The sequence below is a fragment of the Microcoleus sp. PH2017_05_CCC_O_A genome (assembly GCF_020738785.1).
GTDB lineage: Bacteria > Cyanobacteriota > Cyanobacteriia > Cyanobacteriales > Microcoleaceae > Microcoleus.
On the sequence record NZ_JAEQCB010000025.1, the window covers coordinates 19,569 to 71,252 of the forward strand.

At 46.9% G+C, this 51,684-nt stretch carries 40 protein-coding genes and 1 other RNA gene; 16 read left to right on the top strand and 25 right to left on the bottom strand.

Translation table 11 applies throughout. The features are described from left to right. Positions 1-92: 92 nt before the first annotated feature. Entirely contained in the window at positions 93-1,010 is a 918-nt protein-coding gene (locus tag JGK20_RS07965) for an SH3 domain-containing protein (RefSeq protein ID WP_293177852.1), read from the top strand. A 532-nt stretch (positions 1,011-1,542) separates the two neighbouring features. On the opposite strand, the gene JGK20_RS07970 is transcribed toward JGK20_RS07965, so the two are convergent. The 9 genes from JGK20_RS07970 to JGK20_RS08010 all read right to left on the bottom strand — a co-directional run bounded on the left by JGK20_RS07970 (position 1,543) and on the right by JGK20_RS08010 (position 17,421). Continuing rightward, positions 1,543-8,919, bottom strand: coding sequence for a DUF4347 domain-containing protein (locus JGK20_RS07970; protein ID WP_293230002.1), 7,377 nt, complete (start codon positions 8,917-8,919; stop codon positions 1,543-1,545). Positions 8,920-9,706: 787 nt separating this feature from the next. Further along, complete coding sequence (locus tag JGK20_RS07975; protein WP_293230017.1) at positions 9,707-11,824, bottom strand: prolyl oligopeptidase family serine peptidase; 2,118 nt, start codon at positions 11,822-11,824, stop codon at positions 9,707-9,709. Positions 11,825-11,998: 174 nt separating this feature from the next. After that, positions 11,999-12,592 carry a recombination mediator RecR gene (gene recR, locus JGK20_RS07980; RefSeq protein ID WP_293177858.1) on the bottom strand — a complete coding sequence of 198 codons (594 nt, stop codon included), beginning with the start codon at positions 12,590-12,592 and terminating at the stop codon, positions 11,999-12,001. Between the two features lie 212 nt (positions 12,593-12,804). Further along, the gene (locus JGK20_RS07985; protein ID WP_293177861.1) at positions 12,805-13,173 is read right to left on the bottom strand and encodes a translation initiation factor; all 369 of its coding nucleotides are present in this window, start codon (positions 13,171-13,173) and stop codon (positions 12,805-12,807) included. A gap of 282 nt (positions 13,174-13,455) precedes the next feature. Beyond that, positions 13,456-14,256: a M48 family metallopeptidase gene (locus tag JGK20_RS07990; protein WP_293230005.1), complete on the bottom strand. Its 801-nt coding sequence runs from the start codon at positions 14,254-14,256 to the stop codon at positions 13,456-13,458. Positions 14,257-14,432: 176 nt separating this feature from the next. Further along, positions 14,433-15,128: a TIGR00266 family protein gene (locus tag JGK20_RS07995; protein WP_293177961.1), complete on the bottom strand. Its 696-nt coding sequence runs from the start codon at positions 15,126-15,128 to the stop codon at positions 14,433-14,435. A gap of 320 nt (positions 15,129-15,448) precedes the next feature. Next, positions 15,449-16,129, bottom strand: coding sequence for a TIGR00266 family protein (locus JGK20_RS08000; RefSeq protein WP_293177867.1), 681 nt, complete (start codon positions 16,127-16,129; stop codon positions 15,449-15,451). 37 nt (positions 16,130-16,166) lie between these two features. Next, entirely contained in the window at positions 16,167-16,826 is a 660-nt protein-coding gene (locus JGK20_RS08005) for a TIGR00266 family protein (protein ID WP_293177870.1), read from the bottom strand. A gap of 202 nt (positions 16,827-17,028) precedes the next feature. Further along, positions 17,029-17,421 (bottom strand): nuclear transport factor 2 family protein, encoded by a 393-nt coding sequence (locus tag JGK20_RS08010; protein WP_293177873.1) that lies wholly within the window; start codon positions 17,419-17,421, stop codon positions 17,029-17,031. 383 nt (positions 17,422-17,804) lie between these two features. On the opposite strand from JGK20_RS08010, the gene trpB reads away from it, so the two are divergent. The 4 genes from trpB (at position 17,805) to JGK20_RS08030 (ending at position 20,549) form a co-directional block, all read left to right on the top strand. Beyond that, positions 17,805-19,052, top strand: coding sequence for a tryptophan synthase subunit beta (gene trpB, locus JGK20_RS08015; protein ID WP_293177876.1), 1,248 nt, complete (start codon positions 17,805-17,807; stop codon positions 19,050-19,052). Between the two features lie 292 nt (positions 19,053-19,344). Continuing rightward, positions 19,345-19,758 carry a CAP domain-containing protein gene (locus tag JGK20_RS08020; protein ID WP_293191212.1) on the top strand — a complete coding sequence of 138 codons (414 nt, stop codon included), beginning with the start codon at positions 19,345-19,347 and terminating at the stop codon, positions 19,756-19,758. Beyond that, positions 19,742-19,957 carry a hypothetical protein gene (locus JGK20_RS08025; RefSeq protein ID WP_293177883.1) on the top strand — a complete coding sequence of 72 codons (216 nt, stop codon included), beginning with the start codon at positions 19,742-19,744 and terminating at the stop codon, positions 19,955-19,957. The genes JGK20_RS08020 and JGK20_RS08025 overlap by 17 nt, the downstream gene beginning before the upstream one ends. Further along, a complete protein-coding gene (locus tag JGK20_RS08030) occupies positions 19,911-20,549 on the top strand; it encodes a ribonuclease D (RefSeq protein ID WP_293177886.1) in 639 nt (212 codons plus the stop codon). Before JGK20_RS08025 ends, JGK20_RS08030 begins: the two co-directional genes overlap by 47 nt. Positions 20,550-20,720: 171 nt before the next feature. Here the strand turns inward: JGK20_RS08030 and JGK20_RS08035 are convergent, their stop codons facing one another. The 3 genes from JGK20_RS08035 to JGK20_RS08045 all read right to left on the bottom strand — a co-directional run bounded on the left by JGK20_RS08035 (position 20,721) and on the right by JGK20_RS08045 (position 23,738). After that, positions 20,721-21,806 carry a hypothetical protein gene (locus tag JGK20_RS08035; RefSeq protein WP_293177889.1) on the bottom strand — a complete coding sequence of 362 codons (1,086 nt, stop codon included), beginning with the start codon at positions 21,804-21,806 and terminating at the stop codon, positions 20,721-20,723. A 527-nt stretch (positions 21,807-22,333) separates the two neighbouring features. Further along, positions 22,334-22,507: a hypothetical protein gene (locus tag JGK20_RS08040; RefSeq protein WP_293191214.1), complete on the bottom strand. Its 174-nt coding sequence runs from the start codon at positions 22,505-22,507 to the stop codon at positions 22,334-22,336. A 52-nt stretch (positions 22,508-22,559) separates the two neighbouring features. After that, positions 22,560-23,738 carry a HetZ-related protein 2 gene (locus JGK20_RS08045; RefSeq protein WP_293191216.1) on the bottom strand — a complete coding sequence of 393 codons (1,179 nt, stop codon included), beginning with the start codon at positions 23,736-23,738 and terminating at the stop codon, positions 22,560-22,562. A gap of 282 nt (positions 23,739-24,020) precedes the next feature. On the opposite strand from JGK20_RS08045, the gene glyS reads away from it, so the two are divergent. Further along, positions 24,021-26,171: a glycine--tRNA ligase subunit beta gene (gene glyS, locus JGK20_RS08050; RefSeq protein ID WP_293230008.1), complete on the top strand. Its 2,151-nt coding sequence runs from the start codon at positions 24,021-24,023 to the stop codon at positions 26,169-26,171. A gap of 268 nt (positions 26,172-26,439) precedes the next feature. Continuing rightward, the gene (gene murD / locus JGK20_RS08055; RefSeq protein WP_293196545.1) at positions 26,440-27,792 is read left to right on the top strand and encodes a UDP-N-acetylmuramoyl-L-alanine--D-glutamate ligase; all 1,353 of its coding nucleotides are present in this window, start codon (positions 26,440-26,442) and stop codon (positions 27,790-27,792) included. Between the two features lie 82 nt (positions 27,793-27,874). On the opposite strand, the gene JGK20_RS08060 is transcribed toward murD, so the two are convergent. From JGK20_RS08060 to JGK20_RS08085, 6 genes are all read right to left on the bottom strand, one after another. Then, positions 27,875-28,030, bottom strand: coding sequence for a hypothetical protein (locus JGK20_RS08060; protein ID WP_293177903.1), 156 nt, complete (start codon positions 28,028-28,030; stop codon positions 27,875-27,877). A 51-nt stretch (positions 28,031-28,081) separates the two neighbouring features. After that, a complete protein-coding gene (locus JGK20_RS08065) occupies positions 28,082-28,447 on the bottom strand; it encodes a hypothetical protein (protein WP_293204828.1) in 366 nt (121 codons plus the stop codon). After that, positions 28,416-28,598: a hypothetical protein gene (locus JGK20_RS08070; protein ID WP_293204826.1), complete on the bottom strand. Its 183-nt coding sequence runs from the start codon at positions 28,596-28,598 to the stop codon at positions 28,416-28,418. The genes JGK20_RS08065 and JGK20_RS08070 overlap by 32 nt, the downstream gene beginning before the upstream one ends. Before the next feature lie 74 nt (positions 28,599-28,672). Then, positions 28,673-29,092, bottom strand: a complete 420-nt coding sequence (locus JGK20_RS08075) for an MAPEG family protein (RefSeq protein ID WP_293177912.1) — start codon at positions 29,090-29,092, stop codon at positions 28,673-28,675. Between the two features lie 94 nt (positions 29,093-29,186). Continuing rightward, positions 29,187-29,846: an SGNH/GDSL hydrolase family protein gene (locus JGK20_RS08080; protein WP_293196543.1), complete on the bottom strand. Its 660-nt coding sequence runs from the start codon at positions 29,844-29,846 to the stop codon at positions 29,187-29,189. Between the two features lie 177 nt (positions 29,847-30,023). Next, positions 30,024-31,772 (bottom strand): ABC transporter ATP-binding protein, encoded by a 1,749-nt coding sequence (locus JGK20_RS08085; protein ID WP_293177918.1) that lies wholly within the window; start codon positions 31,770-31,772, stop codon positions 30,024-30,026. Between the two features lie 358 nt (positions 31,773-32,130). Between JGK20_RS08085 and groL the strand changes: the two genes are divergently transcribed. Both groL and JGK20_RS08095 read left to right on the top strand, forming a co-directional pair. Beyond that, entirely contained in the window at positions 32,131-33,831 is a 1,701-nt protein-coding gene (gene groL, locus JGK20_RS08090) for a chaperonin GroEL (RefSeq protein WP_293152181.1), read from the top strand. 616 nt (positions 33,832-34,447) lie between these two features. Beyond that, positions 34,448-38,683 (top strand): PAS domain-containing protein, encoded by a 4,236-nt coding sequence (locus JGK20_RS08095; RefSeq protein ID WP_293177921.1) that lies wholly within the window; start codon positions 34,448-34,450, stop codon positions 38,681-38,683. On the opposite strand, the gene JGK20_RS34460 is transcribed toward JGK20_RS08095, so the two are convergent. Next, complete coding sequence (locus JGK20_RS34460) at positions 38,670-38,822, bottom strand: hypothetical protein (RefSeq protein WP_366038658.1); 153 nt, start codon at positions 38,820-38,822, stop codon at positions 38,670-38,672. The genes JGK20_RS08095 and JGK20_RS34460 overlap by 14 nt on opposite strands. 303 nt (positions 38,823-39,125) lie before the next feature. Between JGK20_RS34460 and corA the strand changes: the two genes are divergently transcribed. The 3 genes from corA to rnc all read left to right on the top strand — a co-directional run bounded on the left by corA (position 39,126) and on the right by rnc (position 42,008). Beyond that, the gene (gene corA, locus JGK20_RS08100) at positions 39,126-40,289 is read left to right on the top strand and encodes a magnesium/cobalt transporter CorA (protein ID WP_293177927.1); all 1,164 of its coding nucleotides are present in this window, start codon (positions 39,126-39,128) and stop codon (positions 40,287-40,289) included. A 126-nt stretch (positions 40,290-40,415) separates the two neighbouring features. Next, an RNA gene (rnpB, locus tag JGK20_RS08105) (RNase P RNA component class A) lies at positions 40,416-40,850 on the top strand. Positions 40,851-41,285: 435 nt separating this feature from the next. Further along, on the top strand, positions 41,286-42,008 hold the full coding sequence (gene rnc / locus JGK20_RS08110; RefSeq protein ID WP_293177931.1) for a ribonuclease III: 723 nt from the start codon (positions 41,286-41,288) through the stop codon (positions 42,006-42,008). Here rnc and JGK20_RS08115 read toward each other — a convergent pair. Beyond that, complete coding sequence (locus JGK20_RS08115) at positions 41,957-42,172, bottom strand: hypothetical protein (RefSeq protein ID WP_293191225.1); 216 nt, start codon at positions 42,170-42,172, stop codon at positions 41,957-41,959. The two genes, rnc and JGK20_RS08115, sit on opposite strands and share 52 nt — an antisense overlap. A gap of 179 nt (positions 42,173-42,351) precedes the next feature. Here JGK20_RS08115 and JGK20_RS08120 point away from each other — a divergent pair, with 179 nt between their 5' ends. Further along, positions 42,352-43,470 carry a Gfo/Idh/MocA family oxidoreductase gene (locus JGK20_RS08120; protein WP_293191227.1) on the top strand — a complete coding sequence of 373 codons (1,119 nt, stop codon included), beginning with the start codon at positions 42,352-42,354 and terminating at the stop codon, positions 43,468-43,470. A gap of 114 nt (positions 43,471-43,584) precedes the next feature. Here JGK20_RS08120 and JGK20_RS08125 read toward each other — a convergent pair whose 3' ends face one another. The 4 genes from JGK20_RS08125 to JGK20_RS08140 form a co-directional block, all read right to left on the bottom strand. After that, positions 43,585-43,740: a hypothetical protein gene (locus JGK20_RS08125; protein ID WP_293191230.1), complete on the bottom strand. Its 156-nt coding sequence runs from the start codon at positions 43,738-43,740 to the stop codon at positions 43,585-43,587. Then, a complete protein-coding gene (locus JGK20_RS08130) occupies positions 43,733-45,811 on the bottom strand; it encodes an ATP-binding protein (protein WP_293177940.1) in 2,079 nt (692 codons plus the stop codon). The genes JGK20_RS08125 and JGK20_RS08130 overlap by 8 nt, the downstream gene beginning before the upstream one ends. A gap of 187 nt (positions 45,812-45,998) precedes the next feature. Further along, on the bottom strand, positions 45,999-47,270 hold the full coding sequence (locus JGK20_RS08135; protein ID WP_293230011.1) for a transposase: 1,272 nt from the start codon (positions 47,268-47,270) through the stop codon (positions 45,999-46,001). Between the two features lie 491 nt (positions 47,271-47,761). Further along, positions 47,762-48,001, bottom strand: a complete 240-nt coding sequence (locus JGK20_RS08140) for a hypothetical protein (protein WP_293177946.1) — start codon at positions 47,999-48,001, stop codon at positions 47,762-47,764. 31 nt (positions 48,002-48,032) lie between these two features. Here JGK20_RS08140 and JGK20_RS08145 point away from each other — a divergent pair, with 31 nt between their 5' ends. After that, positions 48,033-48,692 (top strand): class I SAM-dependent methyltransferase, encoded by a 660-nt coding sequence (locus JGK20_RS08145; protein ID WP_293177949.1) that lies wholly within the window; start codon positions 48,033-48,035, stop codon positions 48,690-48,692. Between the two features lie 737 nt (positions 48,693-49,429). Then, positions 49,430-49,684: a DUF2811 domain-containing protein gene (locus JGK20_RS08150; RefSeq protein ID WP_293152247.1), complete on the top strand. Its 255-nt coding sequence runs from the start codon at positions 49,430-49,432 to the stop codon at positions 49,682-49,684. 39 nt (positions 49,685-49,723) lie between these two features. Here the strand turns inward: JGK20_RS08150 and JGK20_RS08155 are convergent, their stop codons facing one another. Then, on the bottom strand, positions 49,724-49,909 hold the full coding sequence (locus JGK20_RS08155) for a hypothetical protein (protein ID WP_293230014.1): 186 nt from the start codon (positions 49,907-49,909) through the stop codon (positions 49,724-49,726). Between the two features lie 106 nt (positions 49,910-50,015). Here JGK20_RS08155 and hemG point away from each other — a divergent pair, with 106 nt between their 5' ends. Next, positions 50,016-51,479: a protoporphyrinogen oxidase gene (gene hemG, locus JGK20_RS08160; RefSeq protein ID WP_293191236.1), complete on the top strand. Its 1,464-nt coding sequence runs from the start codon at positions 50,016-50,018 to the stop codon at positions 51,477-51,479. Positions 51,480-51,684: the final 205 nt, after the last annotated feature.

Sequence of the window (51,684 nt, forward strand, 5' to 3'; positions counted from 1 at the left end):
AGACAGCATTTTTCTGGAAGACAAATCGCTTTTTTTGCTATATTGACCAGCAATAAAGATAATGGTTTTGATTAGATTGAGGAGTTGAACGGATGAAAAACTTGAATTGTTGGAACAAACCCGCTGCATTGCTGGGCGCGATCGCCATTGTAGCCGGAAGTGTGCAGGCGACTGCGATCGGTGTTGCCACCTCACCAGCATCCACTACCAGTCAGGATGCTGAAAAAATTTCCTTTGAAGATAGCGCCACCTTTCAAATCGCCCAAGCTGACACGCTTTGCCGCAAAGTAACTCCCAAAGAAGGTTTGACAGTTCGCCAGAGCCCAGACCCCAAATCCGTGAGAGTTGGCGGTGTAGCCATGAATACTCAGGTAACGCTGTTCCAAGGCGCTACTTCTGTTAAAGCCTCCGACGGCCGCCTCTGGATTCAAATTACCGCTCCCGTAAAAGGGTATATAGCTACCGGATACCCGAACAACGAGGCTAATTTAGCTTCGTGCACAATTAGTCAAGCTCCTTCCCCAAGTCCAGCACCAGCACCAGCACCAGCACCTGCGCCTGCACCTGCACCTGCACCTGCGCCAGCGCCAGCACCAGCGCCAGCGCCAGCGCCAGCACCTGCACCAGCACCTGCACCAGCACCTTCCCCAAGTCCAGCACCAGCACCAGCACCTGCACCAGCACCAGCACCTGCACCTGCGCCAACACCAGCACCAGCACCTGCGCCAGCACCTGCGCCAACACCAGCACCAACACCAGCACCAACAACGGGCCCCGTCAGCCTGTGCCGCCAAGTAGAACCTCGCGTAGCACCGAAAGGTTTAGCTATTCGTGCGGAGCCTTCAAAGACTGCGACAGTTAAAGGCGGCGTACCCGCTAACGGTCAAGTAACGCTTGTGCCGAATTTCCAGTTAGTCAAAGATAAGAATGGAGAAGACCGCAATTGGGTTGAGATTTCAGCCCCTGTTCCGGGATTCATCTCGGCTGGAAACTTGATCATGTGCAAGTAAACTTCTGAGTTCTATCAGATCGAATTTGGTTTGTAGTGAGGACTTTAGCCCACATTCAAGAAGGACTAAAGTCCTTACTACAAACCTTGCTACAGTCGAGTTTTAGATTATTGAAAATTATCGAAACGCCACAGAAATTGTAAGTTGCTGTGGCGTTTTCTTATGAGAAGAGGGTAATTTCGCGACCAATTATAACCCAATACGGTTTACTTAACGCTTTTGATGAATTTTATCTGACGATTTTTGGATTATAAAGAGGTGAAGTAGATATTAAGAAGATTTTACCGCAGAGAACACAGAGAACACAGAGAGGGGAGGGATAAAAGGTTTTTTTCCAAAACTTTCGCAATACTCTTGCCTCTGCGCCAAAAGCGCCCCAATACGGTTCAAAACTCTTCTCTTGATGGAGTGGATTGTATTTCAATACGGTTTACTTAATGCTTTTGATGAATTTTATCTGACGATTTTCTGGCAATATAGCCATTTTGGGCAAGTCAGATTTTTCTTAAGTAAACCGTATTGAATTATAACCCTAAGAAGGCAAGATAATTGATGACAGGAAATCCGAGGATCCGATCGCCCCATTAATCCCCACCAGATTCGCTAAAACCCGATCGGTTCCTGCGACTCGCAGCAACGTACCGTCAGGAGTGGTGCTCAATTGCAACTCCTGAAAACTCAGGCCAATCAAAATAAACTTATCGACACCGGCCTCAAAACCGATCGCAGTATCAGTGCCACCGTCAGCACCCAAGACAAATCGATCGCTCCCAATACCTCCGATTAAAGTATCGTCGCCCAAGCCACCAAACAGCCAGTCATCACCATCACCCCCATTGAGCAAGTCGTTATCCTTACCGCCAATTAGGGTATCGGTGCCAGCATCTCCATTCAGGGTATCTTCCCCTTCATTGCCGTAGAGCAAATCATCGCCAGCATCGCCATTGATGCAGTCTTGCTGGTCGTTTGCGCCCACCGAGACAGCCCGGTTATCGGAGCGATCGCCATAAATGGTATCGTTGCCCTCGCCACCGCAGAGCTCATCGCTGCCGTCACCGCCGTAAATCTTGTCGTTGCCAAGATCTCCGTGAATGAGGTCGTTATTTTTACCGCCGTAAATGCTGTCATCGCCTTCACCGCCACTGATGGTATCGTCAGCTTCGTCGCCGAAGAGTACGTCAGCACCAATGTTGCCAAAGATCAAGTCCTGGCCGTTGATATCTTGAGCTCGACTGCGAGCGCCACCGTATATCGTGTCATCGCCACTGTCGCCGACAAGGGTATCGGAGCCTAATTCGCCCCAAATCAAGTCATTCTCTTTGCCGCCCCAAACGCAATCATTGCCTTTGCCTGCTTGCACGGTGTCATTGCCGTTGCCACCGGCGATGATGTCGTTGCCGGTGTCGCCAAAGATTAAATCTCCTTCGCTAGCACCGTTAACTGAGTTGGAACCGCCTTTGTCGCCTAGCAGAGTATCGTTGCCTGCGCCGCCGTAGAGGGTATCAGAGCCTAATTGACCGTAGATCAGGTCATTGCCTTTACCTCCGTAAGCGCGATCGTTACCTTTGCCTGCAACCAGGGTATCGTTGGCTTCTTGGCCGCTGAGGAAGTCGTTGCCGTCGCCTCCATAGAGCAAGTCGCGTCCCTGGGAATCGAAGTCTGTGTTGCCGTTGAAACCGCCAAACAAGGTGTCATTGCCGGTGCCCCCAATCAACGTATCGGAGCCGATTTGGCCCGAAATGATGTCATTTTCTTTGCCTCCAAGGGCAAGATCGTTACCTTTGCCGGCATGGATGGTATCGTCGCCTTCGTTGCCGTTAATGATGTCTGCGCCGTTACCTCCGAAGATCAAATCGCGATCGTCCGCAGCGCTGCTAGAGTTATCGCGGCCATTATCTCCCAAAATCGTATCGGCACCTTCGTCTCCAAACAGGGTGTCAGAGCCTAAGTCGCCTGCAATCCAGTCGTTCTGCTTGCCCGCACGGATGATATCGTTGCCCTCGCCACCGTAAGCAATATCAGTGTCAGTGTCCGCAAAAATCCTGTCATTGCCTTCATTGCCGTAAATTTCGTCGGCGCCGTCTTTGCCTAAAATCAGGTCGTTCCCTTTTAAACCGATGATTTTTTGGTTGCCTTTGTTGTCTGCGATCGAGTCATTGCCGTCTGTACCTTTGGTGGTTTGTCCCTCTCCCAGTTGCGAAATTGGCCGGACAAATCGAACTCCGGGCGCTGGTGGCGGCGGTGCAAAGTTAATTCCCGGTTTTTCTACGATGGGTTCGCACAGACAGTCGGTATCTGGTTCGGCGATCGGATTTGATATTGGGGTTGGTGTTGGCGCCACCTGCCCCAAGATTGCAGCGACAGTAGCGGTAGCGGGACTAATGCCGCCGCGATCGTCTGTAGCGCTGTAGCTGAAAGTGGCTCCGGTAAAACTTCCTGTGGCTTGGAAAAATAATTGCTCAATTTGTGCCGGAGTCAGGACTTGACCTGGTGTGACGCGAACGCCACCGTTGGCTGGATCTCCTAAAAATAGAACTCCTTGGTTGGCTGGGGGCAGGGTGTCGATCGTGTAAGAGGCGATCGACCCGTCGGGATCGCTGCCTCCCAATCCCGGAACCTGGGCGCTGCCACTGGGAGCAATACTGAAGTTAGCATTGTTCACCAATGGCGGTAAGTTGGTCGTCGGGCGAATAGCAGCAACATTAGCGGTGCCGGGACTAATCAGGCCGCCGTTGTCGGTGGCGCTGTAGGTGAAATTGGCTCCCGTAAATTCGCCCGTCGTTTGGAAAAATAGTTGCTGAATCTGTCCGGGAGTGAGAATTTCACCGGGTGCGATCGCTATCCCACCGTTAGCAGGATCTCCTAAAAACAGTGTTCCTTGGTTCGCCGGTGGCAAAGTGTTGATTGTGAAAGAGGCGATCGTCCCGTCGGGGTCAATTCCTCCCAATCCTGGAACCCGCACGCTGTTGTTGGGCGGAATGTTGAAGTTGACATTTATGCCAACTGGAGGTTGGTTGAGAACAATTGGCGCCGGAGTCGGAGTCGGAGTTGGAGTCGGTGCCGGAGCTGGAGCTATGGCAGCAACTGTAGCATTAGCGGGACTGGTAGCACCGCGATCGTCCGTAGCGCTGTAGTTAAAATTCGCTCCTGTAAAGTTGGCCGTCGTTTGCAAAAATATTTGCTGAAGCTGTGCGGGAGTCAGAACTTGGCCGGCTGTGACGCGAACGCCTCCGCCCAAAGCCGGATCTCCTAAAAATAGGACTCCTTGGTCTGCCGGTGGCAAAGTATTGATGGTGTAAGAGGCGATCGATCCGTCGGGGTCGGTTCCGCCCAATCCCGTGACTAACCTGCTACTGTTGGGCGGAGTGCTGAAGTTGACATTTGTGGCAACTGGCGGTTGGTTCGGCACCGGAACCAAAGCGGTAACTGTAGCATTGGCGGGACTGGTGGCGCCTTGATTGTCGGTGGCGCTGTAGGTAAAATTGGCTCCCGTAAAGCTGCCCGTCGTTTGGAAATATATTTGCTGAATCTGTGCCGGAGTCAGAACTTGACCGGGTGTGAGTCGAACGCCTCCGTTGGCCGGATCTCCTAAAAATACCTGTCCTTGGTCTGCTGGGGGCAGGCTGTTGATGGTGAAAGAGACGATCGTCCCGTCGGGGTCAGTTCCTCCCAATCCCGGAACTCGCGGGCTGGTGTTGGGGGGAACAGTGAAGTTGACATTTGTGGCAACTGGCGGCTGGTTGGGAGGCGGCACTGGTGCAGGAGTTGGTGTCGGCACCGGTGCAGGAGTCGGTGTCGGCACTGGCGCAGGAGTCGGTGTTGGCACTGGCGCAGGAGTTGGTGTCGGCACCGGTGCAGGAGTTGGTGTCGGCACTGGCAGAGGGATTGCCGCTACAGTTGCGGTAGCAGCATTGGTGGCACCGCCGTTGTCGGTGGCGGTATAGCTGAAGTTGGTTCCCGTAAAGTTGCCTGTGGCTTGCAAAAATAGTTGCTGAATCTGTGCCGGAGTCAGAACTTGGCCGGGTGTCACCGCTACGCCTCCGCTGGCGGGATTGCCTAAAAATAGCTGCCCTTGAGAGACAGGTGGCACGGTGTTAATCGTAAAAGAGGCGATCGTCCCGTCGGAGTCCGTGCCTCCCAATCCGGTCAATAAAGCGGTGCTGCTGGGCTGCTGGCTGCTGTTGACAGGATTGGCAACCGGAGGTTTGTTGACCGGTGCGGGTGTTGGCGATGGTACTGGAATGGCGGCGGCAACGCTAGCGCTGGCGGGGGTGGTAGCGCCTTGATTGTCGGTGGCGCTGTAGCTGAAGTTGGCTGCGGTAAAAGTGCCTGTAGATTGGAAAAATAATTGATTGATTTGAGCGGGCGTGAGAATTTGACCTGCGGTGACGGCAATTCCCCCAGAGGCGGGATTGCCTAAAAATAGCACCCCTTGAGCGACTGTCGGCAGGGTGTTGATTGTGTAGGAGGCGATCGTTCCGTCGGGGTCGGTTGCTCCGAGTCCGACAATGTTGGCTGTGCTGTTCGGAGGTAGGCTGATGTTGGCGTTGTTGGCTACAGGAGGTTTGTTGGGTGTCGGCAGTACCGCAGAGACGGTAGCGGTGCCGGGACTGGTGAGGCCTTGATTGTCGGTAGCGCTGTAGGTGAAGTTCGCTCCGGCAAAGGAGTTGGTCGCTTGGAAAAATAATTGATTGATTTGAGCGGGTGTGAGAGTTTGACCCGCTGTGACGGCAATTCCCCCAGACGCGGGATTGCCCAGAAACAGGGTTCCTTGGGCTGCTGGCGGTAGGGTGTTGATGGTGAAGGAGGCGATCGTCCCGTCGGGATCTGTGCCTCCCAATCCGGTCAGTAAAACGGTGCTGCTGGGTGCGATCGCGCTGTTGGCGTTATTGGCTACCGGAGGTTGGTTCGCGGCAACGATCGCAGTTGTCACTTGAGCGTTCGCAGCCGTACCGTTGTTGTTGTCACTGTTAGGATCGGCGGTGGCGGCAGTGCTTCTGGCAGTGTTGACAACGCTGCCAGTGGCAGGAGCAACAACGCTGACAGTGCGGGTGATGGCGTTGGCTGCCCCGCTTGCCAAACTTGCGATCGCCGTCCAAGTGACAACACCTGTGGCAGGGTTGTAACTGCCACCGTTGGAAGCTGTCACTCCCGTTAACCCCAGAGGCAGAGTATCGGTGATGACGACGTTGGTGGCGCTGGAAGGGCCGGCGTTTTGGGCGGTGATGGTATAAGTGGCAGTGGCTCCCGGCGCGATCGATGCCGGGCCTGCTTTGGTGGTAACTACGTCCGCGCTGGGAGTGATCGTGGTGGTGACTTGCGCGTTTGCAGCCGTGCCGTTGTTGTTGGCAGTATTGGGATCGGCGGTGTCGGAGGTGCTTCTGGCGGTGTTGGCAACTGTGCCGCTGGCAGGAGCAACAATGCTGACTGTGCGGGTGACGGCGTTGGCTGCCCCGCTTGCCAAACTTGCGATCGCCGTCCAGCTAACAATACCTGTGGCTGGGTTGTAAGTGCCGCCGTTGGAGGCTGTCACTCCGGTTAAGCCCACAGGCAGGGTATCGGTGATGGAAACGTTGGCGGCTGCCGAAGGGCCGACGTTTTGGGCGGTGATCGTATAAGTGGCAGTGGCTCCGGGCGTGACAGATGCCGGGCCTGCTTTGGTGGTAACTACGTCGGCGCTGCTCGTTATCGTGGTGCTGACTTGAGCGATCGCAGCCGTGCCGTTGTTGTTGGCACTATTGGGATCGGGAGTTTCGGCTGTACTCCTGGCAATGTCGATGACAGTGCCGGTATTTGGGGTACTGAAGCTGACTGTGCGGCTGACGGCGTTAGCCGCACCGATGCCCAAAGTTGCGATCGCCGGGAAAGTGACAACACCTGTGGCAGGATTGTAACTGCCCCCGTCGGAGGCTGTCACTCCAGTTAAGCCTGCGGGCAAAGCGTCTGTTACCGTCACATTGGTAGCGCTACTCGGCCCGCTGTTTTGTGAGGTAATTGTATAGGTGACCGTCGATCCAGCCACGGCTGTTGTCGGGCCTGTTTTTGAGGTGATGATGTCGGCTGTAGCGGGAACGATCGCAGTTGTAGCTTGAGATACTATCCCTTCACCGGTGTTGTTAATCAGGTTGGGATCGAAAGTGCTGCTGCTGCTAAATGCCAGGTTAGTTACCGATCCGATTGTGGCAGGTGCAGTCACGGTAATACTGCGGGTAACGCTGGCACCGTTAGCCAGAGTCGAAATCACTGGCCAACTGACACTCCGCGTTGTCGGGTTGAAAATCCCACCATTATCGGCGCTGCTGAAAGTTAAGCCCGGAGGCAGGGGATCTTGAATTAGGACGTTGGTAGCGTCGTTGGGCCCGTTATTGGTGGACGTAATGGTGTAAGTAATACTGCTGTTGGGTAGGGCAAATGCGGGGCCAGTTTTAACCGTGGCAATATCGGCTGAGATGGTAGGTGCTGTGACAGTTTCAACGCTGAGATTGCGAATTTCGTGAATGTTGGTCACTGCCCCTGTCGAACTAGCAAAACCAAATTTGAAAGTCGGCGGAATTGTGCCATTTACAGCCGCCAAATTTGGGATGTCGATCGCACTTTCGCCCGGGCCGTTAAATAAGTTGTCGCCGTTTAAGTCGATGTTAACGAAAAAACGGCTGGGTATTGTGGGAGTAGACGGTTGTAAAGTAATTTGAACTCTTTTTCTGGCAAGAGTGCGATCGGTAACGGTAGGATTATCTATGCCGCCGGGAATTACATTGTTAGTTAAAAACTGATATCCTCCGGTTTGGCTGCCTCTAATTCCTACCGCATCAGGTATCGATCCCGGGCCACCTAAACGCCCTTCACTCGGATCTGAAAAATTGCCATATTCGTCAAATCCAACACCTAAATAACCTCCGACAATCCCCGGTATACCAGAACTGTTGTTGGGAGCATAACCGAGAGAACCGCCGAATCCACCTGCTTGAGTTGGTGTAGCAGCCCCGTCAATTAAGAAGAAACTAATGCCGTCGGCACCGGTGCCGTCATAGGCAAATAAATCAAAGGCAACTCTGATGCCGTCAGTCGAAGAAATTGGGTTGTTGTAGATGACAAAAGCTGCTTGGTTGTTCGCATTCGATGTTAATCTTAAAGCGCCACTGCCCGGAGGATCGCCCAGCCCTAAACTGGGAATGATGCCGGGGCCGCTACCTGAGGTTAATCCCGGTTGAATTGCACCGCCGCTAGTTCCGTAGATCCAAGGCCCTAATGCTGTGGGATTTTGAAAGCTTTCGGTAACTAATGTTCCGAGGACATGATTGTAGGTTTTTAAGACTTCTGGTTTAAAGGCTAGTTCGGCATCGATTTGTCCTGTGGTAATTTCTAATTCCCAGTCGCCGCCTAGTGCTGCACTCCCAGTTAAGTTGTTAGAAGCAGCAATATTTGCTCCAGTTAATTCGCTGAGTTTTTGTATGAATTTAATGCCCGATTCGCCGACAGCTACGTTACATCCATAAAGTAAAATGCTACCGGGTTTGTTAAGGGCTTTTCCCCACTGCTGCAATTGACTGCTGTAGGTTTCTAGGTTATCAATATTCAGTTCTGTCCGACCGATCGCGACTGCTGCTTCTCGGCCGTGAGAAACTACGTGCAGGCTGTTGATGCTGTGGTAATGCCCCAAAAATTCGGTGATTTGTGCGATCGCATCTCTGGTTGGATCGAGCACCAATACTTCGCTTCCGGGTTTGACTCCACGGATCAATTCCTCGTAGTTTTCTACTCGGGAGTCAACAACGACTAGATATGTTTTCGATTCTAGATACGCTGTAGAGTTTGCTGGCTTAAAAAATAAGTTGTTGGTAGTGGTAATATTAGTAGATTTGCGTATTTTTACGGCTGACACATTCGACGTATTGGGGCTCGTTTTCATAGTTCGCTGATTTAGTTACTTAGTTTTAAACTACCCCCTTTGAGAACATTCGATATACACGGAAATATAAATTTACTGTAAATTATATTTACGAAATAAATTAAACACTTACGTGTTTTGTTGAAGTTAAGATGTGAGGGAAGGATTGGATAGACAATGCTGTATCAGCTTCGCGCATTAACCTAGGTAATAAATCACTACACCCTTAGATATGCAAGCATTATCTGGTTTTGATTGCGCCACTCAAGTATTTTTCTTGAAAAGAAATTAATCCCATAACCTTGAGATTGCGATCGGCACTTACTTACGTATTGCTGACAAAAAGGCAGTGATTCCGGTAACGGGATGCTTCTCAGTACAGTTGGGAGTGTAATTTTTTCTGAAATCTTGACCGTAAATCCACTGAAAAAAACGTTTCCGAGAATTAGAAAATTTTTTGATTGTAGCTTGGATTTACTACTTGTGGGAGTTGACATTGCCACGAACTTTACTTAATAGGGTTTCATCTCTAAAAAGCTCAGAACCAAGGCTAAACCATACAAAAAGTTACAGAATGTCAGGCAAATTAAGACAAGTGGGAGTTGACAAGTTACACTAATTTATGCTGTAGCGATCGGTTGTCCGCAGCCACAGGCCATGAAACGATCGCACAATTTCCACATTGAACATCAGGTTAGCAGCAAAAGATGTGTCAGATCATACCATCAGGTAAGTGGTGTTCACCAGCAGTTGAAGAGAGGAGTGCGGGTGCGCGCCTAGGGAATAGGCGCACCCAATCCCGCGCTGGTTAAACGTTAATATCGAGTTCGCGCACCAAAAAAGCCCATTCATCTGCCAATTCTTCAATGACTTTAGCGGTAGGTTTGCCACCCCCATGTCCCGCTTTTGTTTCAATCCGAATTAACACGGGTTTTTCTCCTGCGTGCGTTGCTTGCAAAGCCGAAGCAAACTTGAAACTGTGGGCTGGAACCACTCTATCGTCATGATCCGCAGTTGTAATCATTGTCGCCGGATAAGCAGTTCCCGCTTTCAGATTGTGCAGCGGAGAATAGGCGTGAATTGTGGGAAACTCTGCGGGATTGTCCGACGAACCATATTCAGGAACCCAAGCATGACCAATGGTAAACTTATGGAAGCGCAACATATCTAGGACGCCGACGGCGGGCAATGCTGCACCGAACAATTCTGGCCGCTGAGTCATGCAAGCCCCCACCAATAAGCCGCCGTTGCTACCACCTGCGATCGCCAATTTAGCAGGTTTGGTATACTTATTCTCGATCAACCATTCCGCAGCGCTGATAAAGTCATCAAACACATTTTGTTTGTTCAACTTTGTCCCAGCTTGGTGCCACGATTCGCCGTACTCGCCACCACCCCGCAAACAAGCTGTCACATAAACTCCGCCCATTTCCAACCAAACCAGCCTGCTAAGAGAAAAACTTGGAGTCAGCGAGATAGAAAAACCACCATAACCATACAGGTAAGTGGGGTTATTGCCATCTAGCTGCAAGCCTTTTTTGTGCGTGACAAACATCGGTACTTGCGTACCGTCTTTGCTGGGATAAAATATTTGTTTTGTCTCGTAATCCTCTGGATTAAAATCAACCTTTGGCTGCCGATAAATGCTACTTTCATCAGTCAGCATATTGTAACGGTAGATTGTGTTCGGAGTCGTGAAGCTGGTGTAAGCATAAAAGGTTTCGGTGTCGTGCCGCTTGCCGCCAAAACCTCCTGCCGAACCAATTCCCGGCAAGGCTACTTCTCGCGCAAAAGAGCCATCTAAGTTGAAGATTTTAATCTGAGTGTAGGCGTCTTTCAGGTAAGAAGCGACAAATTGATTGTTGAGAAGGCTAATGCCTCCCAGGGTTTCGGCTGCTTCGGGGATGATTTCGGTGAACCCCCCCTTGGTAAGGGGGGGATTCAGGGGGGTGTCAGCGCCCGCTAGGGATAAGGGAGGAGGGTTGTTAGTGTCGATCGCAATTACGCGGCCCAGCGGTGCATTCAAGTCGGTTTGAAACCAGAACAATGAGCCTTCGTTATCAATGAAACTGTACTCAGCCTCGAATTTGTTAATCAGTTCGACAATGCTTGATTCCGGCGCGGTTAAATCCTTGTAAAAAATCAGGTTTTGCGGGTCAGTGCCGAGCCAGACTGATATAATCAAATACTTGCCGTCTTCCGTAACACCACCGCTAAATCCCCATTCTTTTTGGTCAGGGCGATCGCAAATTAATACATCTTCAGATTGCGGAGTACCGAGCTTGTGATAGAATAGCTTTTGGTAATAGTTAACATCTTCGAGTTTGGTTTTTTCGTTGGGTTCATCGTAGCGGCTGTAAAAAAAACCTTTACCGTCGTGAGTCCAGGCTGCACCTGAGAATTTCAGCCATTTTAAATGGTCTGATAAATCTTCCCCAGTTTCCACATCGCGAACTTTCCATTCCTGCCAATCCGAGCCAGAAATTGACAAACCGTAGGCCATAAGTTGGCCGTCTTCGCTGAGAGCTACGCCGCCGAGAGCGACGGTTCCGTCTTCTGAGAGAGTGTTTGGGTCAATTAATACTTTTGGTTCGCCGTCTAGGGATGGTAAAGTATAGAGTACGGATTGATTTTGCAGACCGTCATTCTTGTAGTAAAAATAGCGATCGCCCTGTTTAAAAGGTATGCCGTATTTCTCGTAATCCCACAGTTTAGTCAGGCGCTGTTTGATTTTTTCCCGCGCCGGAATTTGGCTGAGGTAGCCGAAAGTGACTGCGTTTTGAGCTTCCACCCAGGCTTGAGTTTCCTCTGAATCGGGGTCTTCCAGCCACCTGTAGGGGTCGGATACTTGGACGCCGTGATAATCGTCTGTTTGCTCGGCTTTGCGGGTTGTAGGGTAGCTTAAAGGGCGATCGAATTGAGTCATATTTTTCACTCTCAGTAACTTTATTCAGTTTAACCTTTTTTACAAAATTGTCATTGCGAACCTCAATAAAGCAATCGCACTTTCTTCTCTCCCATCTTCCTACCCTTCGGGAACGGCTTCGCCGAACGTGTCCTTAGCGTCTTCGCGGTTCATTTCTCTTCTCTTTCAATTCACCTAATCCAATTCCCTCCTTCCTTCCAAAGCACGAGCCAAAGTTACCTCATCAGCATATTCCAAATCTCCCCCCATCGGCAAACCAAAAGCTATTCGCGTAACCTTGGTAAAAGGTTTCAATAAATGACCGATATAAAGAGTAGTAGTTTCGCCTTCCACGCTAGGACTAATCGCAATAATAACTTCAGCAATCTTTTGCTGGCTGACGCGGCGGACTAATGGCTGAATGTTCAATTGTTCCGGGCCAATTCCATCCATCGGCGAGATGACACCGCCGACAACATGATATTTGCCGATGTATTCCCGCGTTTTTTCTAAGGCGATTACATCGCGGGATTCTGACACAACACAAATAGTAGAACCGTCCCGGTTAGTGTTGCGGCAAATTTCGCAAACAGGTTCAGCGGATAAGTGAAAGCATACTTTGCAAAAACCGACTTGTTTTTTGGCATCAATCAATGATTGAGCTAGGGCTTGCACGTCTTCTTCCGGTCGCTTTAAAATATGTAAAGCGAGTCGCTGTGCACTTTTTGGGCCGATTCCGGGCAAGCGCTGCAATTGTTCGATCAAACGGGCTAAGGGTCGAGTGTACATAAAATGAAGGAAGAGGGAAGAAGGAAGAAGGAAGAGGGAAGAAGGAAGAGGGAAGAGGGAAGAGGGAAGAATAACAGAAATTAACCGGGCGCATCTGGGGCGCATGAAAATATATCTGTAGGGGCGAAGCATGACCGCAGTAAATATGAGATTATAACTAATAAGTTATATGCGGTCATGCTTCGCCCTCTTCAAAACCCAGATGCACCCAATTAACCTCCGCTAATTTTAGCTTTGTAGCCCAATTTTTTGAGAATTTCGAGTAGCTTTTGCTTGTGTTCGCCTTGAATTTCAATTTCATTATCCTTAACTGTGCCGCCTGTGCCGCATTGGGCTTTTAGCTGCTTGGCTAAATCTGCTAAAGTTTCTGGTTTTTCTTGAAATCCGCTGATGACTGTAACTGTTTTGCCACCGCGTCCTTTTCGGGATGCTTCTACTTTCAAAGTTTGTTGATTCTGGGGAACTTCCGGGGTTCCTCGTTCGAGAGCAGCCGAGTTTTCGTAGTTACCAAACTCAGAGTAAACTACTCGTTTACCGTCGGTTGTTTTGTTGTCAGAATTTTTGCGTTTGGATGCTGCCATATGTTATACTGCCTGAACTTGTTTTACCATAAATAATTGGTTGAAAGCCCCAAGCCTGCTCGGGAGAAATACAAATCAGACTATTCATTACTCCAATCCTCTTCCTTCTAGGTAGAGGTCGCTCTCAAACTGTCAACTGTCAACTGTCAACTGTCAACTGTTGAAGGGTATTTCTAGTTTTAGTGGATTGGTGTAAGGTTGCGATCGCTCGTTGAGACTCTGATATTATACCTATTGTATTAGCCCATCAAGGGAGAGCGGGAATTATTAAGTGTCTGATTGTTATCGATCGCTTTTGAGTGTTGCGGGTAAAAGCGATCGCTCTTGAATCGGATAGCGACGTTGGGCGATCGTTTGTGTTAACGTTAAACTGCGATCGCCAGGTGCCGGATGAGTCGATAACAAAGCAAAATCTAAACCAGATTGTCGCGCTAATCGCTGAAAAAAGTCTGCTGCGCCCGCCGCGTGCCCGTAATGGGAAACCAGCAGTTGTAAGCCAAATTCATCGGCTTGGGCTTCCTGACTGCGAGAAAATTGGGCTTTGCTTAAATTGGAAGCGATCGCAGCGGCAAGATTCACCAACCCACCTCCATCGCCTACGAACACCGCTACCACAAATTGTAACGCCAATCCCCGTCCAATTCCCCGCAAATGATCGCGATTGGCGAAATGACCCAACTCATGACCTAAGATCATCATCAACTCGTTTTCCGATTCCAATTGCTGTATTAAACCCCGATAAACAACGATTGTATCTCCAGGTAAGGCTAGCGCGTTTACAGTATCATCGGGAATGTAAAGTAGGCGATAATTGCGATCGATATTTTTTTGTTTAGGTAATTTAGTTTCCAGGCGATCGAGAAGTTGATTGAGGGTATCTTGTGCTGGAGAAGATTCCGCAAGACTTTCGTAAGCTGGGATAACTAACGCCCCCAAACGCTGTTCGAGTTCGGGGGGAATTAATAAAATCAGCCCATCTACCAGTTTGAGGCTTCCCCAAAGCAATAAACATCCTATGGCTAAAAAGATTCCTAATAAGGTTAGCAGTTGCCTGTTGCTTGTGGGTGGATTGCGATCGGTCATTCGATTTTAGATTTTAGATTTTAGATTTTGGATTGACTTGCGTGAGTTTGTAGGGTGCATCGCTACGAGTTATTGAATAGCAGTGGCAGATTATATGGCGACGCACCTTACACGGAATTTCCCAAAATTGTGTGTACCAAATATACATGGAATATGCTGTATATAAAAGCACCAAACTAATTGTTCTTTGTCGGTCGGAAGGGATTTAAAAAATTAATCAGAGGAAACAGATTGCGAGACTGTATCCACAGTTTCCCCTGTCCACTGAAACGACAAACTAAGCCTTCTCCACCTAAAATTCCCGTTCTCAAATTTTTCCAGGATAGTCCGCCCAGGACTTCAACATCATACTTCAGCGTATCCTCAAAGGCAACGATATAACCGGTGTCCACGATATAACTTCCATTGACTGGAATTTCCAGAATTGCGCCATAGGAATTAAACCAGATATCGCCTTGTCCAGTTGCTTTGAGAAAAAACAATGATTCGCCACTAAAGAAACCTTTTAATCCCTGAAATTTAGTATCAAGGTCTACAGTAGAACTCGATGCCACAAAAGCAGAAGATTGCAGCATCAAGCTATTGCCATCGAGGTGATAATGTTGAATATCGCCGGGAACTCCAGGGGAAACGTAAAGTATTCCAGAACGTTCCGGCGAAGTAAATTCGCTGATAAACAAAGACTCACCTGCTAACATTCGCGTGAGGCCTTTCATCAAACCTCCTTTGACTTTTGATTTCAGGGTGATGTGACTATCCATTGCTGCCATTCCCGAAGATTCTACCAACACCGTTTGGTTGGCAGGAATTTTGAGTTTTAGTTGGGCATAGGATGGAGAATGTTCGATTGTATATGAGATGTTTTTAGGCATATAAGTTAGTTGACAGTTGACAGTTGACAGTTGACAGTTGGCAGTTGGCAGTTGACAGTTGACAGTTGGCAGTTGATAGCTCAATAACGTTCAGTTAGAATGATCGTTGCGAGGAACACTTTACATGAATGCGATGTTTTATGAGGGTGTATTTCAGTTTGGCAAATATGTCTGTAGGGGCGAAGCATGACCGCAATCAATATGAAATTATAATTAATAACTTATATGCGGTCATGCTTCGCCCTCTTCAAAAACCAGATGCACCCTTTTATGAAAGCAATCTCCGTTTATGTTTTGCATATCGCGAGTCTCCACGCTTGCTACCTGGGAGGTAAACGATTGCCGACGGCTTGACCGAATGCTGTGGTATTGTGGGTTTGACAGAACAGGCGACCGTTACCTTTAAATCGACAAACTAAACCTTCTCCACCGAGAAATGCACTCACCCAACTACTTCCTGGGGGCTTAGTAATTTCAAACTTTAAACTTTTCTCAAAGGCGACAATATGACCTGTATCAACAATGTATTCTCCTTTGACTGGAACTTCGTAAATTGCGCCGAAGGAACTCAATAGTACATCTCCTTGACCCCCCATATCTAGCCAGAAAATACTTTCTCCAGAAAACATCGATTTGAAGCCTTGAAAACCCAAGTCAATATTAACATCTGGTGTGCTAGCTAAATAAGAACCTGCTTGTACTACTAAGCCACTTTTGCCCATTTGATAGTGCAGCATATCGCCCAACATTTTGGGTGCTAAAAACAAGGTATTTTCCGGTGTTGGCGATCGAAATACACTTAAAAATAGCGACTCTCCGGCAATCATGCGTTTGAGTCCGCCGAAAATACCGCCACCTTTGCCTTGGCGCAATGTCGTACTTGCTTGTAGATTGCCACTCATCGCCACCATTGCACCTGCCTCAGCAACGATTTCTTCACCGGCATTTAGAGTGATTCGGGCGATCGTGCTGTCGGGTTGTTGTAAAAGTTCAATTTTCATAAGTAGGTACTAGGTAATGGATATATTCGCTCGCAAGTCAAACTTTACTTGATAAAAATTGCACCAAACCATCGATACTTCTGGATTGCAAGTAAATTGTTCCTTTACCCGTCACTTTATTCACAAACCCTTCCCCGGATGTAATCGAACCTAATAATCCGCCTGCCATTTTTATCGACATTTTCATTCCCGATTCGTAAGCTACTAAATGCCCTGTATCGACAATGAAGTCACCATTGATTTGCTTGCTAGTCAAACCACCATAGGCACCAAAAAATACTGTTCCCTGTCCGCTGGCTTGCAATTTAAATAAGCCTTCTCCCGAAAACCAACTGGCAAATCCAGCCCAGCGCACGCCTAATTTGATATCGGGGGTACTGGCAATATAAGCACCGGGTTGAAAACAGAGGTTATTTTCATAGACTTGAGCTTCGGCAATATCTCCGATTGTAGATTGAGAAAGAACGACTTGGAGAGACTGCCGTGTTGGATTGATAAATCGATTGACGAACAGCGATTCACCACCAAAAAACTTTTTCAATACACCTGACAAAAAACCTCCATTAAATTCTGTTTTCATTGTGAGTGCTGCATCCATTGCTATCATCGCTCCTGATTCAGCAATAATGCTTTCTCCAGGTTCGAGTGTAAGAAAAATTGTGGCAAAGGAAGGTTTATAACGAATGTCGATATCCACGATTTTGGTTTCCTGTTGTGTAACAATAACTAAAGGAAGTGAGAATTGTAGGTCTACGCTTTTAGTTTACTACGATTGAATGAGCCAACTGTTGCGTTCTTCAATAATTTTAACATATTGCATAAGGGGGCGGGTTTATGTAGATTGTTTGTTGGTATTAAATATTATTTGTAAAACCCGCCCCCGCCCAAGGACATCATTGCTAGTTGGAACTTTTTGTCTTTTGAATCATCTCCTCTATTGTTTCGGTTTCGCCAATTTCATAAAGACAAATCAGACCATCCTCAATGGTAAAGATTTGATGAATTGTTGCATCCGCAAGCACATTGCATTGCAAATCTTTAATAATTTGATGAACGGTGACAATGTTCCGATTGTTTTCGTCAGTCTCGAATTTTAACGTTTCAAGCTCCGGTTGAATATCCTTAAATTGATTTGTCCAATATTCGCGCACCGCATCGCGTCCATAAACGAAACCGCCTTCCACTCCGTTCGCCCATTTCACGTCTGGGCGCATCAACGAGATGATTGTTTCAATTTCGCGTTTGTTAAAAGCATCGTATAAATTTTGCAGAAACTGCTGATTTGAATTCATAATTGTTCACCATTACGAAGTTTCCATTCAATTAGTTTCCCCAGCGAGCGGGAACACGTCAACCTACCAAAAGTAAAGGTCGGGAGATCCTAGTTTCCATTCAATTAGTTTCCCCAGCGAGTGGGGATCCCTCGATTATAAACCCCATACAGCGCAACGTGTCCAGAGGCCATTTGCGAGGACTCCCAAAAATCTCTGTACAAACAACCTCTCATCTACAGAAAAAATCCCTGAAACCCTTACAGGGCAATATCTCGAAGGCTCCGACGAACTTCCGCCATCCTAGCGATTTTTGGCAGCCCTCGCAAAATTACCCGATCGCCCACCGCCCCGCCACATCGACTAGATATAATAAAATCTGTCCCCTTATCCCCACAAAGTCCGTGACTGTCACACCCCTGCGTCTCACCACAGAAACCACCGAAACCACCGCCCAACGCCCCGACTCCCTCGGTAGATTTGGCAAATTCGGCGGCAAATATGTCCCCGAAACCCTGATGCCGGCTTTATTTGAGCTTGAAGCGGCTTTTCACAAATACCGCAGCGAACCGGAATTTCAACAGCAACTTCAAGGATTACTTAAGGATTATGTCGGCCGCCCCAGCCCATTGTATTTCGCCGAACGCCTCACGGAGCATTATGCTAAACCAGACGGCACTGGCGCCCAAATTTACCTCAAACGCGAAGATTTAAACCACACTGGTGCTCACAAAATCAATAATGCTTTGGCTCAAGCATTGCTCGCAAAACGCATGGGTAAAAAGCGCGTAATTGCTGAAACTGGTGCTGGCCAACATGGCGTTGCTACTGCCACTGTTTGCGCTCGTTTCGGTTTAGAATGCGTTGTCTACATGGGCGTTCATGACATGGAAAGACAGGCTTTAAATGTGTTTAGAATGCGCTTGATGGGTGCTGAAGTGCGACCCGTGGCGGCGGGTACGGGAACGCTGAAAGATGCGACTTCTGAAGCGATTCGCGATTGGGTGACAAATGTTGAAACAACTCATTATATTCTTGGTTCGGTGGCGGGGCCGCATCCTTACCCGATGATGGTGCGCGATTTCCATGCAATTATCGGTCAAGAAACTCGCAGTCAGTGTCTAGAAAAATGGAATGGTTTGCCAGATATCTTATTAGCTTGTGTGGGCGGCGGTTCTAATGCTATGGGTCTTTTTCATGAGTTTGTTGGGGAAGAAACTGTGCGGTTAATTGGTGTTGAAGCGGCGGGAGAAGGTGTGGATACGGATAAACACGCTGCTACTTTGACTAAGGGAACTGTGGGTGTTCTGCACGGGGCTATGAGTTATTTGTTGCAGGATAATGAGGGTCAAGTCATCGAGCCGCATTCGATTAGTGCGGGTTTGGATTATCCTGGTGTGGGGCCGGAACACAGTTATTTGAAGGATGCTGGCCGGGCTGAATATTACAGTGTAACCGATCAGCAAGCTTTGGATGCTTTTCAACGGTTGTCGCAGTTGGAGGGGATTATTCCGGCTTTGGAAACTGCTCACGCGATCGCCTATTTGGAAACTCTCTGTCCGCAGTTAACTGGCAGTCCGCGCATTGTCCTCAACTGTTCGGGACGGGGTGACAAAGATGTGAACACTGTGGCGAAGGTTCTGAATATCTAGTTTACCGGAATTTCGGGCGATCGCCCTGTAGGAATGGTCAGACGGCGGTTTCAACCGCGTCTATATAAATGATGTCCGCCTCCGCCGACTTAGAAGATAACGTAATTTTCATCATCCGTTCTTCAACCCGCGGAGGCGGGTTTTGTCTGTGTAGCCGCGGTTTCAACCGCCCGGTCTTCTTTATCTTTAATAGTTCATGTACAAACCTTTGATTTTAATGTCTCTAGGATTCCTGGCAATCCTACCTAATTGTACTCAACTCATTCCTACACAATCGCTCCCAGAAACTTCCATGAATACTAATATTGCTGCTACGAGTTCAATTGCTGAGTTAGAAAAAGCTGTTAACCAACAGATCAATCAATATCGAGCCTCGAAAAAGTTGCCGCCGCTGACTGTCGATCCGCGAATTAGTCAGATAGCCAGAATTCACAGCGAAAATATGGCGAGTGGGAAAGTTAAATTTAGCCACGATGGATTTGAAGGGCGGGCGAAAGCAATTACTGTTCCCTATCAAAGTGTAGCTGAAAATGTTGCTTACAATTTTGGCTACAGCGACCCGGTTGGCAATGCTGTTGAGGGTTGGATTAAAAGTGAGGGCCACCGCAAGAATATCGAGAGTCAATTTAATTTGACTGGTATTGCGATTGCCAAAAATGCCAAAGGGGAGTATTATTTTACTCAGCTTTTTGTCCGTAGTCGATAAGAAGAAGGAAGAAGGAAGAAGGAAGAAGGAAGAAGGAAGAGGAAAGAAGGAAAGATTAATTATCGATTCCCGATTACCGATGCCCGATTACCGATTACCGATGCCCGATTACCAATTACCGATTACCAATTACCGATTACCAATAACCAAGAATGGAATTTCCAGATTTTCAAGTGTGCGATCGCGATATCTCCGATGATCTGCTATCTTATTATTTGACGGCGGAGGCGATCGCCGTTGATACGGAAACGATGGGTTTGATGCCCTGGCGCGATCGCCTGTGTTTGGTGCAGTTGTGCGATCCGCAAGGTAAAGTGGCGGCGGTGCGGATTGCTAAAGGCCAGACGGCGGCGCCAAATTTGAAAAAGCTCATGGAAGCTGAAAATATTGAGAAGGTATTTCACTTTGCGCGCTTCGATCTGGCAACAATGCGTTACAATTTAAGTATTGACATTGCACCTGTTTTCTGCACAAAAATAGCTAGCAAGTTAGCCAGAACTTATACTAACAGACACGGACTTAAAGAGTTAATCCAAGAGTTGGAAAAAGTAGAACTCAATAAAACTTCTCAAAGTTCGGATTGGGGAAATTCCGAGCATCTTTCTGATGACCAATTGAGCTACGCTGCTAACGATGTCCGATATTTGCTGGGCGCTAAACAAAAGTTGACTGCTATGTTGCAGCGAGAGGAACGCTGGGAAGTTGCACAGCAATGTTTTGGGTGTTTGCCAGTTTTTGTAAGTTTGGATTTGTTGCAGTACGATAAGATTTTCGAGCACGGTTCATCTTAGGTGCGATCGCACAACTGCACTCACATAGGTTTGTAGTGAGGAATGCGAGTCCTTCTTCAGATTTTGGATAAGGAAGGACTCGCATTCCTCACTACGAACCTAATTATTATTATTTATTTGATCGGGCTAGATTTGAGTTAAAGAAAGTTCAAAACTTACAACTATTTCTAATTAGAAATCCTCGGGATTCTGTTCCTGCATCAAAGCTTCAAGTTGGTCGTCAACATTTCTGACAACTTGTTCCAAAGCGGGTAAACCTTCCAAAGGTAAAGGAGAAAGCCGAGTGCGATCGCGAATTTGATTCACTTTCCGCTGCAATTCTTTGGCCAGTTGCAGTGCATCTCGACTCAGAGTAGACAATTGCTGCTGCTGGTAAAACCTCAAAGCTGCTCCCCGCAAGACTTGCAGCGTTGCTTCTTCCTTGCCACCCACGGGCATTACTCGCAAGCGCAACAGCAAATGAGTTTTTCCATAGATGCGTTCTACTTCGACTTGTTTGGGATGTTCCACCGGGGAAACAGGCATATCTGTCAGCCGTTTCAACTCGTCGATGACTTCTTGAAACAGGAAGGGAGAGAGACCTTCGAGGATCGATTTCAAAACGCCGTCTTGACTCCAAAGAATCCTACCTTGGGACTGGTGTCTCTCAAAAAACAGCCTACCGATACCGTCTACGAGCACTCTACCGAGCAATTCTTGCAGCAGTTGGGGCGCGGGTAAAGTTGCCAAAACTTCGACGGGGCTTGACAAGTGCACGGCCTCGACATCCAAAACCGAAAGTTCTGTCGGCGTCAGCAAAACCTCAGCATCGGGAGGTTTCAACCGATCGGGAACCCGAATGGAGGGTTCGGGTACAGACAGCAGGGTGTCTGCTTCGGAGCTTGATGTTGTTGGTGCGGGATTTATTGGTGTTGGGGCTGGTATCGGTGTTGGGGCTGGTGTGGTTTCTGTCAGGCTGGGTTCTCTGACTTGGTTCCCGTGGAGCAAGTAAGCTGAGAGCATCGAACGCTGAGTTTCCGGGGCAATTTGCTCCGTTGTCACCGAGCAATTCATGTATGCTAAAATCCGCTGCACGTAGTCCAAAGCGGAGTCATCTTGCACATCGACTACGCCCAATTTAAATAGATTGCCTTCTAGAGATAAAGGCAAAACTTGATAGTAAAGGCAAGCTTCAAAGGGAACAACTGTATCGATTAGTTGAAATATTCGATCGGAGTCCATTGTAGTCGCCGAGTCTGTTGAAGATGTATGTACCATTAGCTTCTCTGTAGTCGGAAGCGCGATCGATCGCGCCACGCCAACCTGATTTATACAATTAAACTCTGCAACTTCCCTGACGGAGGTATTCGCATGAAAACCGGAAGATTTGATGAAAGAAAAATCTTGAATCTCAGAATTTTCCCCGTGCTGTATTCCAGTCTCAAATTATACAGAAGGATTGACAGCTAGATAATGGCGGGCGCACTATCGACGAAATATCATCTATCGCCCCAGATTGATTCCCGCGGCTGGCAAAGATAAAATTGTGTCTGAATGCCCAAGTTTGAGAGATACACCACAACCGATGATTGACAGGTAACTGCTGAATTGAGGATTGGTTCAAAAATCCTGATTCATTCGATCGTCCTACTAATATCTTACTCCACAAAGTTCACGGTGAGCATCCCCGATCGCGAGCCGATTTTAGATTTTAGATTTTAGACTTCGACGGCTTCGATCGCGTCGAACGATTTTAGATTTTAGATTAACTCCTCTATATAAATCTGGAAGCTGGATCTTTGGTCTCAAATTTGGGGCTCGACGATCGTGAGTGTAGATCGTACAGTATCCTTTTTGCCGGGATCGCGGTAGCAGTTGCGATCGAACGATCGATCGCGGTTTCCACGGGGAAACTCGCAGCAAATCTGGCTGTTCGGGAATTGATTTGTAGCGCGAATTCGGAAAATTCCTACCGCCAATTAACAATTAGCAATTCCCTCCGCTACGCTTCGCCCGCCACTCATTACCAATCTACTCGTTTCGGAGGGATTGAGCAGCTAAATAGAGTTTGCTCCACTCGCCGATGACTTGATTGGTTTTTAACTTTAATTCAGAGGCGATCGTCTCTACACTTTTCCCTGCTTTGAGCGATTCTATCAACTGTCGCTGCACCGGCGTGAGATCTTGTAAATATTGCTGCCACTGGGCGGGAGTCAAGCCCAAACTGTGTTCTTTGAGCGAAATTTCCAGCCAGTTAGCGACTAATTCTGGTGCTTGTTTGACTGCAAACACCCGAATCGCGTGGTAACTGACTTTTTCTCGCAAGCGGTAAATTTGTTTGACTGGCACCTTCAAATCCTCAGCAATTGCCTCTTGGGAACGGCCTTGCAGGTAAAGCCGCAGCCATCGCGAAGCCAGCGGATCGACTTCAGCAGTCAAGTAATTCTCAAATTCTTGTTGGACAATCTGCCGCTGAGTTTGCCGTTCTTCCCAAGCTTGATGTTCTCGATAATCCGACATCGCCTGTTCGTCTAGCAAGCTGAGCGGTTCGTCTGTATCGTCAGGCAGAACCTGTTCCGACACCAGCCGCACCCAATCTCCCGCCGGGACTTGCGTCAACCCGCCCCGCTGGGAACGCCGCAGGTAGTTGACGAAGCGGTACACCAGCAGCGGCTGGTTGCGGATCGGCCGCAAGCAGTATTCTTCAGTGCTCGCTAGCAGCAAAGCATTTCGCAAGCGTTTATCTGTTGTGCATTCGGCAATCCAGGCGACTTGCTGCTGGAGGTAGCGATCGGAATTCAGCATTTCCTGAATCACTTCTTGCAGTACCTCTACCGCACTGCGCTGTCTGTCGCGACTCAATGAAACCCACGCTTGGATTTTTTGCCGGAGCACCACCAAGCCGCCCAGGCGCCCGATCAAGTTGCGGTAAGCTCTTTCTGGCGCTACTCCCAGATACCGCTGCTGCAAAATTCGATATAAAAAGTCGATCGCCCCAGAAGCGACAGCGAGTTGAGTCGGATTTAGAGTGTCAAATCTTTCTGGCTTGTCTCCCAACAGCCAGCGAACAACACTCTCGCGAGTGCTAGAGCTCTCGTCGGGGCAATCTTGTTCGAGTCGCGACTTCCAATCTTCTGCTAGTCTTTCCGCCAAGGTCATGAGCTGCTGAGAATATCTTTCACCCCCGATTTTAAGTGCTATGCTGATCATTTGAGTGTTTTTTAGCTCTAATCAGACCTGTGACCGGTAAAATAATTCTGTGATGTTATTATCGCGATCGTCATTCCAGGCTTTTTTGATTGCCGATCGCTAATTTTTGTAATAATTGAACTGGCAAATGAATTGCCTCTTGACAAAAAACCATAAATTTGTTATGTAAAGGTTTTCTGTCAACTAACGCACTCCCCAGCCGATTACCAATTACCGATTACCAATTACCAATTACCCATTACCCATTACCAATCCGTAGCTCCCTCACTTCACAATTTCTATATGCCTAACTTTTTATTAGAACTCGGCACCGAAGAATTGCCCGCATCTTTTGTCGCAGGCAGCGTCCAACAGTGGCAGGAACTCGTACCTGCAACTCTGGCAGAACAATCTTTGACAAATGAATCAATTAATGTATACGCAACTCCGAGGCGTTTGGCCGTTCTTGTTAAAGGACTGCCACTCAAGCAATTAGACAGAGAAGAAGAGGTAAAAGGGCCGCCCGCAAGTTCGGCTTTTAAAGATGGCAAACCCACGAAAGCAGCCGAAGGTTTTGCGAAAAAACAAGGCGTAGAAATCGATGCTTTGGAAGTTCGCGCTACCGATAAAGGCGATTTTGTGTTTGTTCTCAAACAGATTCCGGGGCGGATGACGGCGGATATTTTGGTCGAACTTGTGCCGCAGTGGATTAACAAGTTAGAAGGCAAAAGATTTATGCGGTGGGCTGACGGAGATTTGAAGTTTCCGCGCCCGATTCGATCGATCGTAGCGCTGTTTGATGATACTGTACTGCCAATTACCTTGGTGAGCGGTTCGGATACGGTCAAGAGCGATCGCATTTCCCAAGGACATCGGGTGTTGCACCCGCAGCCTGTCTCGATTCCGCAAGCCGAGGATTATGTCGAGTGTCTGCGGGCTGCTGGCGTGGAAGTCGATCGACAACAGCGCAAAACTCAAATTAAAGCACAAGTAGAAGCCGCCGCCACCAAACAAGGCGGTTACGCCGACATTACCGAAGATTTGTTAGAAGAAGTTACCGACTTAGTAGAATGGCCCAACGCCGTAGTCGGCAAATTTGACGACGGTTTTTTGATGTTACCGCCGGAAGTAATCACCACAATTATCGTCACCAACCAGCGCTATTTTCCAATTCTCAAAAGCCCAGAATTCCCCGAACTCCTACCCTATTTCATTACAATTTCCAACGGCGATCCGGCAAAATCGGCGATTATTGCCGCAGGTAACGAGCGAGTCGTGCGGGCGAGATTGGCAGACGGTCAGTTTTTCTACAAAGCAGACTTGGTAAAGCCTCTAGAGGATTATTTGCCAAAGTTGGAGACGGTCACTTTCCAGGAAGATTTGGGTACAGTGCGCGCCAAGGTCGATCGACTGTGCAAGATTGCCTCTCTCATCACCAAGCAACTGCAAATCACCGCCGCAGAACAAGCTTACATAGAAAGAGCAGCATTGCTTTGCAAAGCCGACCTTGTAACCCAAATGGTTTACGAATTTCCCGAAATGCAAGGAATTATGGGGCAGAAATACGCCTTAGCTTGCGGCGAACCGGAAGCCGTAGCAACAGGAATTTTCGAGCATTATTTGCCCAAAGGTGCGGGCGATAATTTGCCGCAAACTCTCACAGGTCAAGTTGTCGCAATCGCCGACAAATTAGATACATTAGTCAGCATCTTCGGCTTAGGAATGCTGCCGACTGGTTCCTCCGATCCCTTCGCCCTGCGCCGCGCCGCCAATGCAATAACTAACATTATTTGGGCGGCTCAGTTGCCAATCAATTTGCACCAACTACTTGCAGAAGTTGTCGCAGAATTTACCGCGGTGCGCCCCCAAACATCGGCGGAGTTGCTATCGCAATTATACGAGTTTTTCCTGCAAAGAATTCGCACTTTGCTGCAAGAAGAAAAGAATGTAGATTATGATTTGGTGAATGCAGTTTTGGGAGAAAACGACCCAGAATATACTGAACGAGCATTGAGAGATTTGTTGGACGCGCTGGAAAGAGCAATTTTCCTGCAACAAATCCGCAATGACAAGACTTTGGATCTGATTTACGAAACAGTCAACCGTTCGACTCGTTTGGCGGCTCAAGGTGATTTGGATAAGGTAGAATTGGAACCGAAAACGGCGGTGAAACCCGAGTTATTTCAAAAGTCTTCCGAACAAGCTTTTTACGATGCTGTGGTGCAGTTAGTGCCGCAAACGCTGCTATCGAAGCAAACTCGCAATTACCAACAGTTGGTAGAGAGTTTGACTGAGATTGCTCCGGCTGTGAGCAGCTTTTTTGACGGGCCAGAAAGCGTTTTGGTGATGGATTCTGACCCGGAAATTAAGCGCAATCGCTTGAATTTACTGGGTTTGTTGCGGAATCACGCGCGGGTGTTGGCTGACTTTGGGGCGATCGTCAATCGATTTTAAATTTTTAAGGTACGTTGTTGCGCTTCAGCGCTCTTTCCTGCGGGATCATCTCATTTTTGTAAAAAGCATTTTTTCTTTGAGGTGCTCGCACTATAATAAATGCAAAACTGAGATACTCCCCTTTCATACATAGATGAAAGAGCGCTTAAGCGCAACAACATACCTTTTTTCGTAAATTAAGCATAATGGCCAATAGGCAAAAATTCATGCAAGGTTAAGATATAAACTTAGAAAACCAGGGAAATTCGCTCCATCACACACATAACGTATGCCGATCGCTCATATAATTGGATTAGGAAAATCAGGGATTGCCGCCGCCAGACTGCTCAAACGCGAAGGATGGGAAGTAACGCTGAGCGATCGCTCATCGGCCCCAAACCTACTCGAACAACAACAGCAACTAGCTAACGAAGGCATCAATCTAGAGTTAGGTAAATCTTTTGAACCTGACAAATCCATAGAATTAGTAGTAGTAAGTCCGGGCGTTCCCTGGGATATTCCAGCATTAGTACGCGCCCGAGAATTGGGAATTGAAACAATCGGAGAAATGGCTCTCGCGTGGCGCTATCTCAAATCTCCTTGGGTAGCAATTACTGGTACTAACGGCAAAACTACAACTACTGCTTTAATTGCTGCGATTTTTGCCGAAGCAGGGCTTCATGCTCCCGCTTGTGGCAACATTGGTTATGCTGCGTGCGAATTAGCTGCTTCCGAGAAACCGCCGGATTGGGTAATCGCAGAAATCAGCAGCTATCAGATAGAATCATCGCCGTCGGTAGCGCCGCGCATCGGAGTTTTGACGACTTTGACGCCGGATCACCTCAGCCGCCACAAAACTTTAGAAAATTACTACAACATTAAAGCCCATTTGCTGAAAAATTCGGAATTGCAAATCATCAACGGTGACGATCCTGGTTTGCGACAGCAAGGAGTTGACATTTGGCCGGATGCGTGTTGGACGAGTGTTAAAGGTGAAAAAGATTTGTTGGGAAAACACGCTTTTGGAGCGTACATCGAAGACGGTTGGGTAATTGCTCAAGGCGAGAAAATTTTGCCTGCTGAGTCTTTGCGGATGGTGGGCGAACACAATTTGCAAAATTTGTTGATGGCTGTGGCAGCGGCTAATTTGGCAGGGATAGATCAAAGTGCGATCGCCCGGGCGATCGCGAAATTCCCCGGAGTGGCGCACCGCCTCGAACACATCCGCACCTGGGAAGGCATAGATTTCATCAACGACAGCAAAGCGACTAATTATGACGCAGCGCAAGTCGGGTTAGCTGCTGTCAGCGCGCCGGCGATTTTGATTGCGGGCGGCGATCCCAAAGAGGGCGATGATAATGCTTGGATTGATACAATCAAGGCGAAGGCTGTTGCAGTGCTGTTAATTGGGGATGCAGCGGGCCTTTTTAGCGATCGGCTAGAACAAGCAGATTATAACGCTTGGGAAATCGTCGAAACAATGGAAAGAGCCATTCCCAGAGCCGCAGAATTAGGCAAACAAAACAAAGCTAAAGTCGTACTGCTTTCGCCAGCTTGCGCCAGCTTCGATCAATACCAAAGCTTCGAGCAACGCGGCGATCATTTCCGTCAATTGTGTCTCGAATCGCTTCCCAAAAAGTAGGGCTGCATTACGCGATATCCGCAGGGACACGGCAATGCCGTGTCCGGTGCTGGAACCTACAACTTTATAAACAGGCCATCCCTCAAACACTCTTCCAAATATCCTTAATTTTTGCCTGCTGTTCCCATTCCAGCTCATCAAAAACTAGCATCATTTCCTCATGAGTGTAATCAATAATAATCGCAGCCAACTGAGCCACCGTTTTCGCTTCCAGCAGCGCTAGTTTCAATTTAGTCATTACTTCTTTATCCATTAACGCTAAAACTTTAATCTTGACCTCACTTTGACTTTATTTCTGCCTGCAAATCTCATTTAATTTTGGCTGAAAACTGGCAATCTCAGCAGCACTGATTGTATCATGATACCGCGAGGAGATTAAAAAATCTTCCCGACAAAGCTGAGAGCGCAATTTTTCATCAATCTCCAGAATCTTGCCTTCGGAAGCAACATTTTTTCGCAACAAAGCTGCGATTTCCCGTTCCAGTTGGCGATTTCCTTGCTCGAAGAAATCTTGAGAGTTAGAACGAAATAAACCGCTATTAACTTGTTGAACTTGGCTGATTGTCAACGATTGAGCCGAGACAGCAGCCGGAAATACAAAAAAGAATACTGCCAGCCACAAGCTAGGAATTATTGGTTTGAGAATGCTGTTCATCACTATCGGGAGGACTTTTTACCTCTATTGGTTTCTCGTCTTCTGACTCGCTGGCTAATTCATCTTCTAGTGCGAGTTTTTGTTGCCACTCGGTAAGCTGTTGAAAAAGTTGCTGGTTAATTTGAAATACAGGTTTGTTAGTTTCAGACATATTGACTCCTGAACGAGATTGAAAGAGTTAGATTTACATAAAAAGGTGCGCGCGGCGCACCCTACTAATATAAATTATAGCTGTGAAACTTTTACCAGGGACATGATGATGCCAATCAATGAACCGCCAAGCAAAGTTAAAGTAGCTAAGGTACTAATACCAAATCCTGCGGCTCGTTTTTCCGCCGCTTGGTAATAACCCCAAGCAAACAAAATGCGTCCAACTATCCAAACTGCACCGATACCGGCTGCCCAAATTGGGCTGACAAATTGCGAAAACAGCCATAGCGAGGGCAAAAATAGAATCATTTGCTCTAGGGTATTTTGCTGAACTCGCACTACTCGTTCAAAGTCCGGGTTTCCTGTCATCTGCGGGGGAGAAACTTTGTATTTGAATCTGGCTCTGCCAACGTTGATGGTAACAACGAAGTATAGAATTAATGCTGAAACAGTTATTAGACTAGGCCAGAGTGTGGCGTTTGCTTCTGCGAGCATGATTGGGGATTATTGGGGTGGACTAGATATATTCATTATACTATTTTTCTTGACGACGATTGTAGACTGCGTGGAATCGCAGACGAGGAATTTGTTAACTTAGGTGCGCTGACAGACAAGCTTCAAGAGCACCAGCAATTTTCCGAAATCCTTCTCGGTTGGGATGAACGCCATCGGGGAGATCGTCAAGGCTGAGGATATTATATAAATCAACAAAATCTATGGGCTTCCCTGCTTGTTGTTTTTCCTTGACTAACTCCTCGCTGTTTTGATTGTATAGTTTAACTCGCTGATTTAAGGTGGGTTCAGACATTGGCGGAATTGCAGCGACAAAGAGTTTAACATTGGGTGCAGTTTCAAAAATGCGATCGATTAATTGGTTGAGGCGATAGCTTGCAGTTTCTACTTGATACCATTGTCCGATATTATTGGTGCCGATGAGGAGCAAAATAATATCGGGTTGGAAGGTTTGCAGCCACTCCACAACCCGATCGCAAATTTGTTCGATCAGCCAACCGGAATGTCCCTCGTGATGCTGAGAGAGTAAGGTATCGGGGCCATTGCTTAGGGAACCGACAAACTCAATAGCATAGCCTCGATTCTCCATTGCAGGCTGTAAATCGATGCGATATCCTCCTGGTACGAAGTATCCATCGGTAATTGAGTCACCTAGGGGCATTATTTTGATGGGACTATTTCCCGGTGAATCAGTGTTGCTGGAGAGGCTTGAAGGATCGGGATTTTGATTTTCCACGACTATGTTTGATAAATAACTAAGTTAACTACGCTTCAGTTTGTAGTGAGGACTTCAGTCCTTTTCCCTTTGTCTGAAGAAGGACTAAAGTCCTCACTACGAACCTGGATGAAGAAGGACTAAAGTCCTCACTACGAACCTGGATGAAGAAGGACTAAAGTCCTCACTACGAACCTGTCAGTGCAGCAATTCTTCTAGTTTTTGCTGGTTCCACAAATACTGATAAAGCCCTGTTTCCTTTACCAATTCTGCGTGAGTGCCGCTTTGCACTATTTCTCCCTTTTCCATGACGAATATGCGATCGGCACTCGCGGCTGCTGACATTTGGTGCGAGATAAAAATTACGGTTTTGCGATCGGTTCCGGTTGCCAAGTTCTGCAAAATATCGGTAGCAGTTTGATTGTCCACGCTGGAAAGAGCGTCATCTAAAATTAGCACGGGAGCGTCAACTAACAAGGCTCTAGCTAGTGCTGTTCGCTGCCTTTGTCCGCCGGATAAGGTAATGCCGCGCTCGCCGACAACTGTTTTGTACTGTTGCGGAAAGTTGAGGATTTCGGGGTGGATTTGTGCCTGTTTGGCGGCTGCTTCAATCTGGGGTTCTTCTGCTAAAGGATTGCCGTAGCGGATGTTATTCTTGATGGTAGTACCGAACAGAAAGCTTTCTTGGGGCACGTAGGCGATCGCCCCGCGCAACTCCCTCAACTTCACCTCGGTAATATCCTGCCCGTCTACAAACAACTCACCCGCATCGATATTCAGCAAGCGCGGCAGGGCATTAGCCAAGGTTGATTTGCCAGAACCGATCGCCCCAACAATCGAGACTGTTTCGCCCGGTTTGATGGTAAAATTGACATCTTTGAGCGCGGGTATCTTAGCGCCTGGATAGGTATAATTCAAATTGCGAGCGACTATTTCACCTTTGACAGGAGTTGGCAAGTCCGCTGCATCGGGAGCATCCTTAATTTGCGGTTCCACAGTCAAAATTGATTCTATGCGATCGACACTGACTTCTCCGCGCTGGTAAGCAGTAATGGTGAAACCCAACAGCGCCGTCGGAAATACCAAACGCTCGACATAAATCAGCAATGCCACAAAATCGCCGATGCTAATTTCGCCCTTAGCAATTGCTCCGCCACCTGCTGAAAGTAGTACCAACAAACTGATGCTGGCTAAACCGCCCAGTAGTGGAAAAATAAAGTTTCTAGTTTGGGCTAATGTCAAATTTGCTGATAGCAACTTGGCGTTACAATCGCGAAAAGCTCGACGTTCGTTTTCTTCTTGAGCATAGATTTTAATTACGGACATTCCGCTCATATCCTCTTGAATTAAATCGCTCATCGCCGATAGTTCTTCTTGGACTGCTAGTTGCTGGATGCGAAGTTTGTCGCTAAATAACTGTACCAAAACTAGCATTAATGGATAAACTGCGATCGCCAACAGCGTCAGCCGTACATTAATCCCCAGCATCACCGGCAAAGTCAAAGCATAAGCAAAGGCTGTATTCGCCAAACTCAGCACTGCAAAACCCACCAAGCGGCGAATATTGTCCAAGTCGGAAGTAGCGCGATTAATTAAATCCCCTACAGTATTGGCAGCAAAATAAGACGGTTCTAATGTTAATAAATGATTAAATATTTGCTGTTTGAGGTCAAATTCTACTTGACGCCCGACGCCAAACAGCAGAATCCGCGATGCCATCCGAATTCCCCACATGATTGAAGCTAGTACGAGAATCAGTATCACGTAGTTGAAAACTTGGTCAAATTTAGTCGCCACTTGGAGTGTGTCAACTGCATTCCGAATCAGTAGGGGAATGTAAACGCCCACAGCATTGACAATTAATAAGGAAAAAACGCCCCAGAATGTCGGTTTCCAGTGCGGGCGCATATAAGAAATGAGTTTTTGCAGTCGAGAATAACGAGCCATAGGTATAACAGTTGACAGTTGACAGTTGACAGTTGACAGTTAGTACCGAATTTAACCGTTGATGCGTATAGCAGTTGACAGTTGACAGTTGACAGGGGGCACTCCAATATCCGATCGGGCGATATGTCACAAACCACATTATATCTATGAGGACACGGCAGTGCCGTGTCCCTACAGCGGGTATGTAGGGACACGGCAGTGACGTGTCCTGGGCCACCGTTGGGGCCCGCCCTTTTCCCCAAATCCGCCCCCGCCAGCCCCACACTTCTGAGGGACACGCTACAATCTAAAGTCGATCGACTTAGCACTCAGAGTCAGAGAGTGCTAAATTTGCTAATGTAAGCGCAAGGAGACAAACATGACCAAAATAGTTGCATTTAGCGACAAATCTCGGCGGGCACTGGAACGCGGCGTCAATCAACTCGCCGATGCAGTCCGCATTACCTTGGGCCCCAAAGGCCGGAATGTCCTACTCGAAAAGAAATTCGGCACTCCCCAAATCGTTAACGACGGTATCACCGTTGCTAGGGAAATCGAACTCGAAGATCCTCTAGAAAATGCTGGCGCTCGCTTAATTCAAGAAGTCGCCTCCAAAACTAAAGATATCGCAGGCGACGGCACCACCACCGCTACCGTGATTGCCCAATCCCTCATTCGCGAAGGTTTGAAGAATGTCGCAGCAGGCGCCAATCCAGTCGCACTGCGCCGCGGGATTGAAAAAACGATCGCCCATTTAGTCCTAGAAATCGCTAAATTAGCGAAACCAGTCGAAGGATCTGCCATTGCTCAGGTCGCCACTGTCTCCGCCGGTAACGACGAAGAAGTCGGCGACATGATTGCTCAAGCAATGGAAAAAGTCACCAAAGATGGCGTCATTACTGTTGAAGAGTCGAAATCTCTGTTGACAGAATTGGAAGTTGTCGAAGGGATGCAGTACGATCGCGGATATCTTTCCCCGTATTTCGTCACCAACAACGATCGCATGGAAGTTGAGTACGAAAACGCTCGCATCCTGATTACCGACAAAAAAATTAACTCCATTCAAGAACTAATTCCGCTTCTTGAAAAAGTTGCCCGCACCGGTTCACCGCTGATCATTATCGCCGAAGATATTGAAGGTGAAGCTTTGGCAACTTTGGTCATCAACAAAGCACGCGGTGTATTGAATATCGCAGCTACCAAATCTCCTGGTTTTGGCGAGCGACGCAAAGCCATGCTACAAGATATCGCCGTTCTGACCGGCGGTCAACTGATTTCTGAAGAAGTCGGACTCAGCATTGATACCGCAACACTAGAAATGCTCGGTACCGCCCGCAAAATTACGATCGACAAAGAAAACACCATCATTGTCGCTGGCGACGAACACAAAGCAGACGTGTTATCACGGATCGAGCAAATCCGCAAGCAGCTAGCAGCGACGGATTCTGACTACGATAAGGAAAAATTAACCGAACGCATTGCCAAACTTGCTGGCGGTATTGCTGTAATTAAAGTAGGCGCAGCTACCGAAACCGAACTCAAGGATCGCAAACTCCGCATTGAAGACGCCCTCAACGCTACTAAAGCTGCTGTGGAAGAAGGTATCGTCGCTGGAGGCGGTACGACGCTGATTCACCTGATTACAAAAATTGATGCCATCAGAAGCACTTTAGACGCTGAAGAGCAAATTGGCGCTGATTTGGTTGCAAAAGCTTTGGAAGCACCTTTGCGTCAAATCGCTGATAATGCCGGTGTTGAAGGTTCGATCGCGATCGAGCGAGTGCGGGCTAGCGAGCTGAACATTGGCTACAACGCTCTCACCGACGTTTACGAAGATATGATTGCCGCTGGAATTATCGATCCGGCTAAGGTAGTGCGATCGGCTTTACAAAATGCCGGTTCCATTGCTGGCATGGTTTTGACCACTGAAGCTGTAATTGTCGAAAAACCCGAGAAGAAAAAAGCTGGTGGCGACATGGGCGACATGGGCGGCATGGGCGGCATGGGCGGCATGGGCGGCATGGGCGGCATGGGCGGCATGGGCGGCATGGGCGGCATGGGCGGCATGGGCATGATGTAGTCATTAGTCATCAGTCATTAGTGCGAACGTCCCCCCCCCGAGCGAACGGGGAGCATCTGGGTTTTGCATTTGTAGTGCTGTCCCGCTCGCGTGCTTTATAAAGCACGCGAGCGGGGACAGCACTGAAAGAAAAAATGCTTTTTGCAAAAATGAGATGCTCCCGAGCGAACGTTATTAGTCATCAGTCATCAGTTAGCAGCTAAAAACTGCCTGGTGACTGCTGGCTTTTGATCCCAAAAATGTCTCTAGCGTCTTTCGGGTGCGCACTGCCCACCTGAAGCTATTAAAGATTTTTCCAAGCAAACGCCTCTTTCCCCATCTCCCCCTCTCCCCCTCTCCCTCTCTCCCCCTCTCCCCATCTCCCCCTCTCCCCATCTCCCTCTCCCCCTCCCTCTTCTCCTTTTGTATCCGATGCGTCTTGTTGAAAAAAAGAGCAGATGCTCTAATTAAGTTATATTCCAAAACATACTATTTCCTGAAATTTTTTGTATTATAGGGAACGGGCCGAAAATTGTACCGGGAACGCCAGCAGTAAAGTGCGAAAAAATATTTGAGTGAGTTAAACTAACTTTAGGAAAAATTTAAAGCTTAACTTGCAAGTGATCAAAAAATACCCATGCAGGAAGTTATCAACTCGTTACAGTCTTTTTTCTCTGACTCTGTTGATGCTTTCCTAGAGTGCGATCGACAGCAAAAGTACATATCGATTAATCCTGTAGCTGCTGCTTGGATGGGATTGGATCCGGCTGAAGCAGTCAACAAAACGAATCGGGAATTGTTGAAATTATATCCCAATAATACAGCTCTAAAAAATATAATCTCTCAGATTGATTCCTGCCTGCAACAAGTATTTATCACAGGGGAAAAAAAGCTGGCAATTCACGAGGTGACGGCGGCAGATGGCGGGATTAAAATTTACGAAACGGCTTACACGCCAGCGCTGGATGTCGCTAACAATCAGATGCGGGTGTTGGGTGTCGGTAGAGATATAACCAGGCACTACCGCTGGCAGCAGCAGAAAACTCAACAGTTGCGTCGCTCGAATCATTTACTGTGGTTGAATGCAGCTAACAGTCCCCTGGCAATGGTAGGCTGGGATGAGAATTTTCGGATCGTTCAGTGGTCGAAACGTGCTGAAGAAATATTTGGCTGGACTTCCGATGATATGCTGGGCAAGCATTTCGGCGATTTGGATTTGGTTTGCGAGGACGATCGAGAGGCTGTAAGTGCGATCGAACTCGAACTAGCCTCCGGTAACGGCAATACTTCAATCAATCAAAATAAAACCAAATGCGGACAAGTTATTTGGTGTCGTTGGTTCAACTCGATTATTCGCAGCGGCGACACTTTTACAGTGCTTTCTTTGGTGGAAGATATCACGGATCGCAAACGGCTGGAAGCAGAAAAAGCCCAAGCTTCTCGCCTCACAGCAATGGTAGCCGATGTCGGTATTGCCCTCACCAAACACCCTCAAGATATCCTGCTTCCCTGTTGCGAGGCAATGGTACGAAATCTCGATGTCGCCTCTGCTGAAATTTGGACTTTTAACTCTCAATACAATATTTGCGAGTTGCAAGCAACCTCTGGAATCTACAGCCGCACAGACGAGGTTGCTAGATTTATTCAAAATAAGGTTAACTCGATCGCCGAACAGCAAAAACCACTATTTGACTGCCGATTTGAACTGAATCATTTGGGGCTAGAGGAGCAAGAATGCGGGGAAGCCACGCCAGCACACAGTTCGCAATTAGCAATTATCGACAGCAGTCACAATCGGGGAAATTGCCAAATCCCCAAGCAAATTCTTACCTTCGCCGGCTATCCTTTAATTGTCGAAGAAAGGCTAGTGGGAGTCATGGTAATTGTCAGCCACCAGTCGCTGACAGTACCCTTTGAAGAAACTTTAGGATCCGTTGCCGATGTCATCGCTTTAGGCATCGAACGCAAGCGCGCAGAAGCTGAATTAAAATCAGCTAGAGGGTTCCTCAATTCCGTAGTAGAAAATCTGCCGTTGGGAGTTTTTGCTAAAGATGCTTCTTCGCTAAAATTCGTGCTGTGGAATAAGGCGGGGGAAACGATCGCAGGTGTGACATCTCAAGAGGCGATCGGCAAAAATGACTACGATATTTACCCGAAAGAGCAAGCTGACGTTTTTACCGCTCAAGACAGGGAAATATTGACCAGCCATCACAACCAATCTCTGGTTAAAGAAATAGCCGAAGAGCCGATCCAAACTCGCCACAAAGGTATGAGAATACTGCACACCCGCAAAGTGCCAATTCTCGACGCTCAGGGCGAGCCTCAGTACGTTTTGGGGATTACAGAAGATATCACCGAACGCAGGCAGGTAGACGAAAGCGTGCGCCTCTACGACCAAATTGTCGAGAATATGCAAATTGGTTTGTACGTCTACCATTTGGAAAATATAGACGATGATAGCACCTTGAGGGCGATCGCCTCGAATCCCGCTGCTACGCGGTTTACCGGGCTAGAAATGGCCGACGTTTTGGGCATGACAATCGACGAGATTTTTCCGCATTTGCGATCGAAAAACATTCCCCAAGCATTTGCTGAAGTAATTCGCAACCAAAAAGCTGTAGAAGTTGAAGATATTGACAGCGACGAATCGGGAAAAATAACTCGTGCTTTTTCTATTAAAGCTTTTCCGTTACCTAACAACTCCGTAGGCGTGGCATTTGAAAACATTACAGATCGCAAGTGCCTGGAAGTAGAACTGCAAGTAGCATTGGCACAAACCGAACGTTCGGAACAACTTCTGCGGACGGTAATCGACAAAACCAGTGACTGGATTTTTGCCAAGAATAAACAATTTCGCTACATTTTGGCCAACAACAGTTTAGCCGAAGCGATCGGTAAAACAGTCGAAGAAATAATTGGCAAATCAGATTTAGAATTAGGATTCTCAGAAGAGCTAGTATTTGGAAATTCCGCACAAAATATCCGAGGATTTCGCACAGACGACTCTGCTGTACTGGCAGGCGAAATCATCCACAATCCCTGCGATGCCGCAACAGTTGCTGATGGTTCAATACATATTTTAGATACCAAAAAAGTCCCTCTGCGCGATACTGAAGGTAATATATTTGCAGTGCTAGGTTTTACTAACGATATTACAAAACGCCATGAATCGGAAGCAGCTTTGCGTAGGAGTGAAGCCAGATTTAGGTCTTTGGTTGCTAATATTCCCGGGGTGGTTTATCGCTGGCAGTGCGATTTTTCAACAAGTTTTATTAGCGAGGCAATTTACTTAATAGCGGGCTACCCGGCTGGGGATTTTATTTCGCGTTTGGACAGCAAAGGCAGAACTTTTGCTAGCATTATTTACCCCGAAGATTTGGCAAAAGTAGAAGCAACTATTCGGCAAGGAATAGAAAATAAACAGTCTTATAATTTAGAATACCGCTTGCTAGCAGCAGACAGCACCGTTAAATGGGTGTGGGATAAAGGTTCTCCAGTGTTCGACGCCGATGGGAGCGTTTCCTGTTTGGATGGGGTAATTTTGGATATTAGCGATCGCTACTACGCCCAAGAAGCATTGCGCCAAAAAACTTCTGAGTTGGAATCTGTTTTTCTAGCATTGCCGGATCTGTATTTCCGCCTCAATGCTGACGGCATTATTTTGGATTATTTGTCAGGAAATTCAGGGGATTTGTACCTGAATTCCGACTCTTTTCTTGGCAAACAAGTGACCGATATATTGCCAACAACCGCCGCTAGCCAGCTAGAACAGGCTCTACTGGAAGTTGCCAAAAATAGAACTCCAGTTAGTCTAGAGTATTCCCTATCCATGCCGTCTGGGGAAGAAACCTATGAAGCGAGATTGCTACCTTTTAACTCGAATCAGGCAATAGTTATCGCCCGCAATATTACCAAGCGCAAACAAGCCGAATCAGAATTAAAAGATAAAAATCGCGAACTAGAGCAAACCTTGGAACAATTAGGCCGGACTCAAGCTCAATTAATTCAAGCAGAAAAAATGTCGAGTTTGGGACAGCTAGTAGCCGGAATTGCTCACGAAATCAATAATCCTGTTAGTTTTATTTACGGCAATATTATTCACGCTAACGAGTATGCAAAAAATTTGCTGCAACTGTGTAGTTTGTATCAAAAAAATTACCCGCAACCAGTGACGGAAATCGCGAATTTTGCTCAAGAAATAGAAGTAGAATTTATGCAAGAGGATTTCCCGAACCTGCTGAATTCAATTGAAAATGGAGCCGATCGCATTCGCGAAATTGTTCTGTCTTTGCGAAATTTTTCCCGGCTGGAAGAATCTGATATTAAGCGTGTTGATATTCACGAAGGAATTGACAGCGCGCTGTTAATTTTGCAACACAAAATCAAAGAAAATGGTAAAAATCGCCAGATTGAAATAGTCAAAGAATATGGAATACTGCCACCGATACAGTGCTATGTCGGACAGTTAAATCAAGTGTTTATGAATATACTAAGTAATGCAATTGATGCTTTGGCAAATGTTAGAAATAGAAAATTGGAATTCGCGAGTGCAACGGATGGGGAACGGCAAAATTTTCCTACTTTACCTTTGGCTTGTGACGCATTTCCTTTGATTCGGATTCGCACGGAGGTGTTGGATAACAATCGAGTGGCGATCGCAATTTCGGATAACGGGTCGGGAATGGCAGAGTCTGTTAAATCTCGGATATTTGACCCGTTTTTTACTACCAAACCAGTCGGTAAAGGTACTGGTTTGGGGCTGTCTATCTCCTATCAGATTGTGGTGGAAAGACACAGGGGCAAGCTGGACTGTATTTCCGCGCCCGGTGGTGGCACTGAATTTGCGATCGAGATTCCTATTAAGCAAAGGTAATTGGTAATTGGTAATTGGTAATTGGTAATTGGTAATTGGTAATTGGTAATTGGTAATTGGTAATTGGTAATTGGTAATTGGTAATTGGTAATTGGCAAGGCGAATATATCCGTAGGGGCGAAGCATGACCGCAATCAATATGAGATGATAACTAATAACTTATATGCGGTCATGCTTCGCCCTCTTCCTCTTCCAAAACCAGATGCACCCGTGATTGGTGATTGGTGATTGGTGATTGGTGATTGGTTATTTAATATAGCGGAGGCAAAACAACAGATTTATTATAAAACATTTATTTGGCTGCGATAATTATACAAAAAAAACTGGTTTTCGATACCTCCCTAATAAGTCACATTCAAACTTATTCATGCCAGATTTAATTGGTAATTATCCAAAAAAAATGATAACCTAATTAAAGATACTAAAAGTAAGGAATATCAACATGGTATACAAAAGCATACATACTTCTAGTGCCGTCACCAAACCAATTAAAGATGATGATGATTCCTACGTTGACTATTTTTATGACGATCCGGGAGCGCTACCGGGAACTCTCGATTTAGAACCCGATGCGCCACCTCCTGAGATTGTATTAATTGACTATTGCGAGACAGGAGCTACCCGAGTCCAATTGGCAAATCCTAGAGAAGCTGCTGCCTATTTAGATACAGAATCTGTTTCTTGGGTGGATATGTTGGGATTGGGAAACAAAGAAACCTGGAGACAAATGGGCGAAGTATTTAATTTGCACGTTATGGCTCAGGAAGATGTAGTTAATGTTCCTCAACGACCGAAAGTTGTAGACTATGAAGAACACCTTTTAATCATTGCTTGGATGGTGATGATTAAACCAAATTCAGATAATTTTCATAAAGAACAAGTAAGTTTTATTTTGGGCAAGCATTACCTACTAACTGTTCAAGAAGAACCGGATTATGATTGTTTTGACCCGGTGCGAGTTCGCATTCGCAAAGGACAAGGAACTATTCGCAAGCACAAAGCAGATTATCTGGCTTATACTCTCCTAGATTCGATTATAGATGGATTTTTCCCTGTATTAGAAGTTTACGGAGAGCGGATTGAAGAGTTAGAGGATGAAGTGGTGGTGCGCCCAACGCGAAAAACTCTTGAAAAAATTTATAAAATCCGGCGAGAATTGCTGACGCTGCGCCGCGCCATTTGGCCGCAGCGGGATGCAATTAATGTTTTGATTCGCGATAGCAGCGATTTGATTAGTCCTGAGGTGCGAATTTATCTGCGCGATTGTTACGATCACACGGTGCAGGTGATGGATATGGTGGAAACTTATCGGGAGTTGTCTTCGGGTTTGATGGACGTTTACTTGTCTTCAGTGGGGAATAAAATGAATGAAATCATGAAATTGCTGACGGTGATTTCGAGTATCTTTATTCCTCTTACTTTTGTGGCGGGAGTATACGGGATGAATTTCAATACAGAGAAATCACCGTTGAATATGCCGGAACTGAATTGGTATTTTGGCTATCCACTTTGTTGGGGGCTGATGCTAGCGATCGCCTCTACTTTAGTTTACTTCTTTTGGCGGCGCGGATGGTTTGAGAATTTTTCTACTCTTAAGGATGACTGAACCCAGGAATTCGATAGAATGCGATCGCCACCCAGGACATTTTTCGGGAGAGGGTGTTGATATGTTTGTTAGCTCTGATTTATTTTAATGGGAGATGCTTCGGTTCAGGTACAATAAATCTGGGGAAAAAGTAGGCGCAGGCGGTTGCGGATTAGCGAAAGCTAGTCTGAGGAAAGTCCGGGCTCCCGAAAAACCAAACTTGCTGGGTAACGCCCAGTGCGAGCGATCGTGAGGATAGTGCCACAGAAAGATACCGCCCCCCATTTAGAGATTGGAGATTGGAGATTGGAGATTGCATCAAAAGTCGATCGTCAAAAATCGCAAAGTGTTAGGGGTAAGGGTGCAAAGGTGCGGTAAGAGCGCACCAGCAGCATCGAGAGGTGCTGGCTAGGTAAACCCCGGTTGGGAGCAAGGTCGGAGGGACTATGGTTGGTTTTTTACCGGTTCCGTTCTTTGGTACCGCTTGAGGCGTCTGGTAACAGGCGTCCCAGATAGATAACTGCCCTCGAAAACTGCTTGCAGTTGAGAGAACAGAACCCGGCTTATGTCCGACTTTTTCCCCTCCAATTTTTCGGTAAGGTTCGCCCATCAGCACCCGCACAAATATTTGGGTAACGGAACATTTGGTTTTGTAATGACAAGCTTTTTTCTTAAAATGAATTTGATATTCTTTTCAACAATTCATGCTAGTTTAGACAAGCTCTAAACCTGGATAGTCATCAGCAAAGGAAATTCGCAATTATAATAAAATCCTAAATGCCCAATCCCCAATCCCCAATCCCCAATCCTAAATCCCCAATCCTAGGGTGCATCTGGTTTTTCAAGAGGGCGAAGCATGACCGCATATAAATTATTAGTTATAATCTCATATTTACTGCGGTCATGCTTCGCCCCTACAAACATATTTGCAAAACCCAGATGCACCCCAATCCCCAATCCCCAATCCCCAATCCCCAATCCTAAATCCTAAATCTAAAATCTAAAATCTAAAATCGTATGATTTATCCAGGTCGCCAAAAGCAACTTGAAATATTAATTGAAAAATTGGGGCTACCGAAGGATGCTTCGATCAAATGGCATCTTGTAGATTTAGCTTTGACTCATGCTAGTGCGTCTGCTAAGGCAAATTACGAGCAATTAGAGTTTGTCGGCGATGCTGTGGTGCGGCTGGCGGCTTCGGAATTGTTGTTTGAAATTTATCCTGACTGTGCGGTGGGGGAATTTGCTGCTATTCGATCGATCTTGGTGAGCGATCGCATCCTTGCTAAAATCGCTGACAGTTACGGGTTCGATCGCTATTTAATCGTTTCCAGCAGCGCCGCCTCGGACAAAACAGGCGCAGTGCCCAGGCTGGCAGATTCTTTGGAAGCCTTGCTAGCCGCCCTTTATTTGAGTGCCCAGACGTTAGAATTAGTTCGCCCTTGGCTCGATCCTCACTTTCAGCGCCTAGCGGCGGAAATTCGCAGCGATCCCGCCCGCCAAAACTACAAAGCTGCCCTCCAGGAGTTGACTCAAGGCAAATATAAAACTTTGCCCAAATATAGCGTGCGAGAAACCGGGACAGTACAGGGCGGCGAGGATCGTTTTACCGCCGAGGTTCACATTCAGGGAGAGTTGGTAGCAGAGGGAAAAGGTCGATCGATCAAAGCGGCCGAACAAGCAGCGGCTCAGGCAGCTTTCAATAAATTAGTCAGTAGTGAGTTGACAGTTGACAGTTGACAGTTGACAGTTGTAATTGGGGATTGGGGATTGGTAATTGGTAATTGGTAATTGGTAATTGGTAATTGGTAATTGGTAATTGGTAATTGGTAATTGGTAATTGGTAATTGGGGATTGGGTGCAGCGGCTTGTGCAAGCAAATATGTTTGTAGGGGCGATCGCATGACCTCCGTCAATATGAGATTATAACTAATAAATTATATGCGGTCATGCTTCACCCTCTTCAAAAACCAGATGCACCCTTGGGGATTGGGGATTGGAATTGGCATTTTTTAGGATTCAAAGAGATCCAATTATTACCAATAATGCTATAATGGGTGTGCGATTCTTGAAATTATCATCAATGAAAATCGGAATAGCTGTATTGGGTGCCGGACGCTGGGGAGTTAACCTAATTCGCAACTTTCTCGAACATCCCAACAGCGAAGTTTTAGCGGTGGTAGACCCGAATCGAGATTCATTGGTGGCTGTCCAAAAACAGTTTCATCTGCATCCCTCGGTGATTCTAGCTACCGATTGGTCACAAATAGAAGCATTGCCGGGACTAGATGCTGTGGCGATCGCCACTCCAGCCTCCACACACTACACCCTCGCAACCGCCACGCTGCAACAAGGCTACCACGTCTTAGTAGAAAAACCCCTCGCCCTCAACCTCAGTGAAGCAATAGAACTCTGTAAATTAGCCCAAAAACAGCAGCGACAACTCTTCGTCGATCACACTTATCTGTTTCATCCCGCAGTCGATCGCGGCCAAACGATTATTCAGCAGCATCAACTCGGAACCTTGCGCTACGGTTACGCCCAGCGCACCCATTTTGAACCCGTGCGGCATGATGTTGATGCCCTTTGGGATTTGGCCGTTCACGATATCGCTATTTTCAATACTTGGCTGGAACAAACCCCTATTCAAGTCAGGGCGACTGGTACTGTATTTCCGAAGTCAGAAGTCAAAAGTCAGGGGGAAGAAGCAATAAATCAAGCAGAAGGATTAGCAGATTTAGTTTGGGTAACGCTGACTTATCCCGACGGATTTCAAGCATTCATTCACCTGTGCTGGCTAAATCCCGACAAACAGCGGCGCTTAACAGTTGTTGGCAGTTTGGGAACTTTGATTTTTGATGAAATGTCGCCGGAAACTCCTCTAATTTTGCAGCGTGGTGGTTCAAATCGGGGGGGCGATGAGGATAATTTTGGCGAAAGTGCGTTAGCGAAGCCCGCCCCTACGGGGGCTACGCCAACGAAGAGGATCGCGTCGCCACCCACAAATCTCAGGTACCGGGAAGTGTTAAATTTAGAACCAGCAGAGCCACTGCGGCGAGTGTGCGATCGTTTCCTCAACTGCGTGCAAACAAATACCCCTTGTCCTAGCTCTTCCGGTGCGGCTTCCGTCGAATTAATCCGCATTCTCAGCACTTTGAGCAAATCCCTCGAACTTGGCGGACAGCCCCTGATACCATTTTAGATTTTAGATTTTAGATTTTAGATTAAGAAAATTATATTATAGCGGTTCTCAGAAAGATTCGCGGACGTTGTTGGGCTTGGGCCCTCTTAGTTTAGTGGTTATACAAGATGTCAGTCATACCTCATCTTTTTGAGAAAGGCTATATGTCCGTTGGAACGATCGCCCTAAAATTGGTTTGTAGTGAGGAATGCGAGTCCTCATAAAAATCCGAGGACTCCCATTCCTCACTACCAACATTTTTTGTAATTCACCAGACATAATATCAGTCATAACTTTTGAAATTTCCCTTTTCCTTTACCAAGTCCGGGCTGTGAAAATAAAAACTTGACTGCTGATTGACAGGCAAAGAAATCATCACCGCAGTACCTTGATCCACACCCGCGCTGTGCAGGGTAATGCTTCCGATCATAGATTCCATGATCCTTCGGGAGATAGCCAAGCCCAAACCGTTACCGCCAAACTTGCGAGTTGTAGAACCATCCGCCATCACAAAAGGTTGAAACAATTTCTGCTGCTGCTCGGGATCTATACCAACTCCGGTATCTTTAATTGTCACCACAACCCAATCGCTTTGGGTGTTGTTGGCGATCCTCTCCGAGGGCTGCGCTAACGCATTTTCCGGCACACTCCCGTTAAAACTACCAGAATTAGTCCTGGCTTCTAACCGCACAGATATACTAATGCTGCCCGACTCTGTAAACTTAACGGCATTGCTCAACACGTTTAAAAATACCTGTTTTAGCTTCTCCGGATCCGCATGAACAATAATCGGATCGTGAGCAGGTGGCAAGTTTAATTTTAAACCTTTTTCCTCAATTTGAGCCGCTTGCAAATCAATCGCGTCTTCAAGTACCTGAGTAATATCAACTACTTCTAACATCAGGGAGAAAGTGCCGGATTCTATTTTAGCAATGTCCAAAATATCATTAATAATATTGAGCAATTGCATTGAAGAGTCATGGGCGCGCTGCAAGAACTCCATCTCTTCATCTCGGTCATCGCAGTAGCCGTCACGCACAATTTGAATAAAACCAATAATTCCGTTGAGTGGCGTTCTCAATTCGTGAGAAATATTTCCCAAAAATTCATTTTTTAACTGATTGGCAACTTGCGCTTCCTTGGTTGCGATTTCCAATTCTCCTGCCCAGGTTCTGAGGCGCTGCACCATGCTGTTGAGAGCTTCTGATAGTTGATTAAATTCTCTAATTTGAAAATTTTCCGGCACTGCTAGGGGCGCTTCTGCTGTATCCACTGTCTGCGCGTAGTCTCTCAGTTTTTCCAAAGGACGCGCTAAGTCGCGAGACAGATATAAAGTCGCGATGATACTAGCAGCAACCAAACCCACAATTAAATTAAATAAAACTTGCTGAATTTCTTCCAAACCTGACAGAGCATAATCTAAACGAGAGACAGCTAAAATAATCCACTTGCTGTTCTCCTTTCTAGTTGAAGGACTCGGGATAGCAGCGTATCCTGCTAGCAACTCTACGCCATTTCTTTCAAAGGAAAATAGGTGGAGAAAAGCCTGTCCGCCAGCCATCGCCCTTCTGAGAATACTTTTTAGTCGATCGGCATCTGCCTCAGCATCGATATTGCGGCCCACGCGGTTGATATTCGGATGCGCCAAAATCGTCCCATCTTGGTCGATCGCCACCGTATAGCCAGCTAGAGAACCCTTCGGAGCACTGGTTTGCACCGGCAGGGCCGACTGCAAACTCAAAGCATAACTCAACTGCCGGGTGTTGCCCCGACGAGTGTAAACTGGAGCGCTCAGCACCAAACTAACTTGGCTGTCGCGAGCTTCTTTACTCGCATCTGGAAAATCCTCACCACCCGAAGCCACCTTCTTGCTGCTGGCTTTTCCCTGTCGCTGGAGAGGCCACGACAGACTGATGTAAACGCTCTTGTCATCCAGCAGAGTTTGCTGCTGCTGCACAGGCGGCCAAAACTTGGCAGGTAGCGACTGAATCGGCTGCTGCCCGCAAGTGCTAGCTATCACTTGATTTGTCTGTACATTAGTCAATTGCAAGCAATCAACCTGGGCTGGCAACCGCTGCCCTAATTGCGCGATAAACTTTTGATAATCCTTCGGCTCTACAGACTGCAACATTGAGTTTTCCGAAGCGCCGATCAGATTGGACTTCAGCGATTTCGACCACTGTTCAATAGTTTCTGCTTTTCTGACTGCACTTTCTGTCAAGTTTAGACGAGCAGTTTCCAGAAGCGTCGAGCGTGCCTTGCGATAGGTAACATACTCCCCCACCAGTAGAACAGGTACGCTGAGCAACAAAATCCGCGACAGTAAAATACGGCGAAAGGAGGATTGACCTAACTTAACCATAGGACATATCAAAATTAAGGTGCAACACCAACAGCGACCATAGTGCAATCAACCAGACGGAAAGCGCGAATCGGTCTAGGGTGCCCTGCTGACCAGACAACACAGCTTCAAAACAACATTTAAACACAATTATAGAAGCCACTGTAGTAATCTCGATTCTAAGTGTGCAACACAAAACTTACTCAAATCAAGCATTTGGCTTAAATTGACGTTTGCTTCCTGCTTCAACCAAGGATGACGGCATCTTGTTGTTCGCAGGCCTTAATTGGGCGCTTGCCTCAGGTACAATGCTCTGGCGGGCATTTTCCAGAATTATTGCTGCATTTAGATTGCAATTGAGGGAAACACCACATCGATCGCAGCTATATACAGGTTCCTTGAGAGGCATTTGCTGAATATTGCCACAGCAAGAACAGGTTTTAGACGAAGGAGACCACCTGTCAACCAGTTCTACCTTGGTTCCCCAAAATGCCACTTTGTAGGTCAAAATTCTGCGGAATTCATCAATACCTAAGCTCTCCAGGTCGATCGCTAATTTTTGATTAGCGATCGTGCCAGAGATATTGAGGTCTTCAATCCGAATCTGGTAGTATTTTCGGCTGATAATATCAGTTGTTATTTTTTTTTGCCCCAAAATTCGTCTGAGGTTAGCAATATCTGCGGGTTTTATTGGTAATTTTTGGTAGTATTTCCAGCCATTGTTAGATGCTCTAATTGTTTGAGTACGGTTCCCTGATTTCTGGTTGCGGTTGTACCACCGATTCTTGATCGACTTGATTTTTGATATTTTCAGGATTTGTGGTGCGATCGTGAATAAGCCATCTGACAACGTGGCAAAGCATTTGACACCTAAGTCAACACCAACAGTCTGAACTTGATGCACTCTGTGTAAATTTTTGTCATCAACAGGCAGATTCCAGGAGACCAACCCTTTGTCTGCTGCCCTAGAGATAGTGAATGTTTTGCTATAACTCACAAATGCTATTGGTTGCTTGAGTCTGAATTTTTCCAAACCAGGGATTGTGCTTTGCTTCCTCTTGAGTCGGACTTGGCGATTAGTAAATGGCATCATTGCTTCACCCTTTGCAGGATATACTCCTGATTTGTTTTTGCTGGTGAAACTATCACCTTTCTTTTTAAATTTGAATCGAGTCAAGCCTGATTTACCTAGTCGCCACCCTTGGATAGCTTTACCTAAATTATTCAGTGCTGATGGATAGATAGCTAATGGATAGCCTTTTATCCAAGCATACTCAGGCTTGATTTTTACCTGATTGGTAAAGATTTTCTGAATATCAGCTAATTGTTGAGAATCACTGGCTTTGATTTCTTCAAATTGCCATGACTGGGTTAGTATGGATAATCGCAAGTTATAAACAAGCCTCGCCAAACTTGCACAGCCATCTAGCAAAGAGCGTTCTTTATTATTCAGTTTTAGCTCTTGTTTCAGACTGTACATTGTTTTACCCTATTTGCAGGTATATCTGCAAATATATCAACAGCTAATAGAAAATGTCAATGACTTTCAAAAGGCACAATAGATTAGGTTTCCTCCCACACAATGAAGAACCATTTGATAAAATTCCACTACAAGCCAATGTAAAAGTAGGTGTGAGATCGAAAATAAAGGCGAGAGGGGATTGGCACAACCGTCTGAGACAAAAATTGGATGAATGGCTGCAATAATGGGAGCGAGATACGGAGATTTGAGGGATTTAGGCAGAAATTTTGCACGTCTGGTGACCAGTCTTTACTTAAAGATGCTCAGCAATTTGTTGGGCAAATGGCTGTGATTTGAATCACACTTCCATTTTCAATTCTCGGCTCGATTTGCAGCCGATCGCCCAGGGGTAAAATCTTTCAGGCTGACAGACGGCAGTGGGTTGAAGGTAGAATGGCATAGATGCACGGTTGCGACCGAAGGTAAGAGGCAAAAACTTGTGTCTCGGGCTAGCGATCGAGAGAGACTTCTGGCTCGATCGCACTTTGGGTCGCGAATGCCTTCGAGGGATACCCCATCAAATGGGCGATGCGAGATTTTGCACCCTGGGAAAGATTTTTTGTGACATAGGATTGATGCGGTAACAATAATTTACCTGTCAAACAATGAGACGATCGAGTCGCCGATCGACTCTCACAACCGTAATTCTGACGAACATTAGCCCAAACAGTGCATCCACGCCACGTCAATTTGCGACCTCGACAATAGTCTCATAGAGCGATGAAAAAAAACTCCACCAATTATACGTATTATTACACAAACAACCGTCCCAGATATCATCACGCTTATTTGGTATCTCCCCTTCTAGAAATGCTGGCGACACTTCAGGATGCCAGCCCGACAAAACTCCGAGTTTTGGATCTCGGCTGTGGCAATGGCAGCCTCAGTCACGTCATCGCAGAGTACGGCTGCGAAGTTGTCGGCGTTGACACTTCTGCACCCGGAATTGCCATCTCCCGTCAAAGTTTCCCAGAGTGTCAGTTTATCCAAGCAGATATTTATGAACTCCCCGATACCGATATGCTGAACTCATTTGATGTTGTCTTAGCCATTGAAGTAATCGAACACTTACTTTATCCGAAAGAACTGGCTAAAAATGCCAAATTATGTCTAAAGCCGGGAGGGATGCTAATTATTTCCACACCCTATCACGGCTATTTTAAAAACCTGATATTAGCTATTTCCGGCAAGTTAGAAAAACATTTTACCGTGCTTTGGGACAACGGACACATTAAATTCTTTTCAGTAAAGACCCTGACTAAATTATTGACTACAGAAGGATATACCGACATTAATTTTAAATTTGCTGGTCGGTGTCCCTATCTTTGGAAATCAATGCTATGTTCTAGTAAATTCAAAGAAAAACCTGAAAATTTATAAACTTTTATTGTTTTTAGTGGCGCTCAGTCAGCCGAATTAATTTCCTTAATTGACAATCAGCCATCAGTCCAAGTAAAAGATAAATTTCAGATTCAAAAATAAAATGACTGTTGGCGTTTGGCGCTCGAAAGGCTATGGCGGTTCTCGAAAAAGTAAAGTATGCCCACGGAAGCCACTCCAGGCCTATGCCTTATGTACCTCATCTTTTTGAGAAAGGCTATATTGTCGGGTCGGGGGTGCAAGTTCGATCGGGCTCGATCGGGCGAAAATGCCTGAAAAGACCAATGACCAATGACCCATGACCCATGACCAATGACCCATTAATCGCCTTTGCAATTCTTATTTTTTCCCTGACTTTTCCCTCAACATTCCACAGCGTTTCCACAGGCAAGTCTGAGGTTTTCCACAGATTTCAAAAAGTTTTCCACAGAAATTAACGGTACGGTCGGATCTTGCTGCGGAATTGGGGATTTCGTTAACCTCTTGCCAAATCCCTGATATAAACCTCTCATATGTAAACTTATGTAACAAAAAAGCCTCAAAAGGCTTATTTTTGCGTAAATCTTTTTTTTACATAAAGGAGTTTGTAATATTTTGCAACATTGACAAACCCACCTATTGATACGCACAATGATGCGACCGACCTAAAAAAAGCGCTCTGATTTCGGCTGTGCCTGTACCTGTATCCGGCCGAAAAGGGGGTTCTATTTTCAATTTATTAGCGAGACTAAAAAATGATGAACCCAACAGTCAGTATTTTTGCCGAAATTCCCGAAACGCTGCACGATTCTCTCAAAATTTACCTGGAAACTCATCCCGAATGGGATCTCGATCGAGTATTCTCCGCCTCCCTGTCGCTGTTTTTGTTGCAGAATGCCGATAGCGGTACGCCGGAAGCTTCCCGCAGCTACCGCCAAGCTGCCAGGGTTTATCTGGAAACTCTGTTTCAATCGCCTCAAGACTTGCACAGCAATAATGTAAGTCCTTTTTAGTTAAAGAGAGGGAGAGGGGGAGAGGGGGAGAGGGGAAGATTAATCGACAATTTTTGAGAAAAATGCTTTAGAAATACGGGAGAATTTACCGATTTTCAATTCCCGATTCCCAATTCCCAATTCCCGATTCCCAATTCCCAATTCCCGATTCCCAATTCCCGATTCCCGATTCCCGATTCCCGATTCCCGATTCCCAATTCCCAATTCCCGATTCTCAATTCCCAATTCCCAATTCGTTAATCTGCAAGCGGTTTTGCGGTATGCCCAGCAAAGAGCGAAAGCCGTGCAAACCCATGTAACATAAAGATTGCGATATTTTTATATATGTAACATGGAAGTTTTAGATACCTTGATTGTGGGTGCGGGGATTAGCGGTTTGAGTTTGGCGCACGCACTTCAAAAAGAAGCAACGAGTGCATCGCCACGGGCGATTTTGGTGGCTGAGAGTCAGGGACGTGTGGGCGGGAATATCACGACTGCGACAGGGGAGGGGTTTCTCTGGGAGGAGGGCCCGAATAGTTTTTCGCCGACGCCGGAGTTGCTGAAGTTGGCTGTGGATGTCGGTTTGAAGCAGGAGTTGATTTTTGCCGATCGCAAATTGCCTCGTTTTGTTTATTGGGAAAAGAAGCTGCAACCGGTGCCGATGACTCCTGGGGCGATGATTCAGTCTCAGTTGCTGAGTTTTCCGGGGAAACTGCGGGCGCTGTTCGGGGCTTTGGGGTTTGTGGGGCCGGCAATGGGTTCTCAACTTTCGCAGCAGGGTGATGAGGAAACTGTTTCTCAATTTTTCCGCCGTCATCTGGGAAAGGAAGTGATGCAGCGCTTGGTGGAACCTTTTGTGTCTGGGGTTTATGCGGGGGATCCCCAACAACTTAGCGCGGCGGCTGCTTTTGGCCGGGTAACAAAGATGGCTGATGCGGGTGGCGGGCTGGTGGCGGGGGCGCTGCTTTCTGCTAGGAAAAGACCCCCCCAACCCCCCCTTACCAAGGGGGGGCTAAAGACTGTTGCAGACCCGAATATTCCGAAGACTAAGCCGGGGGAGTTGGGTTCGTTTAAAGGGGGGTTGCAGGCTCTGCCAGAGGCGATCGCTGCGAACTTGGGCGATCGACTGAAACTCAACTGGCACCTGACTCGACTCGATCGCACGGAACGCGACACTTACATAGCTGTATTTTCTACGCCCGACGGACAGCAGGAAGTTGAGGCCCGAACCGTAGTTTTGACAACACCGGCCTATGTTACAGCCGAGTTGTTGGAGCCTCTGCAACCGTCCGTTAGCAGCGCTTTACAAGCTTTTACTTATCCTACGGTTGCCTCCGTTGTATTGGCATATCCGATGTCGGATCTCAAGGGTAAATTAGTGGGATTTGGAAATTTAATTCCGAGGGGGCAGGGAATTCGCACTCTGGGGACGATTTGGACATCGAGTTTATTTGCCGATCGCGCGCCTGCGGGCTGGCAAACTCTCACCAGTTATATCGGCGGGGCTACTGATTCGGGAATTGGCAATCTTGACGCCGAACAAATTGTTGGGGAGGTGCACCGAGATTTGTCTCAGATTTTGCTGAAGCCGGAGGCGGCGCAGCCGAAAGTGTTGACTGTGAAAATTTGGAAGCGGGCGATTCCTCAGTACAATTTGGGTCATTTCGATCGCCTGCAACAGATCGATCGGGGCTTAAAATCTTTGCCGGGGCTGTATTTGTGCACCAACTACTTTGGCGGTGTGGCTTTGGGAGATTGCGTGCGGAGAGGTTTTGAGCGGGCTCAAGAAGTGGACGAGTATTTGAACGGATAGTATCGATAGTTTTGAGTTGCTCCGGGTGAGCCACAAGCACTCGATCTAGCGCGTGGGAAGGGTTGGCTTACAAATATCTGGATGTCAATCGAAGATATTGGTTAACCAACCGCTCGTAAAAACCTGGACAAAGCTACCCAAAAGTAGTCAATGTTAGACATCTACGTTAGTAATTTTAGTCCACAGTCCTAAAACTACAGGAATA

Excerpts from the sequence above, each read along its gene's own strand:
- JGK20_RS08135 (WP_293230011.1), bottom strand. The coding sequence starts at position 47,270 with ATGTACAGTCTGAAACAAGAGCTAAAACTGAATAATAAAGAACGCTCT.
- JGK20_RS07970 (WP_293230002.1), bottom strand. The coding sequence starts at position 8,919 with ATGAAAACGAGCCCCAATACGTCGAATGTGTCAGCCGTAAAAATACGC.
- JGK20_RS08010 (WP_293177873.1), bottom strand. The coding sequence starts at position 17,421 with ATGAATTCAAATCAGCAGTTTCTGCAAAATTTATACGATGCTTTTAAC.
- JGK20_RS08070 (WP_293204826.1), bottom strand. The coding sequence starts at position 28,598 with ATGTCTGAAACTAACAAACCTGTATTTCAAATTAACCAGCAACTTTTT.
- JGK20_RS07985 (WP_293177861.1), bottom strand. The coding sequence starts at position 13,173 with ATGGCAGCATCCAAACGCAAAAATTCTGACAACAAAACAACCGACGGT.
- JGK20_RS08145 (WP_293177949.1), top strand. The coding sequence starts at position 48,033 with ATGAAAAAAAACTCCACCAATTATACGTATTATTACACAAACAACCGT.
- JGK20_RS08030 (WP_293177886.1), top strand. The coding sequence starts at position 19,911 with ATGGAATTTCCAGATTTTCAAGTGTGCGATCGCGATATCTCCGATGAT.
- groL (WP_293152181.1), top strand. The coding sequence starts at position 32,131 with ATGACCAAAATAGTTGCATTTAGCGACAAATCTCGGCGGGCACTGGAA.
- hemG (WP_293191236.1), top strand. The coding sequence starts at position 50,016 with ATGGAAGTTTTAGATACCTTGATTGTGGGTGCGGGGATTAGCGGTTTG.
- JGK20_RS08115 (WP_293191225.1), bottom strand. The coding sequence starts at position 42,172 with ATGCGATCGCCCCTACAAACATATTTGCTTGCACAAGCCGCTGCACCC.
- JGK20_RS08075 (WP_293177912.1), bottom strand. The coding sequence starts at position 29,092 with ATGCTCGCAGAAGCAAACGCCACACTCTGGCCTAGTCTAATAACTGTT.
- JGK20_RS08125 (WP_293191230.1), bottom strand. The coding sequence starts at position 43,740 with ATGACTGATATTATGTCTGGTGAATTACAAAAAATGTTGGTAGTGAGG.
- glyS (WP_293230008.1), top strand. The coding sequence starts at position 24,021 with ATGCCTAACTTTTTATTAGAACTCGGCACCGAAGAATTGCCCGCATCT.
- rnc (WP_293177931.1), top strand. The coding sequence starts at position 41,286 with ATGATTTATCCAGGTCGCCAAAAGCAACTTGAAATATTAATTGAAAAA.
- JGK20_RS08045 (WP_293191216.1), bottom strand. The coding sequence starts at position 23,738 with ATGATCAGCATAGCACTTAAAATCGGGGGTGAAAGATATTCTCAGCAG.
- JGK20_RS08000 (WP_293177867.1), bottom strand. The coding sequence starts at position 16,129 with ATGAAAATTGAACTTTTACAACAACCCGACAGCACGATCGCCCGAATC.
- JGK20_RS07975 (WP_293230017.1), bottom strand. The coding sequence starts at position 11,824 with ATGACTCAATTCGATCGCCCTTTAAGCTACCCTACAACCCGCAAAGCC.
- recR (WP_293177858.1), bottom strand. The coding sequence starts at position 12,592 with ATGTACACTCGACCCTTAGCCCGTTTGATCGAACAATTGCAGCGCTTG.
- JGK20_RS08150 (WP_293152247.1), top strand. The coding sequence starts at position 49,430 with ATGAACCCAACAGTCAGTATTTTTGCCGAAATTCCCGAAACGCTGCAC.
- JGK20_RS08085 (WP_293177918.1), bottom strand. The coding sequence starts at position 31,772 with ATGGCTCGTTATTCTCGACTGCAAAAACTCATTTCTTATATGCGCCCG.
- JGK20_RS08065 (WP_293204828.1), bottom strand. The coding sequence starts at position 28,447 with ATGAACAGCATTCTCAAACCAATAATTCCTAGCTTGTGGCTGGCAGTA.
- JGK20_RS08095 (WP_293177921.1), top strand. The coding sequence starts at position 34,448 with ATGCAGGAAGTTATCAACTCGTTACAGTCTTTTTTCTCTGACTCTGTT.
- JGK20_RS08035 (WP_293177889.1), bottom strand. The coding sequence starts at position 21,806 with ATGGTACATACATCTTCAACAGACTCGGCGACTACAATGGACTCCGAT.
- corA (WP_293177927.1), top strand. The coding sequence starts at position 39,126 with ATGGTATACAAAAGCATACATACTTCTAGTGCCGTCACCAAACCAATT.
- JGK20_RS08130 (WP_293177940.1), bottom strand. The coding sequence starts at position 45,811 with ATGGTTAAGTTAGGTCAATCCTCCTTTCGCCGTATTTTACTGTCGCGG.
- JGK20_RS08120 (WP_293191227.1), top strand. The coding sequence starts at position 42,352 with ATGAAAATCGGAATAGCTGTATTGGGTGCCGGACGCTGGGGAGTTAAC.
- JGK20_RS08060 (WP_293177903.1), bottom strand. The coding sequence starts at position 28,030 with ATGACTAAATTGAAACTAGCGCTGCTGGAAGCGAAAACGGTGGCTCAG.
- JGK20_RS07990 (WP_293230005.1), bottom strand. The coding sequence starts at position 14,256 with ATGACCGATCGCAATCCACCCACAAGCAACAGGCAACTGCTAACCTTA.
- JGK20_RS07995 (WP_293177961.1), bottom strand. The coding sequence starts at position 15,128 with ATGCCTAAAAACATCTCATATACAATCGAACATTCTCCATCCTATGCC.
- JGK20_RS08020 (WP_293191212.1), top strand. The coding sequence starts at position 19,345 with ATGAATACTAATATTGCTGCTACGAGTTCAATTGCTGAGTTAGAAAAA.
- JGK20_RS07965 (WP_293177852.1), top strand. The coding sequence starts at position 93 with ATGAAAAACTTGAATTGTTGGAACAAACCCGCTGCATTGCTGGGCGCG.
- murD (WP_293196545.1), top strand. The coding sequence starts at position 26,440 with ATGCCGATCGCTCATATAATTGGATTAGGAAAATCAGGGATTGCCGCC.